Source organism: Clostridium saccharoperbutylacetonicum N1-4(HMT), assembly GCF_000340885.1.
Classification (GTDB): domain Bacteria; phylum Bacillota; class Clostridia; order Clostridiales; family Clostridiaceae; genus Clostridium; species Clostridium saccharoperbutylacetonicum.
On sequence record NC_020291.1, the window covers coordinates 1,324,042 to 1,381,712 of the forward strand.

The window sequence follows — 57,671 nt, forward strand, 5'->3', positions numbered from 1 at the left end:
AGCAACTGAAACAATACTTTCAGGAACTCTTATAGATAAGAAAATGATTAAAGAAATTCAAGTGCCTAATGATTCTATTTTAGGCGATTATATTTTGCAATAAATATGGAAAAGAAAAGATTTCTTGGGAAATATAATATACTTTTTGTTTATTTTGTCAGATTCTAAAATGATATTGCGAATTATATTATATAAAGAAAATTTATTTGAAAGAAAGTGCACTTTGATTTCTGATAATGAATTATTAAAGTTATTAGCAGTTCTTAAATTATATATTAAGTTATATGGTAGAATCTATTTTGAGTAGATTTTACCATGTTTTGTGATATAAATTAATGTAATATTAAAAAATATTTAGAATAATGTACAAAATATACTAAAAAATATAAAAACTACCTTAAATGGGTAGGTTACAGAACAGAAAATCTACTTTATACTGAATTAAATAGTACATCTAATAAATAAATTTAACTAATATCAATATAACGAGGGATGAATGAAGATATGAATGAAGACATTATAAGAATTGAAGAGCTAATAAAGATATTAAAAAAAAGATGGAAGATGATAGTTTCAATAACAATCATTTCAACCATATTTTCCGTGTTTATGAGTTTTTATATGATTTCACCTAAATATGAAGCAAGTACAAAGGTATTTATAGGAAAAGAAAATAGTAAAGATGCAAGATATAGTGATAATGATGTTAACATGTATCAAAAATTATTAAAGACATATGTGGAGGTTATATCCACTAATAATTTAGTTGAAAAGGCCATTGATAAAGAAGGCCTAGATATAACGTCGGAAGAGGTTCTTAAAGGATTAACTGTTGCACCAAGAGCTGATACTCAAATTTTAGAAATTAAGTATATAAGTGAAGATAGGATCTTAGCTAAAGATGTAGTAGATTCAATTACAGATGAATTTATAGAATCATCTACAGAGCTTATACCAAATGGGGATGTAAAGATAATAGATAAAGTAAAAATACCTGAAAGGCCAGTAAGTCCAAATAAAAAAATGAATATAGCTATTGCATTTTTACTTGGATTAATGATTAGTGTAGGATTATCATTTTTATTAGATGCTATGAACAATACATTAAAAACAAAGGAAGAATTAGAACGAATATTGGGGTTGCCAGTCATTGGTACTATCCCTAATGAATTAGCGTAAAGGAGCGAGTGCATGTTTAAGGTAAGAAAATCAGGGAAAGCAGTATTAGGGCAAGAACATAAAGAATTTATAGTTGAGCAAAAGCCGAAATCACTAGAATCAGAAGCTTATAAAACTTTAAGAACTGATATACAGTACTCATCATTTAATAAACAACTAAAAGCTATGCTGATTACAAGTTCAGAAAGAGAAGAAGGGAAATCAACAGTATCAGGAAATCTTGCATTATCATTTGCTCAAAATGATAAAAAAATAATATTAGTGGATTGTGATTTAAGAAGACCTTCAATTCATAAGAAGTTTAAAATATCTAATTTAGTTGGGCTTTCAGAAATTCTAATAGGTAAAACATCTTTAGAAGAAACAGTACAGCAATATAATGATAATCTTGATATTTTATCTTCTGGTAAGATTCCACCAAATCCATCTGAAATGTTATCATCAAATGCTATGAATAATCTAATAGAAAAGTTAAAAGAAAAATATGACATAGTGATTTTAGATAGTGCTCCACTTCAAGCAGTTACAGACGCTCAAATTTTAGCCACAAAAGTTGATGGAACGATACTTGTTGTACGAGCAGAAAGAACAAAAAAAGAATCAATAATAGAAGCTAAAAGTCTTCTAGATAAAGTTGGTGCCAATATAATAGGAACTGTCTTAAATGCAGCAGAAAATACTAGGGAAAAGTATCATTACTATTGATAAATAACATTAATAAATGAATGAAGAGAAATTCAGAGATAGTTTAATTTAATTACTAAAATATTCTTACATTCTAAAATGCATAAGACAAATATTAATTGAGGGAGGCTAGAAATGTCTAAAAAATATAATACTAAAGCTCAATACTTTACGGACAAGCTTAAAAATAAACTATCAGATATAACTCATTATCCATTAACAATAATGGAAGCACCTTGCGGATATGGTAAAACAACGGCAGCAGAAGAATTTTTAAATAAATTAGATGCAAAAGTATTATGGATGGTATTAGATAGCAACTCCACAAGTGATTTTTGGATAAAGTTTTGTCATAGTCTTTCAGATATAGACAAAGATATTGTTTTAAAAACAAAAGACATGGATATTCCTAAAGATAAAATTTCACTAGAGGAATTTTTTATTTTATTTCGAAATATAAATTTTTCTGAAGAAACGATTTTAGTAATTGATAATTTTCAATTAGTTCAAAATAAAATTATTAATAATTTTATAATAAGTATTGGAGAAAAATTATTAAAAAATGTACATATAGTTATTCTTACACAAAATCATAGTATAGAAAATATTCTTGATATGATTTTGAAAAAACAGTTAAATCATATAACAAAATCATATTTTGAGCTGGATGTATCTGAAATTCAAAAGTATTATATGCTTTGTGGAATTTCTTTAAATGAAAATGAATCAACAAATCTTTATAAATACTGTGGTGGTTGGATAAGTGTTTTATATCTTCAAATGCTTGATTATATTGAAAATAAAAGATTTCAATCAACAGACAATATTTATTTTTTAATAGAAAAAATTATGAATGATAAGTTTTCAGAAAAAGCAAAAACAAACTTTTTGAAACTTTGTTTTTGTGAAGATTTTACAGTAGAAAAGTTGAAGTTTATACTAGAGAGCACTGATGTATCAGATTTTATTAGTGAGATACATGATGTTAATATATTTATAAAATATGATGTGGATAAAAAAGTATATTGTATTCAGACTATTTTGATCGACTATTTGCAAAAAAGCTTTGAAAAATTTGATACAAATTTTCAAAATAAAATTATATTAAAAATTGGAGAGTGGTACCAACACAATAACCATCATTTACAAGCAATACTTATTTTTTATAGAATAAAAAACTTTGAATCTATATTTAGCATGAATATTAGAGCCGATGACATTACAAAAGATATGAAGGAAAAAGATAAAGATATAATATTAGAAATTGTGCAAACTTGCCCAAATGAAATCAAAAAGAAATATTCTAAAAATCTTATTGTGTTTGCTTTGATATTGTCTCAATATAAAGAATGGAATTATTTGGAGTTACTAAAAAAAGAAATTGCTGACAATATAAAAGATAGTGAAATCTTATCTGAAAAGGAAAAAACAAGTCTTATGGGAGAATTGACCTTTCTTTCAGTTTTTACAGCATATAATGATATTGAAGTTATGAGTAAGGAAAGTAAAAAAGCTTATGAGATGCTTGGAGGGCAAACAAAGCTTATAAATATCAGGGAATCATGGACATGCGGATCACCATCAGTATTATATATGTTCTATAGAAAAAGCGGAACATTAGATAAAGAACTTAAAACTATGAATGAAGGTATATCATATTACTATAAATTAACAGATAATCATGGGTATGGTGCTGAAGCAGTTATGAAAGCCGAAATACTTTTAAATCGTGGGGATTGTAAAGGTGCAGAAATATTATGTTATAAAGCAATTTACATGTCTGAAAGTAAAAAGCAATATAGTATTTATTTGTGTGCTAAATTTGTTATGCTTCGTATTGCTATAATCGATGGAAATTTCATCAAATTCAAGAGCATATTAAAAACATTAAAAGAAAAAATAAAATCATATGATCTTAATCGAGCTATAGATTTATGTGAGGGATTTATATTCAGCAATATAGGTCAAATGGAATTAATACCTAAATGGCTATCTTCCGGTGATATTGAAAAAGAAGGACTTTCTTTTTTAACTGTTTCTTATGCAAATATAATTTATGGAAAAACATTATTCTTAAAAGGTGAATATTTAAAACTTCTAGGGATTAGTCAACAATTTTTAGAAGTTGCAAGTACTTTTCCAAATATTTATTCATATGTATATACCTATATATATATGGCAGCAGCACGTTTAAAACTTGGTGAAAAAGAAATGGCTATTGAATCTTTAAAAAGTGCTTTAGAGATAGCTATACCAGATAGAATTTACATGCCTTTTGTAGAAAATGGTAAGTATATTTTAGCTATACTTAAAGAAGTAAGACAAGGTGAGTTATATAAAAATGAGATACAAGATATATTAAAATTATATAATGACTATAAAAATGGCATAGAAAAAATGAGAACTTCAAATCAACTTAATAAAATACCACAAATGACGGAGAGAGAACTTGAAGTTGCAAAGCTTGCAGCAAAAAGTTTAACTAATAAAGAAATCGGAGAACAATTATATATTTCACAAAATACTGTAAAGTTTTATTTAAAGTCAATTTTTAACAAGCTTTCAATTACATCTCGCTCTAAATTAAAAACATATTTTATACAATAAATTACTAATATGCAAAATAATTTATAAAATTATAATATTACCCATGATGGGTAGGTTACAACAAACCTATTATATTTTATACTAAATTACATAATAAAGATTCCAAATATCATTATTATTCATATCATATTAATCACACTAATTATTTAAATCACTTTAGGAAGGAAAAAATATTAAGGGAGGGAATTATATTATGCAACAACAATTGAATTTAGAAAGAGAAGAAATTCTGCTCAAAGAACAAGAGGTTTCGCTTGGAAAAAAAATAGAATCCAGAATAGGGTATTGTTTTGTAAAGAGAACCATAGATATTATTTGTTCATTAATGGGATTAATAACTTTAAGTCCGTTATTGATAATAATTTCAATGTTAATAAAAATTGAGTCAAAAGGTCCAATGTTTTTTTGCCAAGAAAGAGTTGGAAAGAATGAAAAAGCTTTTCGAATGTATAAGTTCAGATCTATGGTTGTTAATGCAGAAGAATTAAAAAAGAAATTGGTAAGCCAAAATGAAATGAGTGGGCCAATGTTTAAAATGAAGGAAGATCCTAGAGTAACCCAAATTGGTAAATTTATAAGAAAGACAAGCATAGATGAACTGCCACAGTTGATTAATGTATTAAAAGGGGAAATGAGCCTGGTGGGTCCAAGACCATCACTTCCAGATGAAGTAGCAGACTTTGAAAATTGGATGATGAAAAGACTAGAGGTAAAACCAGGACTTACTTGTTACTGGCAAGTATCAGGCAGAAATGATATTGAATTTGAGGATTGGATGAAACTTGATGTGAAATATGTAGCAGAAAGAAATACATTAACAGATATAAAACTAATATGTAAAACATTTTTTGTACTTTTTGGAGATAAGCATGCAAGATAGAAAAGGGAGAGATTAAAATGAAAATAGTAGTTGCAGGAACTGGATACGTAGGTCTAGTTACAGGTGCATGTCTTTCAGAAGTGGGACACAATGTAACCTGTGTGGACATTGATGAAAATAAAGTTGAAAAGATGAAACAAGGAATTTCACCTATATATGAACCAGGATTAGATGAATTGTTAAAAAGAAATCATGATGAAGGAAAATTGGACTTTACAGTGGATTATGAAAATGCATACAAAGATGCAGATTTAGTATTTGTAGGAGTTGGTACTCCAGAAAGGGAAGATGGTTCGGCTAATTTAGATTATGTCTTTAATGTTTGCAAACAAATTGCAGAAAATATAGAAAAAGACTGCTTGGTAGTGGTAAAATCAACAGTTCCAATAGGAACTAATGACAGGGTTGAAGGATTTTTACAAGAAATTGTTAAAAATAATGTACATGTAGAAGTGGCTTCAAATCCAGAATTCTTAGCACAGGGAACTGCAGTTGTTGATACATTATATGCTAAAAGAATAGTAATTGGCGTTGAATCAAAAAATGCAGAAAATATCTTAAGAAAAGTATATGAAAGATACAATCAACCAATAGTTGTAACTAACAGAAAAAGTGCAGAAATGATTAAATATGCTTCAAATGACTTTTTAGCTCTTAAGATTTCTTTTATGAATGAAATAGCTAATTTCTGTGAGATGGTTGGAGCAGATGTTGAGGATGTAGCTAAAGGAATGAGCTTTGACCCAAGAATAGGCGATAAATTCTTAAATGCAGGAATCGGATATGGCGGATCATGTTTCCCTAAAGATACAAAGGCACTTCATTGGCTTGCAAATGATAGTGGATATGAATTGAAAACAATAAAGGCAACCATAGAAGTAAATCAAAATCAAAAGTATAAATTATTCAGAGCAGCTAAACAAAAATTTGGTAGCTTAAAAGGATTCAAAGTAGCAGTACTTGGATTAACATTTAAGCCAGGAACTGATGATTTAAGAGAAGCACCATCAATACCTAATGTAAGAAGGTTATTAGATGAAGGTGCAGAAATAGTAGCATATGATCCAGTAGGAATTGATAATTTCAAGAGAATATATCCAACTGAAGTTAAATATGTAGAGACTCCAGAAGAAACTTTAAAAGGTGCGGATTTGGCGTTTATATTTACTGAGTGGAATGAGATTAGAGATTTAGATTTAAGTTTATATGAAGAGTTGATGGAGACTCCTGTTATATTTGATGGGAGAAATTGTTATACAATTAATGAGGTAAAAGAAAGAAATATAGAATATCATTCTGTTGGAAGAAAAGCTATTCTAAATTTAGAAAATGCTAAAAGAGAAGTAGCAGCGACAATAAGATAGATAATGAATAAGGGGAATACTAATGAAACACGTATTTATTATAGGCTCAAAAGGAATACCTGCAAAATATGGTGGATTTGAGACATTCGTTGAAAAACTAACAGAAGGACAGAAAAGTAAAGAAATAAAATACCATGTTTCTTGTTTAGCAGATAATTCTAAAGAGTTTGAGCATAATGGAGCAAGGTGCTTTAATGTAAAAGTACCTAATATTGGTCCAGCAAAAGCAGTTTATTATGATATAGTGGCATTAAAAGAATGTATAAAATACATAAGAAAGAATAATATAAAAAACTCAATAGTATATATCTTAGCTTGTAGAATTGGACCATTTATTGGTTATTTTAAACAGAAATTAAAAAAATTAGGTGTATCATTAATTGTTAATCCAGATGGCCATGAATGGAAGAGAGCAAAATGGAATAAAGCTATAAGACAATATTGGAAAACTTCAGAGAAATACATGGTTAAGCATGCAGACTTGTTAATATGTGATTCAAAGAATATTGAAAAATATATAAAAGAAGATTATAAACAGTACAAGCCAAAAACAACTTTTATAGCTTATGGAGCTGATACTGAAAAATCGAAATTATCTGATGATGATAATACTTTGCTTAAATGGTATAAAGAAAAAGATATTAAGAAAAAAGAATACTATCTAGTTGTAGGTAGATTTGTTCCAGAAAACAACTATGAAACTATGATAACTGAATTTATGAAATCAAAAACATATAAGGATTTTGTATTAATAACAAATATAGAGGGAAATAAATTCTATAACGAGTTAAAAGAAAAGACAAGGTTTAATAAAGATAAAAGAATAAAGTTTGTTGGAACAGTTTATAATCAAGAATTGTTAAAAAAGATTAGAGAAGATGCTTACGGATATTTCCATGGACATGAAGTTGGAGGAACTAATCCATCTTTATTAGAGGCATTAGCTACAACTGACTTGAACATCTTATTGAATGTTGGATTTAATAGAGAAGTTGGAGAAGACGGGGCATTATACTTTAATAAAGAAAGTGGAGATCTAGCAAGATTGGTAGACAGCTTAGAATCATATGAAGAAATTGCTGCTACTTCCCTTGGTGGAGTGGCTAAAGATAGGGTCTTAAAAGAGTACACTTGGGAGAAAATAATTAATGATTATGAAAATCTGTTTATTAAGCTAAATTAATATTTATAAAAGGAGAATAGTTATTTGAATAAAAAAGATATATCAATAATAACAATCCATAATATATATAATTATGGATCTGCACTGCAAAGCTATGCAACACAAAAATTTATAAATGATTTAGGATATGATGCAAAATTAATAGATTACAGGCCTAAATACGATAAAAGTTTAAAAAGATTAATAAAAGATTTAGCTATTATGATTTTATTTTTTAATAAATATTTTAAGAGGAAAAAAAATTACGCTGACTTTCATTATAAAAAAATGAGATTATCTTCAAAAATGTATAAGACATATAATGAATTAATAAAAAATCCACCAATGTCAGATATATATATTTCAGGAAGCGATCAGGTATGGAATACATATTTTCCTTGCGGAAAGGATCCGGCATATACGCTAGAATTTGTTAAAAGTGAGAATAAGATATCATATGCAGCTAGTATGGGAAGATCAGATATGTCTATTGATGATCTTAAAAGATTAGCTAATAGAATAGCTGATTATAAATGGATCTCAATGAGAGAGCAGTCAGGAGTTGATCAACTTAAAAAGGTTGGGGTTGAATCAATAAATGTATCAGATCCCGTTTTTCTTTTATCAGCTAATTATTATAGGACAATAAGTGTAAAAAGTAAGTTTAGAAATTATATTTTAGTATATTCAGTACATCAATCAAAAGAATTAAGCGATATTGTTGAAGAATATAAAGGAAGGCTTGGCTTAGATGTCGTATTAGTAGGAGATTTTCCAGTTAAATGCTACCATGATATATCATTAAAAGAGGCAGGGCCATTAGAGTTTTTAGGATTAATTGATGGAGCAGATTTTATAATAACAAACTCATTCCACTGTGTATCATTTTCACTAATTTTAGAAAAGCAATTTATTGCTGTAATGCCTAAAGTTAATACATCAAGGATTAGTAATATATTAGGTGTTGCTGGGTTGAATAATAGAGCATATGAAAACATTCTCAATCTTCCTGGAAAACTAGAAAAGATTGATTATAAGAAGGTTACTCCAAGAGTATCTAAGTATGCCGAGTATTCGAGAAAGCAACTTTCAAATATATTATTAACAATCTCAAATGCGGAGACGAATGCAGAATATGAATGTGTATAGTGATAAAAAACACTGCTCAGGATGTTCAGGATGCTATAATATTTGCCCTAAAGAATGCATTGAAATGCAGCAAGATGAAGAAGGCTTCTTATACCCAAGGATTGATGAGAAGAAATGTATTAAGTGTAATTTATGTTCAAAGGTATGTCCATACAATAATGATAACGAAGATAATGACATTGAAAAACCTAAAGCTTTTGCATGTATACATAAAGATATAGAGGTAGTAAAGAAAAGTACATCAGGTGGAGCTTTTACGGCTATTGCTGAAAGTATATGTAAGGAAGAGTATGTTATTTTCGGTGCAGCATTAAATGAAAATGTTAGAGTTGTACATAAGTACATAGCCGATATAAAAGATATTGATTTATTTAGAAGTTCTAAATATGTTCAAAGTGATATTAGTAAGTCATTAAAAGATGTTAAAACTTTTTTAGATAAAGGTAAAAAGGTTATCTTTACAGGAACGCCTTGTCAAATAGCAGGAATTAAATCTTTTTTAAGAAAAGATTATGAAAATTTAATTACTATTGATTTAGTATGTCATGGAGTACCAAGCCCATTAGTTTTTGAAAAGTATAAAGAGTATATGGAAAAAATACATAACAGCAGAATAAAGCATGTTAATTTCAGAGATAAAACTAAAAAATGGGATGAACATAATATGACTATTAAGTTTGAAAATGGAGCTATATATACTAAAAGAGGTGTAGATGATGCATTTGAAGTCGGATTCTATAAGCATCTATATCATAGACCATCTTGTCATCAATGCCCGTTTTCAAGAATCCCTAGAGTAGGTGATTTTACGTTAGGTGATTTGTGGGGAATTGATGATATAATTCCACAGATTAACGATAAAAAAGGTATATCTCTTTTATTATTTAATACTAAAAAATCAGAAGCTTTTGTTAAAGAAATTAAGGAAAGAGCTAAATTGATAGAAATAAATTTAAATGATGCAGTGGCAAATAATAAAAATTTAATAAAGTGTACAGAGGAAAGTCCAAATAGAATCGAGTTTATGAACGATATGCAAATAATGAAATATAGTCAGCTTAAGGAAAAATATTTAAAGCCACGTCCATTATCATTTAGAATTGTATCAAAAGTATTAAATAAGAAGACTAAAGTTAAGATAAAAAAGATGCTTGGAATGAAAAAATAGCTTATGTAAATAAAGTTATTTGTTAAAAGGAGAGCTATGAAGATATTACATTATAGTTTAGGTTTGCCACCATATAGAACAGGTGGGTTAACTAAATATTCTTATGATTTAATGAAAGAGCAAGTGCAAAATAATGATGAAGTGTATTTATTATTTCCAGGACAGATGTGTTTAATAAACAAAGTAACTAAGATTAAACATTATAAGAATCAAGATGGAATTAAAGCATTCGAATTAATAAATCCATTACCAGTTCCATTATTAAATGGCATATCAGAACCGGGAAGTTTTATTAAACCATGTAATTTAGATATTTTTAAAAAATATCTAAAAGATCATTCTATTGAGATAGTACATGTTCATACTATGATGGGATTATATAAGGAATTTTTAGAAGCTTGCAAGAGTTTAAATATAAAAATTGTATATACAACACATGATTATTTTGGAATTTGTACAAAGGTTAACTTTTTAGATAATAAAGGAAATGTATGTAATGATAGAAATATAGAAAAGTGCTTAAGATGTAATCAATCAGGAGATAGTATAAAAATGATTAATATCCTTCAATCTCGTATTTATAGAGAACTAAAAAATAAGGGCATTATTAATAAATTAAAAGATATCTTAAATAAAAATAGTTCCAATAAAAGGACAAGCAATAATGATTATAAAAAAAGTGAGCAAATAGAAATAAGTGATAATTATAGAATAGCTTATAAAAAATTACTAGCTTATTACAATATTATGTTCACTTATATAGATAAATTTTTATTTAATAGTAGTATATCAAAGGAAGTATATGAAAAATATCTAGATTGTAATGGAGAAATAGTTTCTATTACTCATAGCAATATTAAAGATAATAGGAAACTGAAAGATTATAATCATGATAAATTAAGATTGACCTATTTAGGACCAGATAAAGAATATAAGGGATTTAATTTATTAATTGATGCAATAAAGGAATTAAATAATAAATATAAATCTAAGATTGAGTTGAATTTATATGGAGATATAGGTAAGTATCAAATGGATGATAATATAAATGTTTATGGTAGATATTCATATGAACAATTAGAAACTATATTTGATCAAACAGATTTATTAATAGTTCCAAGTATATGGTACGAAACTTTTGGTTTTATTACTTTAGAAGCATTAAGTTATGGGGTACCAGTGCTAGTAACTGATAGAGTAGGATCAAAAGACTTAATTACACAAAATGATTTAAATATAGGAATAGTAATAAACTTAGAAAAAGAAAGCTTAAAAGATGTTATTAGTAAGTTATGTATATTGAAAACAGAGTTAAAGAAGATAAATAAAAATATTAAAAACAGTACTTTTATTTATCATATTAAAGATCATTATAAAAAAATAAAGTCTAGTTATAAAAATGATTAAGGAGAACGATAGTGGATAACGTAGTAATAATATTAAATTATAATGATTACAGAACTACATGCAATTTGATTAATAAGATAAAAAATTATTTAGAAATAGATAAAATTGTAGTTATTGATAATAAATCTACAAATGATTCTTTAAAAATATTAAAAAAATATATAAGTGAAAAAATTCATGTGATAGAGAGTGAAGATAATAAGGGGTACGCTTATGGAAATAATGTTGGTATTAGGTATGCAATTCAAAAATTTAATACTGAATATATTACAATAGCTAATCCAGATGTTATTTTTGAAAATAGTACGATTAGGGAAATGAAAAAGTTTTTAAAACAAAATTTAGATGTAGCAGCAGTAAATACTAAAATAAAAAATATTAAAGGTCAATATGAACCAGGTGGAACTAATATACCTACTATAAAAGAAGATTTTAAATCTATGTTTTTATTAAATGAAATATTTAAGAAGAAAGAAATAAATAATTTTAATGAAGAATATGTAAATTATCAGATTCTTTTTGGGTGCTTTTTTATGATTAGATCAAAGGTTATTGAGCAGATAGGAATGTTTGATGAAAGAACTTTTTTATTTGGAGAAGAAAGAATTTTAGGGTATAAAATAAAGTCTATTGGAATGAGGCAAGTTACATTAAATAATTTAGAATGCATTCATGAACATTCTAAATCAATAAATAAAAATATTTCAAATTTAGCTAGTAAATACAAAATATTATATGATAGTAGATTAATTTATTATAAAGAATATTTAAATATTAATAAATTAAGTTTATACATGTTTTATATTTTAAGATCTATGTCTTTAGGAGAGAAATATATTTATGTTTTAGTTAAGAATTTAATTCATTGAAAATTATATGAATTTTAATAACTTAATAAATCTGATAATAAGAAGGAGGAGATAAATATGATTTCAATTATTATTCCTACATTTAACAGAGCTAATACTATAGAAAGAAGTGTACTAAGTATACTAGATCAAACTTATCAAGATTTTGAACTAATAATAGTAGATGATAATTCACAAGATGAAACTGAAGTAATAGTTCGTAGAATGAATGATAAAAGAATAAAATATATTAAACATGAGAGAAACTTAGGCGCAAATGCAGCAAGAAATACTGGTGTAAGAGCAGCAAAAGGAGAATTAATAGCATTCCAAGATAGTGATGATAAATGGCATAATGATAAATTAGAAATACAACTTAAAGCTTTAAAAGATTATAATGCAGACATTGTTGCATGTTCATATAATAGATATAAAAATGATTTAGTAGATTTAATGCCTAAAGAAAGCATAAAGGATAGTGAAATAAAAAAGAAATTGTTGTATGGGAGTTTTATAAGTACTCAAACTGTTTTAGGAAAGAAAGAATGTTTCTACAATGAAGAATTTGATGAAACTTTACCACGATTCCAAGATTGGGAGTTAATGATAAGATTATCACAAAAATATAATATACATTTTATAAATAATCCTTTAGTAGATGTTTTTCTTCAAGAAGATAGTTTAACTAAAAGCCATCAAAAGGGATTAAATGCATTAAGACTCATAAAAGATAAACATAATGATTTAATTAAATTAGACAAATATGTAGAATATAGATTTTATAGGATGTTAGCTTATGAATCGAATAGAAGCAAAGATTTTACTAAAAATTATTACTTTAAAGCATGGAACTTAAGGAAAAAGGAAGTGGAAATTTTATTAAAGGGGATATTTTTAGAATTAGAAAAACTAAAATTCAAATACATTATCGATTCGGGTAACTAGGAGAATTTGTATTAAGAAAATATCTCATAAATAGTATTAAACAATGTAAAGAATTATTTGATTATACTTATTCTCAAATATTTGAAAGTATTTTAAAAGAAGTTAATGAAAGGGAGAGGGAAAGAATGAAAGGAATAATATTAGCCGGAGGATCAGGAACAAGACTTTATCCAGTAACAAAAGCAATGTCAAAACAAATGGTGCCAATATATGATAAACCAATGATATATTATCCAATGTCAGTTTTGATGCTTGCAGGAATAAAAGATATATTAATAATATCTACACCAAGAGATATTATTAACTTTAAGGAACTTTTTAAAGATGGACAAGATTTAGGATTAAATATTAAATATGCAATTCAGGAAAAGCCTAATGGACTTGCAGAAGCATTTATTATTGGCGAAGAATTTATTGGTGATGATAATGTAGCAATGGTACTTGGAGATAATATTTTTTATGGTCAAAGCTTTTCAGAACATTTAAAAAAAGCTGCTGCATTAGAAAATGGAGCATATGTATTTGGTTATTATGTTCAAAATCCTAAAGCTTTTGGAGTAGTTGAATTTGATGAAGAGGGGAAGGTTATTTCTTTAGAAGAAAAACCTAAAAATCCAAAGTCAAAATATGCAGTACCAGGGCTTTATTTTTATGACAATTCAGTAGTTGAAAAGGCTAAAGCATTAAAACCTTCTGAAAGAGAAGAACTTGAAATAACTGATTTGAATAAAGTTTATATGGAAGAGGGTTCATTAAAGGTACAATTACTAGGTAGAGGAATGGCTTGGCTTGACACTGGAAATCATGCTTCTATGCTTCAAGCTTCTAATTTTGTTGAAGCAGTTCAAAGTACTCAAGGAACGTATATAGCATGTCTTGAAGAAATTGCTTATAGACAAGGGTGGATAAGTTCGCAAAAAGTTATTGACCTTTCAAAATCGCTAATGAAAACTGGATATGGTAAATATTTGGTTGATATAGTAGAAGAAATTGAAGTACAAAAATCAAGAGAAGAAATTGCAGCAACAAATTGATAGGTGGTAATAAAGATGGCAAATTTTAATTTTAATACAACAAGGATTGATGGAGTATATATAATAGAACCTAAAGTTTTTGGAGATAACAGAGGTTATTTTATGGAAAATTATAATAAAGGACAATTTGATGAAGCTGGACTTAATATGACTTTTGTTCAAGATAATGAATCAAAATCTAGTAAAGGAGTTTTAAGAGGACTTCATTTTCAAAAGAAGCATAGTCAAGGAAAACTTGTTAGAGTAACGAAAGGCGAAGTTTTTGATGTAGCAGTTGACCTAAGAACAGGATCTCCTACTTATGGGCACTGGGAAGGAGTTATTTTAAATGATGAAAATAAAAAACAATTCTATATTCCAGAAGGTTTTGCACATGGTTTTTTAGTATTATCAGATGAAGCTGTTTTTAATTATAAATGTACAGATCTTTATTCACCAGAATATGATGGTGGAGTTATGTGGAATGATTCAGATATAAATATAAAATGGCCATTAGATGATATAGAAAATATACGTTTATCTGAAAAAGATAAAGCTCATCCTAATTTAAAAGATTTAGATTTAAGGGAATATGAAGATTTTATATATAGGTAGTAAAGAAATATAAATTTCTTTTAAATAAAGTATTATTAAATTATAGTGTCTCTATTTTCTTTTAATTAAATGTGAGGAGCAAGAAATATATGAAAATATTAATAACAGGATGCAAAGGCCAATTAGGCAATGAACTTCAAAATATAATAAAGTGCGGAAAATCAGAAATTAGTGAAGTTTCAGAAAATATAAGAAATTCAGAAGTTATAGCACTTGATGTAGATGTGCTTGACATAACGAATTTAGCTCAAGTTAAAGAAAAGTTAAATGACTTGAAACCAGATGTAGTAATAAATTGTGCAGCAGCAACAAATGTTGATGGTTGCGAAAGCAATGAAGATTTTGCATTTAAAGTTAACTCAATAGGGCCTAGAAATTTAGCTATGGCTTGTGAAAAAATTAATGCTAAATTAGTTCAAGTTTCAACAGATTATGTATTTAGTGGAGTTGGTAATAAACCATTAACAGAATATGATTTGACAGCGCCATATAGTTCTTATGGAAAAACTAAGCTCTTGGGAGAAAAATATGTACAAGAATTTTGCTCGAAATCTTTTATTGTTAGAACAGCTTGGTTATATGGATATGTAGGTCATAATTTTGTTTATACCATGATGAAACTTGGAAAAGAAAAAGATCTGATTAAAGTTGTTGATGATCAAATAGGGAATCCAACACATGCTAATGACTTGGCTTATCATATTTTAAAGATTATTGAAACAGAAGAATATGGCGTATATCATTGCACAGGTAATGGAGAATGTAGTTGGTATGATTTTGCTAAAATGATAATTGAATTGTCAGGAGAAAAATGTGAAGTAAAACCATGTACATCAGAAGAATACAAAACTCCAGCAAAGAGACCAGAGTATTCCTCACTTGATAATATGATGCTAAGATGCACTGTTGGTGATGAAATGAGAGATTGGAAAGAAGCAATAAAGTCATTTATTAAAAAAGTACAATAAAGAAATGAAAGATAATATATGAATAGGAAAAGGAGATTAATAAATGAAAACATACTTAGTTACAGGCGGAGCAGGATTTATAGGTTCAAATTTTATTTTATATATGCTAAATAAATATGAAAATATTAAAATAATCAATTTAGATAAATTGACTTATGCAGGTAATTTAGAAAATCTTAAGTCAATTGAAAATGATGAAAGATATACATTTGTTAAAGTAGATGTTTGTAATAAAGAATTAGTTTCAAGCCTTTTTAAAGCTAATGATATAAATTATGTTGTTCACTTTGCAGCAGAATCACATGTTGATAGAAGTATAAAGGAACCAGAAATATTCGCTGAGACCAATGTACTTGGAACAGTTAATATGCTTAACTGTGCAAAAGATGCATGGGAAACAAAAGATGGATTTAAAGAAGGAGTTAAATTCCTTCATGTATCAACAGATGAAGTTTATGGATCGTTAGGTGCAGAAGGATTCTTTAGAGAAACAACTCCATTAGATCCTCATAGCCCATATTCATCAAGCAAAGCTGGATCAGATTTTATGGTTAAGGCTTATGCTGATACTTATAAAATGCCAGTTAATATAACAAGATGTTCAAATAATTATGGACCATTTCAATTTCCAGAAAAGTTAATTCCATTATTAATAAATAACTGCCTTCAACATAAAGATTTACCAGTGTATGGTGATGGTATGAATATAAGAGATTGGTTATTTGTAGAAGATCATGCAAAGGCAATTGATATGGTTATTAATGGTGGCAGACTTGGAGAAGTTTATAATGTTGGTGGACACAATGAAAGAACTAATATACAAATAGTAAAAACAGTCATATCTTATATAAATGAAAATGTAGATAAAGCAGTAAGTGAAAATTTAATTAAATATGTTGACGATAGAAAAGGACATGATAGAAGATACGGAATAGCTCCAGATAAGATAAAAGAAGAATTAGGGTGGTATCCTGAAACTACATTTGAAGTTGGAATAAAGAAGGCTATAAAGTGGTATTTAGATAATCAAGAGTGGATGAAGAATGTTACATCTGGAGATTATGAAAAGTATTATGAGAAGATGTATAAGTAATATTAAATTAATGAATTGATTAAATGTGTATGTACAATAGGATAGAATTTCTAAAAATCACACTAAAGCGATTGTTGCATTAAAATGATAATTAGGAAATATGATGGTAAATTAATAAAAGCAAGAATGCAATAATATCATTGTATTTACAATTAGGATATTGGAGTAGAAAAATGAATGATTTTACAATAGCTAAATTTAAGATTTACTTTATGAAGTTAAGATTTATAATCGGGTTTTAACACTTATAGATGTAGCGTACGATTTAATATAAACCTAAAATTATAAGATAGTGAGGTAATTGAGTGAAAAAGAAATTAAGCATATTAATAATCAGTATTTTGGTAGCATTCATATCAATATTCTTTAAAGTAAAATCATTATTTATTTTACCAGGAATGATATATATAGTTTATTGTTTTAAAAATCCTAAAAGATGTTTTTGGATAACATACTTTATTGCATTATTATTTCCTATTGGACTTAGTAATAATCTGAATCTTTCAATCACGATTGTTATTTGTATGGTAGTAATATTATATTTTGTTATATTAATACATAGTAGCAATTTTAGAATATTTAAATTAAATAATTTTGTAAATAGTACTTTTTTTCTATTATCTATATTATATTGTATATATTTTTTTGTTGGATTAAGTAAAGGGTATAGTGCAAGTGTTGATTTCAAAATATATGCTATGCAGATTATGTTATTTTATTGTACATATAAAGTAATTAATGAGAAAGATGATATATATAAACTTATGAACATGACTGTATATGCTATGTTTGGGAATGCTGCAATTGGGGTTAGTATATATTTAACTAAAAACTTAAGCATTTGGAATTTACAAGGTACTTCTGGAAGATTCGGTTATAATGCACAAACATTATTTATAATAACATTAAGTTATATGTTTTTTTTGTTTTATAATAGAAAGTATTTAATCAGCAAATCAATATTAATATGTTCTTGTTTTTTATCGATTATATTGATAATTTTATCTCAAAATCGAACCAATCCAGTTTTAATACTTATTAATTTTATTTTAATAATACTAATTAGCTTTACAAATAAAATTTCTTTGAAAAAATTAATAAGAAAAATGGGACTATTTATATTTATTGCAATTGTTGTAGCTTATGGAGCTAATAATATTATTAATAGCAATAGTGACTTTATAAATAGATATAAACAGGTATCTTCATCAAATAATGATGATAATTTAAAAACAAGAATGCTTACATTTGACTATTATTTAGATTTAATAGAAGAAAAACCTCTTGGAAATGGATTTGGAATACATATGCCATTTGTTGATGCTCAAGGAAATTTTCAAATAGAAGAGTCACTTAATACAGATAATGCATATATAAATATTGCCTATAAATCTGGAATCATAGGTTTAATTTTATATATGATTTTAATTTGTTCTCCTTTGGTAAAAATGGCAGTTAACTATAGATTAAGTAAGGATAAGCTATATCTATCAATGAGTACATCTTATTTTATGTTATTAATAGGTGGGAGTATGTTCACAAGTCAAATAATACATTCATATGCTGTGTCTACTTTTATGTGGGTATTTATCTCGTATATAAATTTATATACAGATGAAAAACTTGAATTATATAACAAAGAAAATAAATAGTTAAAATAATAGAATGCAGAGGAGAAAATATGAAAATTTGTTTTTTAACAGATACTATTTTTAATTTGGGTGGTATACAAAGAGTTTTATCTGTATTAACTAATGAATTAGTTAATACTTATGATGTAACTATAATATGCACAAATGGAACATACAAAGTAAATAGAGAATTATATAAGTTAGATAAAAAAGTACAAGTTATAATTAACGAAGAATTATGTAAGAGAAAGCTTTTCACAAAAATATATTCAAAAGTATTAAGAACGTTAATTATGAAAATAGAATTTTTAAATAAAAAGAAATTTATAGGTTTGTTAACACAAGCATTTTATCCTACTGATATTCAAAATAACTTTATAAATTTTTTTAATTCTAAAGATTATGATGTAATTATAGGAAATCAAGGGTATTGCAGTATGTTATTAGGAATTATAGGAAATAAAATAAATGCAAAGACAATTGGATGGCAGCATAATTCGTATGATGCATATTTTAATTCACCATATAAATATAATTGGAAACAAGATGAACTTTTCAAAGTATATATAAAAAAATTAGATAAATATATAGTGTTAACTGATGACGATAAAAAACTTATAGATAAGAATTTTATGATAAATAGTAATAGAATATATAATCCTCTTAGTTTTACTTCTGATAAAAAATCAAACTGTGAAGAAAAAAATATTGTATGTGTAGGAAGGCTAATACAAGAACAAAAGGGATTAGATTTGCTTATAAAGGCATTTCATAAGGTTTCTTCAATTCATAAGGATTGGATATTATATATAGTTGGAGATGGAGCAGATAAAGATAAATTAAATGAATTAATTAGCGATTTAAATTTAGAAAATAAAATTAAGATACAACCCTCTACAAATAATATTGAAGAATATTATTTAAATTCATCTATTCTTGTATCTTCATCCAGATGGGAAGGATTTGGTTTAGTTATAACAGAAGCAATGGAATGTGGATTACCAGTTATAGCATTCGCTAATTCTGGACCAAAAGAAATAATAAATAAACCCGATGAAAATGGAATTTTAGTTCCATGTGAAGATATTGATGCATTAGCAGAAAATATTATACATTTAATTGAAAATGAAGAGAAAAGAAAAAGAATAGCAAAAGGATCTATAGTTAGAGCGCAAGACTTTTCTATAAGTAAAATATCCGGCGAGTGGACTAAAATAATACAATCTTTAAGGGCGTAATTTTTACAACTACATAGTTCAATGAAATTATTAAATATTGTATTAGTATTATGATCAAGAATATGAATGACAAATATAAAACCAACATTATGCAAAGAAAATTTAAGAATATACAATGTAGGAGGATGAAGTGAGTAATAAATCAAAGTTAAAAAATGGAATAATGATAACTTTTATAGCAAAATATAGTAATGTAATTACCCAATTAATAATAAATTCAATATTAGCTAGATTATTAATGCCAGAAGAATTTGGTGTAATTGCAATAATAACTGTATTTATATCATTTTTTAATATTTTAGGTGATATGGGGATTGGACCAGCCATAATACAGAATAAATCATTAGATGATAAAGAAATATCAGATATATTTAAGTTTTCAGTAATGGGAGCATTAGTTATTGCAATTGGATTTTATTTCTTTTCGTATTTTATTGCATTTTTTTATACAAATAGAATTTACATAAAATTAGGATTTCTATTATCATTTTCGGTATTTTTCTTTATATGTAATATAGTACCGAATGCATTAATATATAAAAAACAAAATTTTAAATTAGTAGGAATAATTAATGTTTGTGCTAATATAGGTGTGGGAATTATTACTATAACACTTGCATTAAATGGTTGGTCATATTATTCATTGATATTTGATTCAATTTCAAAAAGTTTATTTATTTTTATATTTTCTTTTACATTTTCTAAAATTAAAATTAAAAAAGGATATTCTTATAATGCTGTTAAAAAGATAAGAAATTATTCTAGCTATCAATTCTTATTTAATTTCATTAATTATTTCACTAGAAATTTAGATAATATATTAATAGGAAAGTTTTTAGGATCATCTACATTAGGGTACTATGATAAATCTTATAAACTTATGTTATATCCAGTACAAAACTTAACAAATGTAATAACACCAGTATTGCATCCAGTGCTGTCAGAATATCAAGACCAAATTGACGTTATTTATGATACATATATAGAAGTAGTTAAAGTTCTTGCATATATAGGCATCTTTGTATCGGTATATTGTTTTTTTTCATCAAAAGAAATTATACGTATAATGTATGGAACTAACTGGGACAAGTCTATACCTGCTTTTAGAATATTATCATTATCTATAGTAATACAAATGGTTTTATCTAGTATTGGATCAATATTTCAATCGACAGGATATGTAAATAAATTATTTTCTACTGGTTTAGTGTCTGCATGTTTTACTATAACAGCAATAGCAATTGGAGTTATGAGTAAAAGCTTGGAAGTATTAGCAATGGGAATAGTAATTTCTTTTGCATTTAATTTTATACAGTGCTTTTATGTGTTAATGAAACACGTTTTTAATAAGAAATTTAGTGAATTTTTGCTAAATATAAAAAATGTATTAATAATAGGTTTTATAATGGTATGTGGTTATTTATTAACATCAAAAATATCTATAGACAATGTATTGATTAGTGCAATAGTAAAATTAGTAATAGGTATTATAACTTATTTAATTGGCTTAATTATAACTAAAGAATATAAATTATTAAAAAGCATTATTATTAAATAAGTAAATTATAATAAAAAATAATTATGGGGGTGTGATTGTTTTGAAACAAAATATGAAAAGAATCGAATGGATTGATTTTGTGAAATTTGTGGCGATTTTTTATATGGTTTGGGCGCATTATGGTGCACCACGAATAATATATTGGTACGTACAATCATTTCATATGCCTTTATTTTTCTTTGTTTCTGGATATTTGTTTAATAATAGTAATTGCAGTTTTAAAAAGTATACCGTTAAAAAAGTCAAGTCCTTAATTATTCCATATTTGCTATTTGGATTAATCAATTATGTCTTTTGGATTATACTTGTAAGAATTAACTTATTTAAAACAAATGATAACTTATTTGATCCAATAAAATATTTATTAACTATAAATACAACTACGCATTTACCTATAGCAAATGCTCTATGGTTTTTAACTTGCTTATTTATAGTTGAGATTATTTTCTTTATTTTAGTAAAACATATTAAAGATAACAATATAACTTTATCTATGGTATTAATTTTATTTTCATTAATTGGATATTTTTATCCACTAATAACTAACATTAGATTGTATTGGGGTATAGATGTTGCATGTACAGCTATAGTTTTTTATGGATTCGGATATTTATTTAAAAAGAATAAAAATAAAAATATTATCAATTGTTTTTACAAACCTAAAATTTATACTATAATACTATTATTTGTAATCAGTATAACTTTTGAGTTACTGAATGGACATGTTGCTCTAATGATAATAACATATAATAACTATTTCTATTATTATATATCAGCATTTGCTTCTATATTTATGTATATGATGATATCGATATATTTATATAATATTAGATTTATTAGTAACTTAAAAGTATATAAAATTTTTTTATATATTGGGAAAAATACAATTTCAATTTTGGCTTTTAATCAATTACTAATAGTAGTATTATTTAAAATTACTAAAACAATCCCAATAAATATAAATGTTAAAGAAATAATAAATTCAACACTTATTATTGTAGTTTTAATACCAATATCATATTTTTTAAATAAGTATTGTCCTATTATTGTTGGTAAAAGTAAAGTGAATAATAATAAATTAAGACAATAGATTAAAAAATATGTATTGTAAGGGGCGGAATAAAATGTCGAAAGAGATAAGCGAAAGATCTAAAACTATTGACGTTATGAAATTCATATTAATAATTCTCGTAGTAATAGGTCATTATCCTAATATTAATACAAATATACAAAGAATAATTTTTTGGTTTCATATGCCATTATTCTTTACTATAAGTGGTTATTTATTTAAAGGAGACTACAAGAAATTATGGATGAGAAAAACTATAATAAAATATATTATACCATATTTTTCATATTTTATTTTAATATCTTTATTGCAAAGGAATATATTACTAGATAATGTAATAAAATTTTTATATGGTGGCAGAATGTATTCAGGGACATATTGGTTTATACCATGTATGTTAATAACAATACTTGCTTTTTATTTCTTTAATAAAGAATTTTCAAAAAGAACAATAATAATTATTGTTATAGTTTTCTATTTACTAGCTCATTTAGAATCTATTTTCTTTCTACCTTATACTGAAAATTATTTAGACTGGAATGTCATATATAAAATACCATTAAATGTAGATGTATGCTTAATGTCTATAGTATATTTTGCTATGGGATTTTATTTTAAGAGTACTATAAATAAAATTATTAATAAAAATAATGTTATTTTATATTTAATAGTATTTTTAATATGCTTAATTTTTATTGTTTTAAATTTAAAAGGTATATTATCTTATACTTTAAATATGAAATTAGGGCATTATTATAATTTTATTTTAGATATATTAATACCAGGTATATTCGGAATATGGATACTTATGACTAGCACATTTATTAGCAAAATTAATATTAATTTAATTAATGTGATAGGAATAAATACATTACCAATAATGTATTTTCATATACCGATCAATGGATTGATTCAAAATAAAATTGAATATGGAATTATAGGATACATATTAGTTGGAGTAGTACCAACATTGATATTTGCTTATATTTGTTCTAAAAATAGATATTTAGAATTTTTATTTAAAGGAAAAATAACCAATCGGGTACTTATGTCGAAGACAAATATAGTAAATTAGAATATATGATAAATCAATGATTTAGTAGCTTACTTTTAACTAGTAAGATTAATAAATATACGTAATTTATATTAGAGAATATGGGAGTGAAATATTATGAATAAGAAAATAAGAAAAGCAATAATTCCAGCAGCAGGTCTAGGAACAAGATTTTTACCTGCAACTAAGGCTCAACCAAAGGAGATGCTTCCTATAGTTGATAAGCCTACTATTCAATACATTATAGAGGAAGCTGTTGCTTCTGGGATTGAGGAAATTCTTATTGTTACTGGTAGGAATAAGAAGTGTATTGAGGATCATTTTGATAAGTCTGTTGAACTTGAGATGGAACTTACAAAGAATTGTAAGGATGAATTATTGAAATTGGTTAAGGGAATTTCAGATATGGTTGATATTCATTACATAAGACAAAAAGAGCCTAGAGGACTAGGGCATGCTATTTATTGTGCTAAGAGTTTTGTTGGTAATGAACCTTTTGCAATTCTTCTTGGTGATGATATTGTTTATACTAATGAATCTCAAAGACCTTGTTTAAAGCAACTTATTGATTGCTATGATGAGTATAATACAAGCATCCTTGGTGTTCAAAGTGTTGATCCAGAAGATGTATCTAAGTATGGTATTGTTGATGGAATAGAAATAGAGGATAGATTATGTAAGGTTAAAGGATTAGTTGAGAAGCCAAGTAAAGAAGATGCACCTTCTAATACCGCAATACTGGGTAGATATATAGTAACTCCTAGGATATTTGAGATATTACAGAAGACTAAACCAGGTAAGGGAAATGAAATTCAACTTACAGATGCATTGTTAGAACTTATTAAAAGTGAAGCTATGTATGCTTATAATTTTGAAGGTAAGAGATATGATGTTGGTGATAAATTAGGATTTTTAGAGGCAACAATAGAATATGCATTAAGAAAACCTGAAATTAAGGATGAATTTATAGAATATTTAAGAAGTATAATATAATAAAAACTTCTCTAAATGTAGCTATGGAGTCACAAGTTCCTCCATAGCACTCCAACCGACTGTACATAAAAAAGATTTTTATTGATTTACTATATCAATAAAAATCTTTTTTTCTTTATATAATAAATTAAGCATATATATTAATAAGCTTAAGTAAAGGAATGATAGATATGAATATATTTAAAAGAGTTATTCTAGCTATACTAACAATTTTAATAAGTTTTACTCAAACAGGAAGTGTTAAAACACAGATGTCAGATATTTCGGGTACAAGATTAAGTATAGCTAGAAACTATCTAAAGTATAAAACTGTATCAACAACAGTTTGGGGTAATGGAGGAACTCATATACCAACTGTTGGTGTATACAATCACCTAGCTTTTCAAGGAGCAGATAATACTCTTGTAGTAATGATAAATATTAAAGGAGATACAGATGCTAATCCTGTTATGTTTCCAGATAAGATAGTTAATCAAGCTCTTGCAAATGCTACTACTGCAAATGTGAAAACCACAATGATAAGCCTTCATTTAGGTACTAATTATTCAGATGGTTATGGTAGAAAAGCCTATCATCCTGATGTAGCTACATTCTTTCGAAATTGGAAAACTATATGCCTACATTATGCTCAATTGTGTACTGATAATGATATTCCTATATTATGTATTGGTTGTGAACAGGTTCAGCAGACAGTTGATGCAAATTATAATTACTGGGCAGATGTTGTTTCAGTAATACGAAGTCAATATCCAAATCTTTTATTGACTTATGCAGCACATGGTAATGAATATAAAGTAGATACTCCTTTGAAATTTTGGGAGTTACTTGATTTTCTAGGGTTTAATATGTACTTTCATTATACTAATAAACTAGTTAGCCAAAATCCAACTTTAGATGAAATAATACAAGCTTATTATGCTCCTATTTTTAAAGGAAAGTCTACAATGGATTTAATAAATATGCATGCAAATACTTTTAATAAGAAAATTTTTATAACAGAAACAGGATTAATGCCTAAGGATACGGGGCTAGCTAAGGTATATGATCCTACGAATGCAAATGGTGTTACAACTTATGATGGTACTGCCTTAGCAATTAAAGCAGTATGTGATGGTCTATGTCAAAATGTCAATGTATTAGGATTCTCATGGTGGCATGTAAGTCCCCCATTTGATTATTTTAACGATACTGAAGTAACAAGTGCAGAACAGACTATGCATGATTATTTAAAAGGAGGTTTAATATAATATGAGCCAACATGGTGTAAACTTAATTTGGGAATAGTATATGTTCCTAAAATATCGCTACAATAATATTTTTCTAGTATATTAAAAATTAGACTAAGTAATTAAATATTTATAAGATTGACATAATAAAGAAATAGAAATATAATTAAACAAATTATATGGATAGAGGTTATTATAATGATTAAAATTCTAATTACATTAATAGTGGCTATAACAATACTCTTTGTACTAGCTTTATGCAAAACTGCCAAAAGAGCAGACAAAAATGCTCAGATTATATTAAAAAAACATAAATCTAACATAAAGAGATCAGAACTTTGAAATAAAATGTAATAATAAGAGTACAAGTAGAAATTCTGTTCTTTTTGTTTTAGGAATGTTTTCTTTATATGTAAAATATACCAGAATGAAACAGAAATCAGTAAATACAAGCACTGCACTAAATTAATTTTTAATGCAGTGCTTTTTGTTGTATTGTGAATACCACCTGCTATGCGGGTGGTTCTAAAGAGCTTTCAGCGGTGAGTAGAAAATAAAAAACCTCCATTGTAAAATTATAGTAGGTTTGCCCACCAATACTATAAAACAAGGAGGTGTGTCCGCAATGGACAATAGTAGTTTAGCACATAGTAAATGGAATTGTAAATATCACATAGTTTTTGCGCCGAAGTACAGGAGGCAAATAATATATGGAAAAATAAAAGCGGATATTGGAAGAATTTTAAGGGAACTATGTGAATATAAAAAAAGTAGAAATTATCGAAGTGAATGCATGTAAGGATCATATACATATGCTTGTTAGTATACCACCAAAATTAAGTGTATCACAGTTTATGGGATACTTAAAAGGCAAAAGTTCATTGATGATTTTTGATAGACATGCAAATTTGAAGTATAAGTATGGCAACAGACAATTTTGGTGTAAAGGATACTATGTTGATACTGTGGGAAGAAATAAAAAGGTTATAGAAGAATATATAAAAAATCAAATACAAGAAGATATAGCATATGAACAATTAAGTTTAAAGGAATATATTGACCCGTTTACGGGTGAGCCGGTAAACGGAAACAAAAAATAAAGCACCTTTTAGGTGCCAGTTTGTAAAGGTATGCGGTTGGCAAACCGTTCAATGTGCGAGTAGCACAGCCAGTAACAAAGCCTTACAGGCGCAGAGCAAACCACCCGTTTTACGGGTGGTCCTGATTCCAACTTTTCCGCTTGTCGGGTGAAGAAATATTGTTTATACTGATCAATCTCAAAAGTCTTGTTTAAAACATATAATTGATTGTTATGATGAATGTAAAACAAGTATATTAGGAGATTTAATTTAATGTGAAAAATATACCCCAAAATATAGAAACTACCTTAAGTGGGTAGGTTACGAAAACAAAAATCTATTTTATACTGAATATAATCAATAGAGCCTAAAAATGTATAAAATACGGTATAGTTGATGGAATAGAAATTGAGAATAGAGTTTGCAAGGTTAAACAATTAATAGAGAAGCCTAGTGTAGAAGAAGCTTCATCTAATATCACAATTATTGGTAGATACAGAGTAACGCTAAGATATTTGAAATATTTAGATAGAACTAAGCCTGATAAAGGTAATAAAATATGGCTGACAGATGCATTATTAGAGCTACTTAAAGATAAAACCATGTATAGAAGGAGAATGCTATATGTGTTTATTAGAATTAAAAAATATCAATAAATATTATAAATTAAAAGGTAATGAAAAATTTCATGTACTGGAGAATGTTAATTTAGCTTTCAATTACGGAGAATTGGTATCAATTATCGGAGAATCTGGAAGTGGAAAATCTACATTAATGAATTTAATTGGAGGATTAGATTCTAATTACTCAGGAGAATTATTTGTAAATAGAAAAGATATTAAAAAGCTAAGAAAAAAAGAGCTTGATAGATATAGAAAAAATGAAGTGGGATTTATTTTTCAAAGCTTCAATCTAATAGCACATTTATCTGTTTTAGATAACGTAACTATTGCTATGACTTTGTCAAATGTTAGAAAAAAGGAACGAATAAAACGTGCAAAAGAAATATTGAATGACTTGGGTTTAAATAATCATATAAACAAAAAGCCAAATCAGTTATCAGGAGGTCAAAAGCAAAGGGTTGCCATTGCGAGAGCTTTAATAAATGATCCTGAAATAATTGTTGCTGATGAACCTACAGGTAGCTTAGATTCAAAAACATCAATGCAAGTTTTAGAAATAATGAAGGGGATTGCTAAGAGAGGCAAACTTGTAATTATGGTTACTCACTCTGAAAAAGTAGCATCTTTTTCAAGTAGAATAATTAAAATAGCAGATGGTAAAATCACAGATGATACGAAAGGTTTAAAATTAGGAAATAATATTAATGAAGTATCAATTGATAGAGAAAAAGCTAAAGTGAATAAAGAAAGACAAAATCTAAATATTGTATCAGCTATAAAGCTGGCTCTTGTGAATATGAAGGAAAAGCTAATACGCAATATTTTTGTTTCAATAGGTGCAAGTATCGGAATAATGAGTATTATTTTAATGTTATCTTTAGGCAACGGTGTTAAAGCTTATTTTAATAATACTATGAATAGTTATGTAAATCCTCTAGTGATAGAAGTTAATATGCCTAGTCAAGAAGATGAAACAATTGACTTAGATATTACAACAATACAAAAACCAGATGTTAATACTTCAAAGTCATTTGAAGAAGAAGATATTAATAATTTATCTAAAATAGAAAATGTATCTTCAGTGGAAAAAGGATTTACTGCAATTTCTATGGGTGCTAATTCATTAAGTTACAATGGGAAAAGCAGTAATTTAATGAGGATTTCAACCATATCATCAAATATAACAACTTCAAATATTGAACAAGGAACTTTCCCAAAAGAAGGAGAAATATTAATTAATAAATCTGTAAGTGATAAGCTAGGTGGAGGTGTTATAGGTCAAAAAGTATATTTACATATTTTGATAAATCAGAAAATTTTAAAGAAAGAATTTATTGTAAGTGGAATTTATGCCTCAGCAGGTGCAGATTTAACTGCTGTAATGAAATCTACTTTTTTGAATTATTCAGATTTAGAAAAGTTTTATTCAGAAAACAAATATAAATTAAAACCAAATGTAATGTATATTAATACAACTAGTGCTAAATATGCAACTGAAATTAAAGAAAAGATTAAGGAACTTGGATATTCAGAATCTTCACAAGAATTAATGACATCAATGTTTAATCAAATGATAAGTATTTTAACATACGTATTATCAGGGATTGCAGCAATATCTTTAGTAGTATCATCAATTATGATAATAGTGGTTATGTATATTAGTGTTGTAGAGAGAACAAAAGAAATAGGAATAATTAAGGCTATTGGTGCACGGGAAAAGGATATAAGAAGAATTTTTGTTTGTGAAGCATTTTTAATTGGATTTTTTAGTGGAATTGTTGGACTTGTCTTTACATTTTTATTAATGAAAGGTATAAATATTGTGTCAAATAAATTGTTTGGAATTAATTTAGTTTTAATAAAGAATTCTTATGGAATCTTTGGAGTTGTAGTAAGCATTGTTATAAGTACGTTATCTGGATTATTACCGGCAAATAAAGCTGCTAAATTAGATCCAGTAGAGTCATTAAGAAGAGAATAATAAAAAAAATCGGTATCTCTATATCAATGTCATTAAGTTAGCATTGGGTCAATAGACTTAGGTCTAAATCAAAAGTGGGAGAACTCTTTAATAAAGTAGTTCTTCCACTTTTTTCTTGTTCATGCGCATGACAAAAAAACAGATTGCTATCTGTCAAAAAAAACAATATAAAATTAGCGTTATTTATGCTACTTTATATAAGAAGCTAATAAATGTCTTAGTAATCATATTCCTTTGTCTATGGCGGTCAGGCCTTATTGGAATTATATTTTTGATAATTATTGCTTCTAAATTAGGTGATGTTGTTTTCTCATAATAGAACTTTCTGCACATGTGAGTGGCTACGGAAAAATTAGCTTTATATGTGTATTTCCTTTGCTTTTTCTTTATGACTACGTGTGAGGTAATCATTTGAGTGAAGTTATACATTGTTAGATGTGCATAAATTTCTTGCTAGATTCACATTACCTTTTTTGAATGAAAATTCAATAGTCCTATGGTGTACTTTAGATCTCTAAATGATGTCTCAATTCCCTATCTAGCTGCATAAAGTTTCTTTAATTCTTCTGGAGGGTACTCATCCGCATCCAGGTTTGTTAATAAAGTTTCATAGACGCCATTTGATATTTGAAATCTAACCATTCTAAAATTTAAATCATAAAACTTTACTGGCTCAGCTTTCTTATTTTTTAATGGAAGATAATCAAATGTTGAGCTTGCAGGAATAAATTTATAGTTATTCTTATCCTTGAATAATTCTTTTGTTTCATTCGTCTGCTTCCTTGTAAGTTTCAATCGGATATTAACATCAAAGCAGTTATAATCAGGTAATACGAAACTGCTTTTTATGCCCATAGCTCCATCTCTTATTCGTATGAGAAATTTCCAGCCCTTTTCCTGAATGTGTGCCATATTGTTATAGGACTCATATCCTCTATCAGCAATAACAAGTGCTTTTAGAATTGGTGAACGATCTACCATATCAATAAAAGCCTTATATTCATTGTTTTTTCTCTTTTTCTGTATTATCGCATCTGAGTAAATATTTTGTTTTAAGTCATATAGAGCATTCAAATGAAGTAGATTATAAGACTTATGACCATTAGAACCTGGCATGTATGATTCTTTATCATCTGGATTAGTAGCTATATGTATGTGAGAACCATCAACATCCAAAATTCTTAGTTCATTTTCATTAGTTTCTAAAGATATATCTGTTGAAAAAGCTTTGAAGATTGTTTCAAAGGCCTTAGGTTTAATTTTATTCCTCTGTTGTATAAATGCATATGAGGTCACTGTATCTGCTGAATAATTGAACATATCCAACAATTCATTTGAAAGGGTTCCTCCGCCCATCCCAATAATTCCTGTTAGCATTTGTTTAAGCGAAAGCTTACGATTGCGTGTAAAATCAGTTTTAGAGTTAACACAATAATCTGATGGATTTTCAGCAACATTTTCAATTTTAGATAGTAATAGTTTCTATACGTTTATTATATGCTGTATTAATTTTTTAAAAATAGAAAAAATATAAATTTCATAATTTATAAGTGTTACATAATATTACTAATGTAGAAAATAAATTCTGAAATGAAGAAAGTTACCCATATTGGGTAGGTTACAAAAAAAACATTACATTTTATACTAATATTATATTATCTACTCATTATAAATTGAAAGGGGATAGAATAAAAATGAAAATGAAAAAATTATTATCAATTGGAGCATTTGCATTAGTATTAGCTTGTTCTACATCAATTGGAGCATCGGCAGCCACTATACCTAGTAATGCTGATATAATAAAAATAATTTTAAATCAATATAAAAATGGTACAAATCCAGTGGGTGTATTATCAGAAGTTAACAAAGATACTAAAATTGGTACTATTTTAACTCCAACTGTTACTGAGGAAATTGATTCGCAACTTTCAAATCATCCATCTGTAGACAAACTTTTAACAAAAGTTGAGAATAATCAAGACAATAGTATAGCAACTGTTTTAGAAAAAGTTACCGCAGATGAGGCAACCTTTTCTAAATTTCAAGCTAAATTTATAGAAATTGCAGAAAAAGTAAAAGCTATGGATACAAAGATGGGAATTGAAAGAATATTAGCAGAACAAAAAATTAGTGATATTGTTACAGCGTATGATGCTACTTTAAATGTTACTTTTGGTAAGAATAGTGAAGGAAAGACAACTGCTTCTATCGAAAAAAATGGACATGTTCTAGTTCAACTTAACTCTGATAATCTTCAAACAATCATTGATAGAGTTAGAAATTTAACTTGGACAGAGGTTAGTATTGCAAAAGCCTTATTATAAACTAACTTAAATTAATCGTTATAGGAGTTTTTATAAACGTAAGGAGGAATTGATATATTAGCATGAATAAAACAAAAAAGAGCATCAGTCTTATTATTGAAATATTATTAATGTTTAGTATAATACTTGCAGTATTATCTATGTTTGTTAAAGTGATTGTTTTAAATGAAAATACTTATACAGATATACTTAATAAAAATAATACTTATGAGCAAGTTAAAGAATCAATATATAATAAAATAGATGCATTATTAAGTGCTAAAAATATTAATTATGACATTAAGGAATCAATAATAACAGAAGAAGATGTAAAAAAAGAAGCTGACAATGTGATTTCTGGCTTTATTCAATATCTAAAAACTGGAGAGAATAATATTAAGCCTATAGATGTAGAGATATATAAGCAAAGAGTTAAAGATATTATAGGTAATATTATAAAACCAACTAAAAATGATTTATCTTTTAACAGCAACGTACAAACTGAAAATACAGTATGTATGGTTAATGAACTGGAATTTAATAATATGATGGTTTCTAAAGAAAAATCAAAAGTCGGACAATCCTATTTTGAAGTACAAAAGCTAGATACCAGAAGTGAAGCAGAAGCTAAAGTAAGAGCAATATTAAAGCAAAAAGGACTAACGGAAGAACAAGCAATTCAAAAAGCAATCAAAAAGGGAATAACAGAAGAACAAGCTTTGAAGATATTGGCTGATTATGGTATAACAATTGATGATGAATCAGACTCAGAAGGAAATCAATCTACATCAGAACAGCCTAATAATAGTAATGACTCACTTATGCAAGGTATTGATAAAAACACTACTGTAAATTCTGATAAAGAAGTATCATCAAATAGTCAAAGAGAAAATACTATAAACCAGACACCAGCTGACAAAAGTACTAAAAATAAGTTAGATGGAGTATTAAATAAATTGCTAGATGAGGCAGGAAGTAGTATTGAAAAAATAAACTTAGATAAAATATTGGAATCTAATAAACTTCAAAAATTAGCCAAAATAACATCAATTATTTATAAAATGTTTTGGATGTTTATGATGTTGCCGATTATCCTTATGGCAATATTAATAAAGATAAATAGCAAAGATTTAAATTCTAGCTTAAAATACATACGAAATGCATTTTTATTAGCAGGATTAATTTTATTTGCAATATTCTTTGGTGCTTATGTTTTTAAAGTCTATGAGAAATTTAATATTAATATAGTTTATTTGAAAGATATAATTTCTTATACAATAAAGCATTTTTTAATAGTTTTATCAACATGTGGAGTTATAACATTTGTTGTAGGATTATTTCTTCTTATACCTACAATTAAAAAAACAAGTAAGTGAAATTAGAGAAAAATACGAAACATTACTTGTTTATAAATTAATTTCAAGAGATTAAGAGCGTATAAATAACATAATGATCTAAATGGGAAGAGTATTAAGGAGGGGAATATAATAATGAAAAATTTTAAATTAAAAAAGTTAGTTGCAGTTGCACTTGTAGCTATGACAATAGCAACTGTTGCTCCAGTTGGAGCATCAGCAGCATGGAAACAAGATTCTAATGGTTGGTGGAATACAGAAGGAAATTCATATTCTAAAGGTTGGAGAGCTATAAATGGTACTTGGTATTATTTTGGTTCAGATGGATACATGAAAACAGGTTGGATAAATGATGGCTGTAAATGGTACTTTACAGAAACATCAGGAGCAATGAAAACTGGTGTAGTGGAAGTTGATGGGAAAGCATATTATCTTGCACCAAGTGGAGAAATGCAAACTGGGGATGTAACACTTAATGAAGTGACTTATACTTTTGCAGCAAGTGGAGAGGCTATAGGAGATAAAATACCAACTCAAACTATAACATCTACATCTACTAAAACTGTAGTAACACCAAGTAAAACAACAGAAACTACTGAAAATTCATCAAGTAATAGCGATAAATCATCAAGTAATAGCAATAAATCATCAAATAGTGATTCTGATTCAGTAGAAAAAGATGTAAAACTTTCTCAAACAGTTATAGATGCTCGATATAAGTCAGATACAAAAATTACTATGTCTGTAGCACAAAATGCTGATGGGACAACAACTATAAAACCTACACTTAGATTTACACCAGGAACATATACTGAATCAATAACTACGCATAAAAAAACATATTCAGTTAACAAAGATTTATATGTTACGTTTAATGGAAAAGATGCATATATATCAGGAAATTATATAGATGGATATAAAATTGATGCAGGTGTTACAGGAGAAGTAGAAATAACTGCAAGTATTTCTATATATGATAGTACTAATGGTAAATTATATTATGTAACTGCAGCACCAGAAACAGTTACAATTCCTGCTAATTACGTTTAAGGTAACACCCTATAAATAAACTGCGAAAATTAGATAGAAATAAATAAGTATTAAATTTTTAATTTACTATATTAAAAATTTGTAGAATAGTACTATAATTAGATATATTATTTAAGCAAAGCAGTAAGAATATTTTAGATTCTTACTGCTTTTTATTGTGTGCCCAGCATGGGTACGTACTAATCGGTGAAAGTCCGTAATGGGGGCTGATAGTGCCAACCATTAGCCTAAGACAAGGGTGTCCATCGTGAGATGGAATCTGAAGGAAGTCGGCGGCAAAGCCTTGGTCTGAGGTACACGAATTACATTTGAGGCTCAAAGCTACGGGTAAACTTGCAAAACAAAGTAAAGCCCTATAACTATCCGAAGTAGCTTGAGTAAATGTAGCAGATGGATGAGGTGAAAGTGCGTGTTCTTACCTGGGGAGATCTGATAGATACGTACCATAAGAATTAAATTTCTAGGTCACAACCTATATAGTGATATGTAGCTGAACTATCAGAAGTCAGCAGAAGTCATAGTAACTCCGCTAATCGCGATAGCGGATGAAGGACTGAACGTTAGGAGGTTTACAACTTTGGATAAATCAAAGAAATTGCAAAGAAAGCAGAAAACTCAATATAGAGACCAATTGATGGAAGTAGAAGTGGAACTTCAAGGTAAATCAAAGGTGCCGAGTAATTCTAGGGTTTTACCAAATAGAGAAAGCGTAAACGATGGAGCATTTGATACTAGTAGATTACTTGAAGAAGTTCTAGAAAGAAATAATATGCTTTTAGCACTTAAAAGAGTAATTAGCAATAAAGGTAGTCATGGTGTTGATGGAATGAAGACCGATGAACTTCGTGAGCATATCAAGAAACACTGGGAAACAATTAAAGTTAAACTACTAGAAAGTAAATATAATCCGTCACCTGTAAGGAGAAAAGAAATATCTAAACCAGATGGTGGAGTTAGACTTTTGGGAATACCAACTGTACAAGATAGATTAATTCAACAAGCAATTGCTCAAGTATTATCTAAAATATATGAACCTCTATTCTCCGAAAATAGTTTCGGTTTCCGACCTCATAGAGGAGCAAAGGACGCTATAACGAAATCAAAACAGTATATAACTCAAGGAAATAGATGGGTTATAGATATGGATTTAGAGAAATTCTTTGATAAAGTTAATCATGATATTCTCATGAACAAACTTGAAAAGAAGATACAAGACAAAAGGTTATTATCTCTAATAAGAAAATATCTTAAAAGCGGAATTCTCATAAATGGGGTCTCGGTAGCAAGTGAAGAAGGGACACCACAAGGTGGTCCGTTAAGTCCGCTATTAGCTAATATAATGTTAGATGAATTGGATAAAGAACTTGAAAGACGAGGTCACAAATTTTGTAGATATGCAGATGATAATAACATATATGTTAAAAGCAAAAGAGCAGGGTTTAGAGTAATGAAATCTATAACCAATATAATTGAAAATAATTTGAAACTTAAAGTAAACAAGGATAAAAGTGCAGTAGACTTTGTATCAAAACGAAAGTTTTTAGGATTTTCGTTTTACTTCTCGAAAAGCGGAGCAGAAATAAGAATCCATGAGAAATCTATAAAGAAATTCAAGGAAAAGGTCAAATTCTATACTAACAGAAATAAAGGAATTAGTATGGAATACAGGCTACACAAATTAAATCAAATCACAAAAGGATGGATTAATTACTATGGAATTGCTAACGCACGCGGAAAGCTAATTGAACTAGATAAATGGATTAGAAGAAGACTAAGAGCTTGCATATGGAAACAATGGAAGAAGATCAGCACTAAACAAAGAAATCTGGCTAAATTAGGAATCGATAAATACAAAGCGTGGGAATATGCAAATACAAGAAAAGGCTATTGGAGAATATCCAAAAGCCCAATTTTGAGCAAGTCTTTAAACAATAAATACCTAGAATCTCTAGGATTTATTAGTCTAACACAAACATATCAAATGAGACATTAAATTCTGATGAACCGCCGTATACCGAACGGTACGTACGGTGGTGTGAGAGGTCGGAAAACAAAATAATTGTTTTCCTCCTACTCGATTATTATATCTGCTATAATATTATTTGGTATAAAATTAAGTTTTAAGATTCATACTATTTTCTATAAATTATAGTATAGAGTTTATATTATAAAGTAAAATAATATGTAATAGCATTAAGTAAGAGGTGAAAAAATGAGCCCATTGGCAGATTTAATGAGACCTAGTGATTTAAAAGATTTTGTAGGACAACAACATATATTAAGTCAAGGGAAGCCATTATATAATTTGATTGAGAGTAATAATATATGTAATTGTATATTTTATGGGCCTCCTGGAACTGGTGAAACAACTTTAGCTAACATAATGGCTAATTATGTAGATAAGAAATTCTACAAATTAAATGCGACGACAGCATCCGTGGAAGATATTCAAGAAATTACGGATAATATTAATAATTTACTAAATTATAATTAAGAATAGAAATTTGGAAATAATATAATTGATTTTGAATATATATTTATAGATATAAATATATACGGGGTGTAGAAATGGGGAATTTCAAATTTATAAAGTCTGAAATAGATGGTGCTTATATAGTAGAGTCTAAAGTTTTTGGAGATGAAAGAGGCTATTTTATGGAAGTCTATAATGAGGAAGCTTTTAAAGAGGCTGGACTTAATATGACCTTTGTCCAAGATAATGAATCAAAATCAAGTAAGGGTGTACTTCGTGGACTTCATTTTCAAAGGAAGCATAGTCAGGGAAAGCTTGTTAGAGTGACTAAAGGTGAAGTTTTTGATGTAGCTGTTGATTTGAGAATTGGTTCTGAAACTTATGGTAAATGGGAAGCAGTTATTTTAAGTGATGAAAATAAAAAACAATTTTATATTCCCAAAGGTTTTGCACATGGCTTTCTGGTATTATCAGAAGAGGCTGTATTTAACTATAAATGCACAGATTTTTATGCTGCTGAATATGACAGTGGGGTTATGTGGAATGATCCAGATATAGATATTAAATGGCCTTTAGATAGAATACAGAATATGATTTTATCTGAAAAGGACAAAAAGCATCCAAGCTTAAAAGAATTGGATTTGAGCAGATATTCAGATTATTATATTTGTCCAAAAGAGGTGTGATTACAGATGAAAATACTAATTACAGGTGCAAAAGGGCAGCTTGGTAATGAACTTCAAGATATAATAAATAGTGGAAAAGCCGAAATTGGTCAAGTTTCAGAGTTAATTATAAAATCAGAAGTTATTCCATTAGATATAGATGAATTGGATATAACTAATTTGGAAATGGTTAAAGCTAAATTAAATAAATTAAAACCAGATGTAATAATTAATTGTGCAGCGGCTACTAATGTTGATGGTTGTGAAAATAATCAAGATTTTGCATTTAAGGTTAATTCAATTGGCCCAAGAAATTTAGCTATAGTATCTGAAAAAATAGGTGCTAAATTAGTTCAGGTATCAACTGATTATGTATTTAGCGGAGTTGGAAACAAGCCATTAACTGAATATGATTTAACAACTCCATATAGTGTTTATGGAAAAACTAAGCTACTCGGAGAAAATTATGTAAGAGAGTTTTCTTCAAAATATTTTATAGTTAGAACTGCATGGTTGTATGGACATATAGGCAATAATTTTGTTTATACTATGAGAAGATTAGCTAAAGAAAAGGATATGATAACTGTTGTAAATGACCAGAAAGGAAATCCGACGTATGCCAATGATTTAGCTTATCATATATTAAAACTTTTACAGACAGAAGAATATGGAATATATCATTGTACTGGTAAAGGTGAGTGCACCTGGTATGACTTTGCGAAAATGATAATTGAATTGTCAGGAGAAAATTGTAAAGTTACAGCATGTACATCAGAAGAATATAAAACTTTAGCAAAGAGGCCTAAATATTCATCACTTGATAATGTGATGCTTAGATATACTGTTGGTGATGAAATGAGAGATTGGAAGGATGCAATAAAATCTTTTATTAATAAGATAGATAGCAATTATAATTATCGGGATGGAGTAAGAGAATGAAGATATATTTAGTTACAGGTGGAGCAGGATTTATAGGTTCGAATTTCATTTTATATATGTTAACAAAATATAAAGATATTAAAATAATAAATTTAGATAAGTTAACTTATGCAGGAAACTTAGAGAATCTTAAATCTATTGAAAATGATAAGAGATATACATTTGTTCAAGGAGATATTTGTGATAAAGATTTAGTTTCAAGTCTTTTTAAAATTAATAATATAAATTATGTTGTTCATTTTGCAGCAGAATCTCATGTTGACAGAAGTATAAAAGAGCCGGAAATATTTGCTAAAACAAATGTATTAGGAACTGTAAATATGCTCAATTGTGCAAAAACTGCTTGGGGAAGTGAAGAGGGATTTATTGATGGAGTGAAATTTCTTCATGTATCAACAGATGAAGTTTATGGTTCTTTAGGAGATGAAGGCTTTTTTGTGGAAACAACACCAATAGATCCTCATAGTCCATATTCATCAAGCAAAGCAAGTTCAGACTTAATGGTTAAATCTTATTATGATACTTATAAAATGCCAGTTAATATAACAAGATGTTCAAATAACTATGGACCATTTCAATTTCCGGAGAAGTTAATACCATTATTAATCAATAACTGTTTGCAGCATAAAGATCTTCCTGTATATGGAGATGGATTAAATATAAGAGATTGGTTGTTTGTAGAAGACCATGCAAAAGCGATTGATATGGTTATTAATGGAGGTAGACTTGGAGAAGTCTATAATGTTGGAGGCCATAATGAAAGGATAAATATACAAATAGTAAAGACAGTAATTGAATATATAAATAAAAATGTAGATAAAAATGTTACTGAAAGTTTAATAAAATATATTGAAGATAGAAAAGGTCATGATAGAAGATATGGAATAGCTCCCGATAAGATAAAGACAGAACTTGGCTGGTATCCAGAAACTAGTTTTGAAGTTGGGATTAAGAAGACTATTAAGTGGTATTTAGATAATTCAAAATGGATGAAAAATGTAACTTCTGGAGAATATCAAAAGTATTATGATAAGATGTACAACTAATTTGTGGGGGGCTATAGATTGGTTCGTATTAAGTTAAAAATTTATAGATATATAATCTAAGAGGTTCAAAGAGAAAAGTAGTTATTTAAAAATTGTAGTGAAAAATTCTAAGTATGAGTATTGCACCGAATTAGATTTGGTGCAATTTTTATATAATAATTATGTGAAAAGGTCTTTGTTTTAGTTCTAATTATCATGTGATGTAGTATAATTTGAAGTAATAGTTTCAAGAGGGAAAGAGGAATCAATATTGAGAAAAATAATTATTTTGTTATGTTTGTTTTGGATGGGATTTATATTCTACATGTCAAGCAATAATGGACAAATATCTCATGAACAAAGTACTAAGGTAGTTAATATAATTGAAGATTCTAAATCAAAATTAGAAAATAAATCAAATAATCAGGCTAAAGCTGAAAAGGAAAATTTAGCTTTTTTAGATAAACTTATTAGAAAGAATGCACATGGGTTCCTATACATGGTATTGGCAATATTAGTAAGTGCTTCATTTTTTTCTTATAAAAAATTAGGAAGAGATGCAATAGTGTATATACTTTTTATATGCCAATTTTATGCTATTACTGATGAATTTCACCAAGCTTTTGTTCCAGGAAGAACTTCTTTAGTAAGTGATGTTTTAGTTGATTTTATAGGGAGTTTAGTAGGCTTAATAATTTTTTATTTGATTTATTATAAAATATATAAAGCTAAGATTAGATCTAGATTAAGCACGAAGAAATTATAGTTTTCTACTGCTTTTTTATTTTTCTAAATCTGTTATAATAATAGTTAGCAAATCAAGAAGGTATGATTAGATATTATTAAAGACAAAGAGGTGCAAGCAATGCGACCACTAGCAGATTTGATGCGCCCAAATAAATTGGAAGATTTTGCGGGACAAAAGCATATTTTAAGTGAAGGGAAGCCGTTATATAATTTGATTGAGAGTAAGAATATATGTAATTGTATATTTTATGGGCCTCCTGGAACTGGTAAAACAACTTTAGCTAACATAATGGCTAATTATGTAGATAAGAAATTCTACAAATTAAATGCAACGACAGCATCTGTGAAAGATATTCAAGAAATTACGGATAATATTAATAATTTACTAAATTATAATGGAGTAGTTCTATACATAGATGAACTTCAGCATTTTAATAAAAAACAACAGCAGGCATTATTAGAATTTATTGAAGATGGAAGAATAACGCTGATTGCAAGTACTACTGAAAATCCTTATTTCGTTATACACAAAGCTATAATAAGCAGATGTAATATATTCTCATTTAAGCCATTAAATACTTCTGATATTATTATTGGACTTGAAAATTCTATTAAAAAGTTAACTTCAGAAGGAATAAAAATAGAATATTCTAATGAAGCTCTTACATATATTGCTGAGATATCTCAAGGTGATTATAGAAAAGCATATAATATTTTAGAAATTGCTATAAATTCGCAGGTAAAGAACGTTAGAGTGATTTCAAGTGAATATATAGAGAGCCTAGGACAGTCCAATATGAGGGCCGATTCTAGTGGGGATGAGTTTTATAACTTGTTAAGTGCCCTTCAAAAAAGTATTAGGGGAAGTGATGCTGATGCATCGATTCATTATTTAGCACGACTTATCAAAAGTGGTAATTTAACTTCAATTATAAGAAGGATTTCTGTTATTGCAGCTGAAGATATAGGCCTTGCTTTTCCAACAGCACTGTCTGTTGTCAATTCGGGAATAGAACTAGCTTTAAAGGTAGGATTGCCAGAAGCAAGAATAATACTTTCTGAAATAGTAATTTATTTAGCAACATTACCTAAATCAAATAGTGCAATTTTAGCTATAGATGCAGCTATGAATGATTTGGAAAATATCAATTTTGGAGATGTTCCTATGCATTTAAAAGATGCACATTATATGGGAGCCGCTAATCTTGGAGTAGGTGGATATAAATATCCACATAATTATAATGATCATTATGTAAAACAAGAATATTTGCCAAAAGAATTAGAAGGAAGAATATATTATAATGGGCAAAATAATAAATACGAAGAAAGCATAAAAAATTATTGGGAAAAAATTAAAAATCAATAATTATCGTTTGACAAAAGCCGAGTAATTTGGTAAGATATAAGCGAAATTAATATATTTTATATATAAAGAGGTGAAAGAATGAAACTTTCAACTAAAGGAAGATACGGGGTTAGAGCCATGGTAGAGTTAGCGGCTAATTATGGTGGAGCACCGGTTTCAATAAAGACTATATCAAAAAAGGAAAATCTTTCTGAATATTATTTAGAACAATTATTTAGCCCGCTTAGACGTGCTAATGTTATAAGAAGTATAAGAGGTGCACAAGGTGGATACGTTTTATGCAAACCTCCTAGGGAAATAACTGTTGGAGATATAATGACTATTTTGGAAGGTCCTGTTGAAATAGCGGATTGTATTGACGGAGTTGAATGCGATAGTTCAGATTGCTGTGCTACAAAAGCAGTATGGGAAAAAATAAAAAATAGTATAGATAGTGTTATGAATTCAATAACATTACAAGATATACTTGATGATCACGAAGCTCTTCAAAAGAAAAATAGTGGCATTAAGATTGCAGATAGGAGTGAATAATAATGAAAAATGTATATATGGACTATTCAGCTACGACTTATGTTAAACCAGAAGTTTTAGAAGAAATGCTTCCTTATTTTACACAAAAGTTTGGAAATCCATCTTCATTTTATGGGATATCAAGAGAAACTAAAAAAGCTATAGATAAAGCAAGAGAACAAATAGCAAAAGCGTTAAATTGTTTACCAGAAGAAGTGTATTTTACTGGTGGTGGATCTGAAGCAGATAACTGGGCGATAAAAGGAATTGCTTCAGCCCATAGAAATAAAGGAAATCACATTATTACAACTAAAATAGAGCATCATGCAGTTCTTCATACTTGTGAATACTTAGAGAAGAACGGTTTTGAAGTTACATATTTAGATGTTGATGAAGAAGGTTTTGTTAGATTAGAAGATTTAAAAAATGCTATAACTGATAAAACAATTTTAGTCAGCATTATGTTTGCGAATAATGAAATTGGAACAATTGAGCCAATAAAGGAAATCGGAGAAATCTGTAGGGAAAAGAAAATTTTCTTCCATACTGATGCAGTTCAAGCTATTGGGAATGTACCTGTAGATGTTAAAGAAATGAACATTGATATGTTGTCACTAGCAGGTCATAAGCTTTATGGACCAAAAGGAATTGGAGTTTTATATATCAAAAAGGGAATTAAGATTGATAACTTAATTCATGGTGGAGCTCAAGAAAGAAATAGAAGAGCAGGAACAGAAAATATCGCATCTATTGTAGGTCTTGGTAAGGCAGTTGAACTTGCAACTGTAAATTTAGAAGAGCATATGAGTAAGTTAACAGCTCTTAGAGATAAGCTTATAAATGGACTTTTAGAAATTCCTTATACAAAATTAAATGGACCAAGAGGAGATAAGAGATTACCTGGAAATGCAAATGTATGTTTTAGATTTATTGAAGGTGAATCAATTCTTTTATCACTAGATTTTAAAGGTGTTTGTGCATCAAGTGGTAGTGCTTGTACATCAGGATCCTTAGATCCATCGCATGTATTACTTGCAATTGGACTTCCACATGAAATTGCTCATGGATCATTAAGACTTTCCATGGGTGAAGGATCAACTGAAGAGGATGTAGATTATGTTCTTGAAGTTGTACCACCAATTATTGAAAGATTAAGAAATATGTCACCATTATGGGATGACTTTTTAAAGAAGGGAGAAAAATAATATGATATATAGTGAAAAAGTAATGGAACATTTCCAAAACCCAAGAAACGTTGGAGAAATAGAAAATGCAAATGGTGTAGGTGAAGTAGGAAACGCTAAGTGTGGAGATATAATGAAGATTTATTTAAAAGTTGAAGATAACATTATAAAAGATGTTAAATTTAAGACTTTTGGATGTGGATCAGCTATTGCATCATCATCAATGGCAACTGAATTAATTAAAGGAAAGACTTTAGATGAAGCTTGGGAATTAACAAATAAGGCTGTTGCAGAAGCATTAGATGGCCTTCCACCAGTAAAAATGCATTGTTCTGTACTTGCAGAAGAAGCAATCCACAAAGCTATAAATGATTATAGAGCAAACAATGGATTAGAAGTTATACCAATGGAAGAACATAGCGATGAAGATTTACATGCGGCTGTTCATGGCGAAGAGTAATAGGTGATTTATGAAGAAAAAAGTTTTAGTAGGTATGAGTGGTGGTGTAGATAGTTCTGTTGCTGCATATTTATTAAAACAGCAGGGATATGAAGTCATTGGTGCTACAATGCAAATTTGGCAAGAAGACAATGAATTTCAAGAAAGAGAAGGGGGCTGTTGCTCCCTTTCTGCTGTTGATGATGCAAGAAGAGTATGTGACAAACTAGATATACCATTTTATGTTTTAAATTTTAGAGATTATTTTAAAGAAAAAGTTATAGATAATTTTGTACAGGAATATATTGATGGAAGAACTCCAAATCCTTGTATTGAATGTAATAAGCATCTAAAGTTCGATGAACTTTTAAGAAGAGCAAAGGGGATAGGTGCAGATTATGTGGCTACAGGTCATTATGCAAAAATTGAAAAGCGTGATGATAGATATCTATTGATAAGATCAGATGATGATAGAAAAGATCAAACTTATGCATTATATAATTTCACTCAAGAGCAATTAGAACATACATTGATGCCTTGTGGAGAATATGAAAAGACAAAAATAAGAGAAATAGCAAAAGAAATTGGTCTTGCTGTTCATAACAAAAAAGATAGTGAGGAAATTTGTTTTATTCCAGATAATAATCATGGAAGATATATCTTAGAAGCAAAGCCAGACAGAGTTAAGCCGGGTAATTTTGTTGATAAGGAAGGCAATGTTATTGGTAAACATAAAGGAATTGTATATTATACCATAGGGCAAAGAAAAGGGCTTGGACTTTCTTTAGGAAGGCCAGTTTTTGTAACTGGTATAAATGCAAAAACAAACGAAGTTATACTTGGATCAGAAGATGATATATTCAAAACTGATTTGATTGCAACTGCTGTTAATTTCATTCCTTTTGATAAACTTGAAAAAGAAATAGAAGTTACAGCAAAGGTTAGGTATTCAGCTAAACCTGCAGAGGCGCTTTTAACTCCAATGGGAAATGGAAGAATAAAAGTTTCGTTTAAAGAAAAGCAAAGGGCAATAACTAAAGGGCAGTCAGTCGTATTTTATGATAATGAAATAGTAGTTGGCGGTGGAATAATTCAAGAAGTGTTATAAAAATGATAGCTAAGAGTTTTGTAGACTCTTAGCTATCATTTTTTATGGAATAAAAAATATAATTAAGTTTAAATTAAATTGTATATCTTATTTTAAAAAATTCTGAAAGAAAGGTGAGTGTACAAATTTTATATTTAGCTACACTGACTTTCTCCTATGGAACTTTTATATTTGGAAAGATATCCAAAGCGAGAATTAGACTTATTCAACAATTATCGAAATCAGATACATTTATCTTCCACAGGACTAGTGAAATTTTCGCTGGAAGGTTCTAAATGGTGGCTTGTCGTCATTTCAGCGTGCTCCAGATGTAAAATCTGGACAAGCTGAAATGAAACAAGCCCCCATTAACAACCATCATCAGCTCAATTTCACATGCCTGCTTCCAGAAAAATGTGTCTAATTTCTAGTGTAGTGTTATGATTATTATTTCTCGATGATGCATACATATTCCGGTTATAAGTTTGATTATTAATTTGGATATCTACACATATAAAAGTTATACTTTTAACTTTTGTAATTAATTAATAATTGGAACATATATATTTAAATAGGAGGCAAATCAATGAATATTAAAGAAAATAAGAGAAAAAATGATTACACGTTAAAAATATGATGGAATATGAACGTATTAAAATAATTATGAACTAAAAAAGAGAAGATGTAAGTTGAAAAGTATACCAATAAAGTATAGAATAAAATTATACGGTTCAGGTATACATTTAAGGGATTCATTTGAAAATAAAGAATATATTAGGAGGCGCGATTATGTTTTTTAAGACTACAGAGCAACATGAAAATTTAAGAGCAAGAATTAGAGAATTTGCTGAAGAGGAAGTTAAACCTATTGCATTTATGTTAGATCAGGAAAATAAATTCCCTTCTGAAGCTGTTGAAAAGTTAGCCCAAATGGGAATGATGGGAATTCCTTATTCAAAAGAATATGGAGGAGCAGGCTTAGATGTAATAAGTTATGCAATTGCTGTTGAAGAATTATCAAGAGTTGATGGTGGTACAGGTGTAATACTTTCTGCTCATACATCCTTAGGAACATATCCAATTGCAGCTTTTGGAAGTAAAGAACAAAAGCAAAAATACTTAGTGCCATTAGCAAAAGGAGAAAAACTTGGTGCCTTTGGACTTACTGAAGAAAATGCTGGAAGTGATGCAGGTGGTACAGAAACTACTGCTGTCTTAGATGGAGATCATTATATTTTAAATGGAGAAAAGATATTCATTACTAATGGTGGTGAAGCAGATATTTATATTGTTTTTGCAGTAACTACACCTGATATTGGAACTCGTGGAATAAGTGCTTTTATAGTTGAAAAAGGATGGGAAGGCTTTAGTTTTGGCAAACATTACGATAAGATGGGAATTCGTTCTTCAGTAACAGCAGAGCTCATATTTAATGAGGTGAAAGTTCCTAAAGAAAACTTGTTAGGAAAAGAAGGAGACGGTTTTAAGATTGCAATGTCTACATTAGATGGTGGACGTATTGGTATTGCAGCTCAAGCTCTTGGAATAGCTCAAGGTGCTTATGAAAATGCACTTGAATATTCAAAAGAAAGAATTCAATTTGGTAAACCAATTTGTCAAAATCAAATTATAGCTTTTAAACTAGCAGATATGGCAACAAAACTTAGAGCAGCTAGAATGCTGATTTATAGTGCAGCAGAACTTAAGGAAAACCATGAACACTATAGCATGGAAGCTGCTATGGCTAAGCAATATGCATCAGATGTTTGCCTTGAAATTGTAAATGATGCTCTTCAAATATTTGGAGGAAGTGGATATCTTAAAGGTATGGAAGTTGAACGTGCTTATAGAGATGCCAAGATTTGTACAATATATGAAGGAACAAATGAAATTCAACGTGTTGTTATTGCAGCAAGTATTATAGGTAAGATGCCAAAGAATGAACAGGTAGTAAAAGGAGCTCAAAGAGGTCCTATCACAGGTTATCGTAAGAAAGTTATCTTTAAAGATGGAAGTGCTGATGAAAAGGTTAGTTCGCTTGTGGAAGCTTTAAAGAAAGAAGGCTACGACTTTACTGTAGCAATTCCTATGAATACTTCAATTAGTAAGGCTGATAGAGTGGTAAGTGCTGGACAAGGTATTGGTGAAAAGGCAAATATGAGTCTTATAGAAGATTTAGCAGCTGCAGTTGGGGGAACTGTTGGATGTTCTCGTCCAGTAGCTGAAACCCTTAAATATCTTCCAATAGATAGGTATGTAGGTATGTCAGGACAAAAGTTTAATGGAAATCTTTATATTGCCTGTGGTATTTCAGGAGCAGGTCAGCATTTAAAAGGCATAAAAGACGCTACTACAATCGTAGCTGTAAATATTAACCCTAATGCTAAAATATTTAAAAACGCGGATTATGGAATAGTAGGAGATGTAAATGAAATATTACCACTACTTACTGCTGCTTTAGATAATGGGGAACCAAAGAAGGAAGCACCACCAATGAAGAAGATGAAAAGAGCTATCCCAAAGAAAGTTACTCCGACATGGAAACATTATGTATGTAATGGTTGCGGTTATGAATATGATCCAGGTTTAGGAGATGCTGAAGGAGAAATTGCTCCAGGAACTTTATTTGAAAATATACCTGAAGAATGGACTTGCCCTGCATGTGGTGAAGAAAAGAGTATGTTTATAGAAATTTAGTTTTTGTATTATTTGTTAATTATTAATTAGATAATTCTTTAGATATAAAAATAAATATTGATAAATCATAGTTAGTAGGTATGTCTTGATTTGGAAAGTCATGGAATAAGAATGAAGTTTCTCCATAGAGCTTTCGTAATTAACTTATAATTTATAATTGCAAAATATATATGATAAAGTGTAAAAATAAAATGTTTTGATAGTAAAGGAGGATTTATTACATGTATTGTGTTAGAAATATAACTGAAGATTTATATTGGATTGGTGGTAATGATCGACGATTAGCTCTTTTTGAAAATGTCCATCCTATTCCAAGAGGGGTTTCATATAATTCATACTTACTTTTAGATGAAAAGACTGTGCTATTTGATACAGTAGATTGGTCAATTTGTCGTCAATTCCTTGAAAATATAAAGGGTGTTTTGGGAGAAAGAAAATTAGATTATATGGTTATAAATCATATGGAACCTGATCATGCAGCATGTATTGAAGAAATTGTTCTTAGATATCCAAAGGTTAAGATTGTATGTACAGAAAAAGCACTTTTATTCATGCATCAATTTGGATTTGATATTGGAGATAATGTAATACAAGTAAAAGAAGGAGATACAATGTCTTTTGGAAAGCATAATGTTGCTTTTGTGGCTGCGCCAATGGTTCATTGGCCAGAAGCTATGGTGACATATGATGCAACAAATGGAGTGTTATTTTCAGCTGATGCCTTTGGTTCCTTTGGTGCATTAGATGGAAAACTCTTCAATGATGAAGTTGATTTTGATCGTGACTGGCTTGATGATGCAAGAAGATACTATACAAATATAGTAGGAAAGTATGGTCCTCATGTTCAAGCCTTATTAAAGAAGGCAGCAGGTTTAGAAATTAAGTATATATGCCCTTTACATGGTCCAGTATGGCGTAATGATTTTGGTTATTTATTAGATAAATATGATAAGTGGAGCCGTTATGAGCCAGAAGAGAAAGGCGTGTTAATAGTTTATGCATCTATGTATGGAAATACCGAAGCAGCAGCAAATGATTTAGCAACAAGATTGGTAAAAAAAGGAGTTACCAAGGTATCCATGTATGATGTGTCAAGTACTCATGTTTCGTATTTGATTTCTGAAGCTTTTAAGTATAGTCATGTTGTACTGGTTTCAGTAACTTACAATTTAAAGATATATCCGCCAATGCATAATTTCATAATGGATATGAAAGCATTAAATCTTCAAAAACGTACTTTTGCACTTGTAGAGAATGGTTCGTGGGCTCCTCAATCAGCAAAATTGATGGGGGAACTCATAGAAGAAATGAAGGATATGACAATCTTAGAGAGTGAGATGACAATAACCTCAGCTATGGCAGAAAAAGATGAAGATTCAATGGAAGCTGTTACAGACAGCATTGTTGATTCAATGAAATAGGAATAATAAGCGTTTAAATATAATTCTTTAGTAATTTAAGAAGTATTATATTTAGGCGCTTTTCTTTTAAGAAGATAATGAAACCGATAGTTTCATAATGAATAATTTTCCTTTCTTTGGAGACTATATAAATAATGTGAATTTTATATAGCTATTTGGAGGTATGCAATTTGTTTAAAACTAGGGATTTCTTTTTTAAGAAGATTTACAATATTAACGGAAAAAAAATAGGAATCATTGAGGATTTATTTATAGATTTCCACTTGGGAAGAGTTTTAGGCTTTAAAGTATCAAATAGCCATTTTTTTTCAAAAAGTAATTATATAGACATACAAGATGTTGTTGATATTGGTGAGGATATAATAATAGATTCTATCAGACAAGGAAGCGGATTAGCTTTTAAAGAAATAAAATATTTAGAGGTAATTGATGTTTTAGGAGATGTTAAAGGCGTTTTAGAAGATATGATTATAGATATTGAAGATTACAGTATAAAAGCCATTGTCATAAGTTCAGGATTTATAGATAAGATGATAAAGGGAAAACAAATAATTCTTTTGAATAAATGTATTCTTGGAGAAAAATATATATTATACACAGGAAATGAAGGGGTATTGTTTAAAACAATGCCACATAATATGGAGAAGTGCAATGGAGTTAAGAAAGCATAAGAAGATAATTTTATTTGGTTTGGTTTTATCATGCGGTATAATATTTATTTTAGCTTACTTTTTAAGTAAATCATTCAATACAATAGTAAATGTTATGATTATATCATTTATATTATCTTATACATTAAGCCCAATTAGAGATACATTTATAATAAAGTTTAAAGTAAGTAAAAGAGCAGCATCTATTTTGGTTATATTATTAATATTAGGAATTGTTGCCTCATGCATAATAGTGATAGTTCCAGCATTGTTTAAGGAAATAACAAATGTAAGCAATATATTTGATAATATAAGTAATTTTATGGATGAGGTCTTTAGAAAATTTAATTTGAATAATTCAACTGTAAGCAATGTGGTATATAATGAGTTTTTAGAAAGAGGAAATGAACTTTGGGTTACCTTTACAGAAAATTCTGTAGATAATTTAATTGGATTTAGTGACAATATTATTTCCTTTGCAATAATACCAATTGTTATTTATTATTTTCTTTGTGATGGAAACAAAATATATAACAAGATTTTGCTATTTCTTCCAACTGAAAAGAGGGGATTAGTTAAAAAATTTTTATATAATATAGATAAGGTGTTGACTAGATATATCACAAGTCAATTATTCTTGTCAGGATTAATAGGAGTATTAACTTTTATATTATTAGTAGTATTAAAAGTAAAATTTCCTTTGTGGATTTCGATTTTGAATGCAATTTTAAATATAATACCGTATTTTGGTCCAATATTTGGAGCTGTACCAGCAGTTATAGTTGCACTCTTGGATTCTCCAATTAAGGCACTTTGGGTTATTATTGGGATGTTTGTTATTCAACAATTAGAAGGTGATATTTTATCACCTAAGATTACAGGTGATAGTACAGAAATGCATCCACTTGTAATAATAGTGCTATTATTAATAGGTGAAAAATTTGGAGGATTTATTGGAATGGTATTAGTAGTTCCAATTGCTGTAATAATTAAGGCTTTATATGATGATATAAATTATTATTTGTTTTAAATACAGCGATTCAATATTACTACAATGTAGAAGAACCACTGAAATATTTAAATACATTTCGTTTTTTGTATTTATTAGGTATATTTGTTACAAGAATAATTGCTAAAACCCTAAGGATTTCCAAATAAAATCAACATTTATTGCTCTTTAATAATTGACTATTGATCAACAATCATTGAGAATTGATTATTGACATAATTATTTATATGAAATATAATTTTCATGAAATAATTAAATAATAAGTGATGATTAGGATAAGTAAATTTATTATAGATATTTAGAGAAAAAGTGGTTGGTGAAAACTTTTTACTATATTATTTTGAAGCTGCCTAGGAGCTATAATTAACTAAGTGATGTGTTTTGTTTACACATAATTAGGGTGGTACCGCGGAAATTTTGCCTTTCGTCCCTAGGATTATATTTAGGGAGAGGGCTTTTTTATGTTTTATTAGACATAACAATTGATGAAGCAATTATTAAGGAAAACTATACCTTGGAATATGTGTAAGAAGTTTACTATTACCAATTTAAAGTGCAAAGTATATACCACAGTTATTTAAAATACATAATGATATATGGAGGAATAATTTATGAAATTTACAAAAACAAATGATTTAAGAAAAGCATATCTAGAATTTTTTGAGAGTAAAGAACATTTGAAATTAGAAAGTTTTTCTTTAGTTCCTAAAAATGATAAGAGTTTATTATTAATAAATGCTGGTATGGCTCCATTAAAACCATATTTTACAGGACTTCAAGAACCACCAAAGAAAAGAATAACAACTTGTCAAAAATGTGTTAGAACAGGTGATATTGAGAATGTTGGAATAACAAGCAGACATTGTACTTTCTTTGAAATGCTAGGAAACTTTTCCTTTGGAGATTATTTTAAAAAAGAAATAATCCCATGGGCGTGGGAATTCTTAACTGAAGTTTTAGAAATGCCAAAAGAAAAATTATATGTAACAATATATTTAGATGATGATGAAGCATATGAATTTTGGACTACACTTACAGATGTAGATAAGAGTCATATATTTAGATTGGGAAAAGAAGATAATTTCTGGGAACATGGTGCAGGACCTTGTGGCCCTTGTACAGAAATTCATTTTAGCAGAACAGATGAAGTACCTACTAATTCAGAAGAATTTAGTGCTTTGTCAGATGCAGATAAAATAATTGAAGTATGGAATCTTGTATTTACTCAATTTGATGGAGATGGAAAAGGAAACTATGAAAGACTTGCAAGTACTAATATAGATACTGGTATGGGACTTGAAAGACTTTCAGTTGTAATGCAAAGTAAAAACAGTGTATTTGAAATTGATACATTAGAAAATATATTGAGTGAAGTTTCTAAACTTGCTAATGTTAAGTATGGTGACGACAGCAAGTCTGATATTTCATTGAGAATAATAACAGATCATATAAGATCAATAACTTTCATGATTTCTGATGATGTAATGCCATCAAATGAAGGCAGAGGATATGTGCTTAGAAGACTTCTTAGAAGAGCTGCTAGACATGGAAAAACTTTAGGGATTAATGATGCGTATCTTTGTAACTTATGTGATGTTGTTATAAGAGATTCAAAAGAAGCATATCCAGAACTTGAAGCTAAGAAAGAATATATTAAAAAAGTTATAAAAATTGAAGAAGATAAATTTAGAGAAACTTTAGATTCTGGTATGGAAATATTAAATGGATTTATTGGTGAATTAAAAGAAAATAAAGAAACAATTTTAAAAGGCGCTGATGGATTTAAATTATACGATACTTTTGGATTCCCTATGGAACTTACGAAGGAAATATTAGAAGACGAAGGTTTATCATTAGATGAAGATGCATTTAATGAAGAAATGAAAATTCAAAGGGAAAGAGCTAGAAGTGCAAGAAAAGTTTCTAATTATATGGGAACAGATGTTAAGACTTTAGATGCTATCCCTGCTGATATAGAAACAATATTTGATGGATATGATAATGATGCTTTAAATGCAGAAGTTAAATGCTTAATTGAAGGTGAAGATTTTGTAGAAAGCATTACTGAAGGAAATAAAGCTATTGTTGTTACTGATGTCACTCCATTATATGCCGAAATGGGTGGACAAATAGGTGATACAGGTTTTATATTTAATGATGGTTTTAAGGCACAAGTTGTTGATACTAAAAAGAATATCGGTGGTAAAATAGTTCATTTTGTAGAAGTTTTATCTGGAGAACTTAAATCTGGAGATAAAGTTACAATTGAAGTAGATAAAGAAAGACGTGAAAATATAAAAAGAAATCATACTGCAACTCACCTTTTAGATAAGGCATTAGTTACAGTTTTAGGATCTCACGTTCATCAAGCAGGATCATATGTTAGTCATGATAGATTAAGATTTGACTTTTCACATTTTGAAGCAATGACTGAAGAAGAAATCACTAAAGTTGAGGATTTAGTTAATGAAGCAATAACAAGTGTAACTACAGTTGTTACTAAAGTAATGGATCTTCAAGAGGCTAAAAACAGCGGAGCTATAGGTATATTTGATGATAAATATTCTGATAAGGTTAGAGTTGTAATGGCTGGAGAATATTCTAAAGAATTATGTGGTGGAACACATATAGATAATACTGGTAAAATAGGTTTGTTTAAAATTATATCTGAAAGCGGTATTGCTGCAGGTACTAGAAGAATAGAAGCAGTGGTTGGAAAAGAAGCATACAAATTAGTTAATGAAAAGAAAGATTTGTTAAAAGAAGCTTCAAGTAAGCTTAAGTGTTCAGAAAAAGAATTATTAAGCAAACTTGATCAACAAGCTAAAGAATTAAAAGAAAAAGACAAAGAAATTGCAGTTTTAAAATCTAAATTCGCAACAATGGGAATAGATGATATTATTGCAAGTGCAAAAAATGTTAATGATGTTAATGTTGTTGCATATGAATTAAAAGATGTTGATGGCGATGCTTTAAGAGATGTATGTGAAAAAGTAAGAGATAAAGTTGAAAGAAGTATTGTTTTACTTATGAGTGCTAATGCAGGAAAAGTTACAATATGTGCGATGGCAGCTAAAGATGCAGTTGCAAAAGGTGCTCATTGTGGGAAGTTAATTAAAGAGGTATCGGCTATACTTGGAGGCGGTGGTGGTGGAAGACCAGACATGGCTCAAGCAGGTGGAAAGTTACCAGAAAAAATCCAAGATGCAATAAAAGAAGCATATAAAATAGTTGGAACTTTAGTAAAATAGTATACTTTTTATAAATTATAGGTTATAATCTAGATATAGATTATTGAATAAATAAAAATATAAAGTTAATAATAGATATATATGGACATCGTTTCCTTATTAAATGATTAAGGGGGGGAGTTGCATAAAGCAACATTTTTATGAGTAATAATATTGAACATACAATGCAATTTGATTTAAGTAAGAATAAAGAAGCTCTTACAAAAACAATATTAACAGAGGTTTATAATTCGTTAAAAGAAAAAGGATATAATCCTATAAACCAATTAGTTGGATATTTGCTTTCAGGAGACCCTACTTACATCACTAATTACAACGGAGCAAGAGCTTTAGTAAGAAAACTCGAAAGAGATGACATACTAGAAGAAGTTATAAAGTCTTATTTAGAGATAAAGTAGAGAGTGCCCGTTTATAACGGGCGCTTTTAATTTTTTCATATACTGCGAGAGGGGTTAAAATTTGAGAATACTAGGATTGGATGTTGGTCAAAAAACTATAGGAGTGGCTGTAAGTGATCCTTTAGGGTTTACAGCACAAGGGTTGACAACAATAAGAAGAACGAATAAAGAAAAGGATATTCAAGAAATAAAGAACTTCTGTGATCAATATGATGCTAAAGTTATATTAATAGGATTACCTAAAAATATGAACGGAACAATAGGACCATCAGGTGAAATTATAATGGCTTTTGGCAAATTGCTTGAAGAAGAACTTAAGCTTGAAGTGAAATTTTGGGATGAACGTTTAACAACGGTTGCAGCACATAGGGCTATGCTTGAAGCAGACTTATCAAGAAATAAGAGAAAAAAAATAGTTGATAAAGTTGCATCAACATTTATACTTCAAGGATATTTGGATATGATTTCAAGAAAATAAAATATATAGGTTATGATTAAAGTTGTTCATTTGAATTTAAGAAATTTTAAGAGAAAAGCGTATTTACTGATTACATATTTAGTTATATGAACTTTCTTATTTAATCTTTTGCTATTAATTGAACATTGATAATTGATAATTGAAACGTATATACTAATTTATATAAAAAATAATATTATTAAAAGAAAGGAATGGATTTATGGATAAAGATGCAAAATATGTATATATACCTGATCAAGATGGAAATGATGTTAAATTTGAGGTTGTGATATACTTTGAAATAGAAAAACTTAAAGGTCAGTATATCGTTGCTACGCCAGCAGATGATGAAACTGATGAAGCCTATGCTTTTAAAATCTTTAAAGATGGAGATGGAAGCGAGATCTTTATAGCATTAGAAGATGATGATGAAGAATTTGAAATGGTATTAGAAACATATAATACTCTTATGGATGAAGATGGATTAATAGAAGAATAATACAAAAGTGAGGTGTTAGTATGGAAGTATCTAATTTAATTGATATGGATGCCTTGAAGGAAAATCTAAAGAAAAAGGGTTATAAATTAACGCCACAAAGAAGGTCAATTGTTGATACAATAATTGAAAATGAAGGGCAGCATTTAACAGCAGAAGAAATATATGATAAAGTGAAAAAGAGTTGCCCGGAAATTGGCTTGGCAACAGTATACAGAACTATTCTTTTGTTAGAAGAATTAGGTGTTATCTCTAGATTAGAATTAAATGATGGATGCAATAGATATGAAATAATGCATTCAAATGAAACGCATAGACATCACCATCTTGTTTGTAATAATTGTCATAAGGTTTTAGAAGTTCAGGATGATTTATTAGAGGACCTTGAAGCGGCAATTGAAAAGCAATACAAATTTAAGATTTTGGACCATAGTGTTAAGTTTTATGGTATCTGTGATGAATGTCAGAATAGTTAATTGATGAATAAAAGGCTTTTATAAAGACCTTTGTTTATAAATAAAATTTAAAAAAGGAGGGGAAGTATGAAAAATGAAAGAGCGAAGATAAAAATAATTCCTCTTGGTGGTATAAACGAGATTGGGAAAAACATAACAGCTATTGAATATAAAGAAGATATTATTGTAATAGACTGTGGATTAAAATTCCCAGATGATGATATGTTTGGTATAGATATTGTAATACCAGATGTTTCATATCTAATTAAAAACGTTGAAAAAATCAAGGGAATATTTTTAACTCATGGACATGAAGATCATATAGGAGCATTACCATATGTGTTGAGACAATTGAATGTTCCTGTATATGGAACTAAGCTTACGCTTGGAATAGTTGAGACTAAACTTAAAGAGCATGGCTTACTATCTTCAACAGAATTAATAAAAGTAAAACCAAAAGATATAATTAAGCTTGACAGTGTTTCGGTAGAATTTATAAAAACTAATCACTCGATTGCAGATTCGGTTGCAATTGCAATTCATACACCACTTGGTGTTGTACTTCATACAGGAGATTTTAAAATTGATTATACCCCAATTGATGGGGAAAGGATGGATTTTGGAAGACTTGCTGAATTAGGTAGAAAAGGTGTTCTAGTAATGATGGCGGATTCAACAAATGTTGAAAGACCAGGATATACAATGACAGAAAAAGTTGTAGGGGAAACCTTTTTAAAGCTATTTGGTAAAGCTAAAGGCAGATTAATTGTTGCTACCTTTGCGTCTAATATTCATAGGATTCAACAGATTATTACAGCAGCAGAAGCTTATGATAAAAAAGTTGCAGTATCTGGAAGAAGTATGGAAAATATTGTGCAAGTAGCAGTTGAATTAGGATATCTGAAACTTGAGAAAGAGATATTAATTCCTATAGATCAGATATCAAAGTACCCTAATGAGAGGGTTGTTGTTATAACAACTGGAAGTCAGGGGGAACCACTGTCTGCTCTTGCTAGAATGGCAGCTTCGGAACATAGAAAAGTAAATATTGTTCCAGGAGATACGGTTATTATTTCAGCTACACCAATTCCTGGAAATGAGAAGCTTGTTTCTAAGGTTATAAATCAATTATTTAAAAAGGGTGCACAAGTAATATATGGTTCTGAGGAAAAAATACATGTATCAGGTCATGCTTGTCAAGAAGAATTGAAGTTAATGCAAGCGTTAGTAAAACCAAAGTTTTTTATACCAGTCCATGGTGAATATAGACATTTAAAGAAACATGGAGAGGTAGCAATGGAAATTGGTCTTCCGGAAAACAATTTGTTAATACCGGAAAATGGAGATATAATTGAAGTTGCTAGAAATGGCATCAAAAAAATTGGAACAGTTGTGTCAGGCCAAGTATTTGTTGATGGGCTTGGTGTTGGAGATGTTGGAAATATTGTTCTAAGAGATAGAAAACACCTTTCACAAGATGGTATATTAACAATAGTAGTAACTATAGAAAAGCAAACCGGCAGAGTTGTATCAGGGCCAGACATAATTTCAAGAGGATTTGTATATGTAAGAGAATCTGAAGGGCTTATGGATGATGCCAGAGAATTAGTTAAATCTGTTCTAAAGAATTGTGAAGAAAAGCAGATTACTGATTGGGCAACATTAAAGTCTAAAATGAGAGATGAACTTAGAGAATTCCTTTATGAAAAAACTAAGAGAAAGCCAATGATATTACCAATAATTATGGAATTTTAATATATCTAATTTTCGTAATTAATTAATTTAATTATAATAATTATAATTATTAATGATTTTTGAAGATAGAAATTATAATTAATTTGTAAGAGCCTTGACTTTTATTCTCGAAAAGAGTAAAATTTAAAATAGTTGCGTAGGAAATTGGGTGCTTTAAGTATCCAATTTTCTTTTTGAAGAAAAAAGTTATAGGTTTACATAAAAAATATAAAATCACAGTTTACAAACTGTTTGGAGGAATAAATATGGAATTAACAAAAAGAGAAGATATTAGAAATATAGCAATTATTGCCCACGTTGACCATGGTAAGACAACATTAGTTGATGCTCTATTAAAACAAAGTCATACATTTAGAGCAAATGAAAAAGTAGAAGAAAGAGTAATGGATTCTAATGACTTAGAAA

At 28.5% G+C, this 57,671-nt stretch carries 50 protein-coding genes, 3 pseudogenes and 1 other annotated feature (2 of these 54 only partly in view); of the genes and pseudogenes, 52 read left to right on the top strand and 1 reads right to left on the bottom strand.

Annotated features, from left to right (window positions below):
• The 27 genes and pseudogenes from CSPA_RS05875 to CSPA_RS05995 form a co-directional block, all read left to right on the top strand.
• Positions 1–103: the 3' portion of a hypothetical protein gene (locus CSPA_RS05875; RefSeq protein WP_015391297.1), read on the top strand. 80 nt of this gene lie to the left of the window's left edge; the window shows 103 of its 183 coding nt (coding positions 81–183); its start codon lies beyond the left edge, outside the window; its stop codon occupies positions 101–103.
• Between the two features lie 401 nt (positions 104–504).
• Complete coding sequence (locus CSPA_RS05880; RefSeq protein ID WP_015391298.1) at positions 505–1,179, top strand: YveK family protein; 675 nt, start codon at positions 505–507, stop codon at positions 1,177–1,179.
• 12 nt (positions 1,180–1,191) lie between these two features.
• Entirely contained in the window at positions 1,192–1,884 is a 693-nt protein-coding gene (locus CSPA_RS05885) for a CpsD/CapB family tyrosine-protein kinase (RefSeq protein ID WP_015391299.1), read from the top strand.
• Between the two features lie 114 nt (positions 1,885–1,998).
• Positions 1,999–4,470 (top strand): LuxR C-terminal-related transcriptional regulator, encoded by a 2,472-nt coding sequence (locus CSPA_RS05890; RefSeq protein WP_015391300.1) that lies wholly within the window; start codon positions 1,999–2,001, stop codon positions 4,468–4,470.
• A 193-nt stretch (positions 4,471–4,663) separates the two neighbouring features.
• Entirely contained in the window at positions 4,664–5,350 is a 687-nt protein-coding gene (locus CSPA_RS05895; RefSeq protein ID WP_015391301.1) for a sugar transferase, read from the top strand.
• A gap of 17 nt (positions 5,351–5,367) precedes the next feature.
• Positions 5,368–6,714: a UDP-glucose dehydrogenase family protein gene (locus tag CSPA_RS05900; protein WP_015391302.1), complete on the top strand. Its 1,347-nt coding sequence runs from the start codon at positions 5,368–5,370 to the stop codon at positions 6,712–6,714.
• Positions 6,715–6,736: 22 nt separating this feature from the next.
• Positions 6,737–7,897 carry a beta 1-4 rhamnosyltransferase Cps2T gene (gene cps2T / locus CSPA_RS05905; protein WP_015391303.1) on the top strand — a complete coding sequence of 387 codons (1,161 nt, stop codon included), beginning with the start codon at positions 6,737–6,739 and terminating at the stop codon, positions 7,895–7,897.
• Positions 7,898–7,921: 24 nt separating this feature from the next.
• Positions 7,922–9,025 (top strand): polysaccharide pyruvyl transferase family protein, encoded by a 1,104-nt coding sequence (locus CSPA_RS05910; protein WP_015391304.1) that lies wholly within the window; start codon positions 7,922–7,924, stop codon positions 9,023–9,025.
• Positions 8,991–10,193: a Coenzyme F420 hydrogenase/dehydrogenase, beta subunit C-terminal domain gene (locus CSPA_RS05915; RefSeq protein ID WP_144053526.1), complete on the top strand. Its 1,203-nt coding sequence runs from the start codon at positions 8,991–8,993 to the stop codon at positions 10,191–10,193. Before CSPA_RS05910 ends, CSPA_RS05915 begins: the two co-directional genes overlap by 35 nt.
• 36 nt (positions 10,194–10,229) lie before the next feature.
• On the top strand, positions 10,230–11,600 hold the full coding sequence (locus tag CSPA_RS05920) for a glycosyltransferase (protein WP_015391306.1): 1,371 nt from the start codon (positions 10,230–10,232) through the stop codon (positions 11,598–11,600).
• A gap of 11 nt (positions 11,601–11,611) precedes the next feature.
• Complete coding sequence (locus CSPA_RS05925) at positions 11,612–12,469, top strand: glycosyltransferase (protein WP_015391307.1); 858 nt, start codon at positions 11,612–11,614, stop codon at positions 12,467–12,469.
• Positions 12,470–12,526: 57 nt separating this feature from the next.
• Positions 12,527–13,393 carry a glycosyltransferase family 2 protein gene (locus CSPA_RS05930; protein WP_015391308.1) on the top strand — a complete coding sequence of 289 codons (867 nt, stop codon included), beginning with the start codon at positions 12,527–12,529 and terminating at the stop codon, positions 13,391–13,393.
• A 125-nt stretch (positions 13,394–13,518) separates the two neighbouring features.
• Positions 13,519–14,427, top strand: a complete 909-nt coding sequence (gene rfbA, locus CSPA_RS05935; protein WP_015391309.1) for a glucose-1-phosphate thymidylyltransferase RfbA — start codon at positions 13,519–13,521, stop codon at positions 14,425–14,427.
• A gap of 15 nt (positions 14,428–14,442) precedes the next feature.
• Positions 14,443–15,021, top strand: a complete 579-nt coding sequence (gene rfbC / locus CSPA_RS05940) for a dTDP-4-dehydrorhamnose 3,5-epimerase (RefSeq protein WP_015391310.1) — start codon at positions 14,443–14,445, stop codon at positions 15,019–15,021.
• A gap of 89 nt (positions 15,022–15,110) precedes the next feature.
• Positions 15,111–15,989 carry a dTDP-4-dehydrorhamnose reductase gene (gene rfbD / locus CSPA_RS05945; protein WP_015391311.1) on the top strand — a complete coding sequence of 293 codons (879 nt, stop codon included), beginning with the start codon at positions 15,111–15,113 and terminating at the stop codon, positions 15,987–15,989.
• Between the two features lie 43 nt (positions 15,990–16,032).
• The gene (rfbB, locus tag CSPA_RS05950; protein WP_015391312.1) at positions 16,033–17,082 is read left to right on the top strand and encodes a dTDP-glucose 4,6-dehydratase; all 1,050 of its coding nucleotides are present in this window, start codon (positions 16,033–16,035) and stop codon (positions 17,080–17,082) included.
• A 305-nt stretch (positions 17,083–17,387) separates the two neighbouring features.
• Entirely contained in the window at positions 17,388–18,734 is a 1,347-nt protein-coding gene (locus CSPA_RS05955) for an O-antigen ligase family protein (protein WP_015391313.1), read from the top strand.
• 29 nt (positions 18,735–18,763) lie between these two features.
• Positions 18,764–19,951, top strand: coding sequence for a glycosyltransferase family 4 protein (locus CSPA_RS05960; RefSeq protein ID WP_015391314.1), 1,188 nt, complete (start codon positions 18,764–18,766; stop codon positions 19,949–19,951).
• Positions 19,952–20,081: 130 nt separating this feature from the next.
• Complete coding sequence (locus CSPA_RS05965; protein ID WP_015391315.1) at positions 20,082–21,509, top strand: lipopolysaccharide biosynthesis protein; 1,428 nt, start codon at positions 20,082–20,084, stop codon at positions 21,507–21,509.
• 52 nt (positions 21,510–21,561) lie between these two features.
• Entirely contained in the window at positions 21,562–22,599 is a 1,038-nt protein-coding gene (locus CSPA_RS05970; RefSeq protein WP_158399830.1) for an acyltransferase family protein, read from the top strand.
• Between the two features lie 34 nt (positions 22,600–22,633).
• A complete protein-coding gene (locus tag CSPA_RS05975) occupies positions 22,634–23,653 on the top strand; it encodes an acyltransferase family protein (protein WP_015391317.1) in 1,020 nt (339 codons plus the stop codon).
• A gap of 96 nt (positions 23,654–23,749) precedes the next feature.
• Positions 23,750–24,625, top strand: coding sequence for a UTP--glucose-1-phosphate uridylyltransferase GalU (galU, locus tag CSPA_RS05980; RefSeq protein ID WP_015391318.1), 876 nt, complete (start codon positions 23,750–23,752; stop codon positions 24,623–24,625).
• 170 nt (positions 24,626–24,795) lie between these two features.
• Entirely contained in the window at positions 24,796–25,872 is a 1,077-nt protein-coding gene (locus CSPA_RS05985) for a glycoside hydrolase family 113 (protein WP_015391319.1), read from the top strand.
• 177 nt (positions 25,873–26,049) lie between these two features.
• Positions 26,050–26,193: a hypothetical protein gene (locus tag CSPA_RS29985; protein ID WP_015391320.1), complete on the top strand. Its 144-nt coding sequence runs from the start codon at positions 26,050–26,052 to the stop codon at positions 26,191–26,193.
• A gap of 283 nt (positions 26,194–26,476) precedes the next feature.
• Positions 26,477–26,951: pseudogene (tnpA, locus tag CSPA_RS05990) on the top strand (IS200/IS605 family transposase).
• 359 nt (positions 26,952–27,310) lie between these two features.
• Positions 27,311–27,538: pseudogene (locus tag CSPA_RS30960) on the top strand (UTP--glucose-1-phosphate uridylyltransferase); the annotation flags it as partial.
• Between the two features lie 16 nt (positions 27,539–27,554).
• Complete coding sequence (locus tag CSPA_RS05995) at positions 27,555–29,534, top strand: ABC transporter ATP-binding protein/permease (protein WP_015391321.1); 1,980 nt, start codon at positions 27,555–27,557, stop codon at positions 29,532–29,534.
• A 534-nt stretch (positions 29,535–30,068) separates the two neighbouring features.
• Here the strand turns inward: CSPA_RS05995 and CSPA_RS30470 are convergent.
• Positions 30,069–30,911, bottom strand: a complete 843-nt coding sequence (locus CSPA_RS30470) for a transposase (RefSeq protein ID WP_241427124.1) — start codon at positions 30,909–30,911, stop codon at positions 30,069–30,071.
• 317 nt (positions 30,912–31,228) lie between these two features.
• Here CSPA_RS30470 and CSPA_RS06005 point away from each other — a divergent pair, with 317 nt between their 5' ends.
• From CSPA_RS06005 to typA, 25 genes and pseudogenes are all read left to right on the top strand, one after another.
• Positions 31,229–31,858: a hypothetical protein gene (locus CSPA_RS06005; protein WP_015391323.1), complete on the top strand. Its 630-nt coding sequence runs from the start codon at positions 31,229–31,231 to the stop codon at positions 31,856–31,858.
• Between the two features lie 62 nt (positions 31,859–31,920).
• Positions 31,921–33,213 (top strand): hypothetical protein, encoded by a 1,293-nt coding sequence (locus CSPA_RS06010; protein ID WP_015391324.1) that lies wholly within the window; start codon positions 31,921–31,923, stop codon positions 33,211–33,213.
• A 114-nt stretch (positions 33,214–33,327) separates the two neighbouring features.
• On the top strand, positions 33,328–34,242 hold the full coding sequence (locus CSPA_RS06015; protein WP_015391325.1) for a cell wall-binding repeat-containing protein: 915 nt from the start codon (positions 33,328–33,330) through the stop codon (positions 34,240–34,242).
• 577 nt (positions 34,243–34,819) lie between these two features.
• Positions 34,820–36,235, top strand: a complete 1,416-nt coding sequence (ltrA, locus tag CSPA_RS06020) for a group II intron reverse transcriptase/maturase (RefSeq protein WP_015391326.1) — start codon at positions 34,820–34,822, stop codon at positions 36,233–36,235.
• A 219-nt stretch (positions 36,236–36,454) separates the two neighbouring features.
• A pseudogene (locus CSPA_RS06025) lies at positions 36,455–36,733 on the top strand (AAA family ATPase); the annotation flags it as partial.
• 77 nt (positions 36,734–36,810) lie between these two features.
• Positions 36,811–37,401, top strand: coding sequence for a dTDP-4-dehydrorhamnose 3,5-epimerase (gene rfbC, locus CSPA_RS06030; RefSeq protein WP_015391328.1), 591 nt, complete (start codon positions 36,811–36,813; stop codon positions 37,399–37,401).
• Positions 37,402–37,407: 6 nt separating this feature from the next.
• The gene (gene rfbD / locus CSPA_RS06035) at positions 37,408–38,319 is read left to right on the top strand and encodes a dTDP-4-dehydrorhamnose reductase (RefSeq protein WP_015391329.1); all 912 of its coding nucleotides are present in this window, start codon (positions 37,408–37,410) and stop codon (positions 38,317–38,319) included.
• A complete protein-coding gene (gene rfbB, locus CSPA_RS06040; RefSeq protein WP_015391330.1) occupies positions 38,316–39,365 on the top strand; it encodes a dTDP-glucose 4,6-dehydratase in 1,050 nt (349 codons plus the stop codon). The genes rfbD (CSPA_RS06035) and rfbB (CSPA_RS06040) overlap by 4 nt, the downstream gene beginning before the upstream one ends.
• A 250-nt stretch (positions 39,366–39,615) precedes the next feature.
• Positions 39,616–40,110: a VanZ family protein gene (locus CSPA_RS06045; protein ID WP_015391331.1), complete on the top strand. Its 495-nt coding sequence runs from the start codon at positions 39,616–39,618 to the stop codon at positions 40,108–40,110.
• 99 nt (positions 40,111–40,209) lie between these two features.
• Positions 40,210–41,457: a replication-associated recombination protein A gene (locus tag CSPA_RS06050; protein WP_015391332.1), complete on the top strand. Its 1,248-nt coding sequence runs from the start codon at positions 40,210–40,212 to the stop codon at positions 41,455–41,457.
• A 78-nt stretch (positions 41,458–41,535) separates the two neighbouring features.
• Complete coding sequence (locus tag CSPA_RS06055; protein ID WP_015391333.1) at positions 41,536–41,988, top strand: RrF2 family transcriptional regulator; 453 nt, start codon at positions 41,536–41,538, stop codon at positions 41,986–41,988.
• 2 nt (positions 41,989–41,990) lie between these two features.
• Complete coding sequence (nifS, locus tag CSPA_RS06060; RefSeq protein ID WP_015391334.1) at positions 41,991–43,172, top strand: cysteine desulfurase NifS; 1,182 nt, start codon at positions 41,991–41,993, stop codon at positions 43,170–43,172.
• A 1-nt stretch (position 43,173) separates the two neighbouring features.
• A complete protein-coding gene (gene nifU, locus CSPA_RS06065; protein WP_015391335.1) occupies positions 43,174–43,611 on the top strand; it encodes a Fe-S cluster assembly scaffold protein NifU in 438 nt (145 codons plus the stop codon).
• 10 nt (positions 43,612–43,621) lie between these two features.
• Positions 43,622–44,698, top strand: a complete 1,077-nt coding sequence (gene mnmA, locus CSPA_RS06070; protein ID WP_015391336.1) for a tRNA 2-thiouridine(34) synthase MnmA — start codon at positions 43,622–43,624, stop codon at positions 44,696–44,698.
• A gap of 768 nt (positions 44,699–45,466) precedes the next feature.
• Complete coding sequence (locus CSPA_RS29050; protein WP_015391337.1) at positions 45,467–47,374, top strand: acyl-CoA dehydrogenase family protein; 1,908 nt, start codon at positions 45,467–45,469, stop codon at positions 47,372–47,374.
• A gap of 221 nt (positions 47,375–47,595) precedes the next feature.
• A complete protein-coding gene (locus tag CSPA_RS06080; RefSeq protein ID WP_015391338.1) occupies positions 47,596–48,795 on the top strand; it encodes an FprA family A-type flavoprotein in 1,200 nt (399 codons plus the stop codon).
• A 170-nt stretch (positions 48,796–48,965) separates the two neighbouring features.
• Positions 48,966–49,466 (top strand): PRC-barrel domain-containing protein, encoded by a 501-nt coding sequence (locus CSPA_RS06085; RefSeq protein ID WP_015391339.1) that lies wholly within the window; start codon positions 48,966–48,968, stop codon positions 49,464–49,466.
• Positions 49,447–50,475: an AI-2E family transporter gene (locus CSPA_RS06090; RefSeq protein WP_015391340.1), complete on the top strand. Its 1,029-nt coding sequence runs from the start codon at positions 49,447–49,449 to the stop codon at positions 50,473–50,475. Before CSPA_RS06085 ends, CSPA_RS06090 begins: the two co-directional genes overlap by 20 nt.
• A gap of 236 nt (positions 50,476–50,711) precedes the next feature.
• Positions 50,712–50,889, top strand: a binding site (T-box leader).
• A 176-nt stretch (positions 50,890–51,065) separates the two neighbouring features.
• The gene (gene alaS, locus CSPA_RS06095) at positions 51,066–53,705 is read left to right on the top strand and encodes an alanine--tRNA ligase (RefSeq protein WP_015391341.1); all 2,640 of its coding nucleotides are present in this window, start codon (positions 51,066–51,068) and stop codon (positions 53,703–53,705) included.
• 140 nt (positions 53,706–53,845) lie between these two features.
• Positions 53,846–54,103, top strand: coding sequence for an IreB family regulatory phosphoprotein (locus tag CSPA_RS06100; RefSeq protein ID WP_015391342.1), 258 nt, complete (start codon positions 53,846–53,848; stop codon positions 54,101–54,103).
• Between the two features lie 61 nt (positions 54,104–54,164).
• Positions 54,165–54,581, top strand: coding sequence for a Holliday junction resolvase RuvX (gene ruvX, locus CSPA_RS06105; RefSeq protein WP_015391343.1), 417 nt, complete (start codon positions 54,165–54,167; stop codon positions 54,579–54,581).
• A gap of 199 nt (positions 54,582–54,780) precedes the next feature.
• Positions 54,781–55,059: a DUF1292 domain-containing protein gene (locus CSPA_RS06110; RefSeq protein ID WP_015391344.1), complete on the top strand. Its 279-nt coding sequence runs from the start codon at positions 54,781–54,783 to the stop codon at positions 55,057–55,059.
• A gap of 20 nt (positions 55,060–55,079) precedes the next feature.
• A complete protein-coding gene (locus tag CSPA_RS06115) occupies positions 55,080–55,532 on the top strand; it encodes a Fur family transcriptional regulator (RefSeq protein WP_015391345.1) in 453 nt (150 codons plus the stop codon).
• A gap of 66 nt (positions 55,533–55,598) precedes the next feature.
• The gene (locus CSPA_RS06120; RefSeq protein WP_015391346.1) at positions 55,599–57,266 is read left to right on the top strand and encodes a ribonuclease J; all 1,668 of its coding nucleotides are present in this window, start codon (positions 55,599–55,601) and stop codon (positions 57,264–57,266) included.
• A gap of 245 nt (positions 57,267–57,511) precedes the next feature.
• Positions 57,512–57,671: the beginning of a translational GTPase TypA gene (gene typA / locus CSPA_RS06125; RefSeq protein WP_015391347.1), read on the top strand. Its footprint extends 1,667 nt past the window's final position; the window shows 160 of its 1,827 coding nt (coding positions 1–160); the start codon lies at positions 57,512–57,514; the stop codon falls past the right edge of the window.

Excerpts from the sequence above, each read along its gene's own strand:
- CSPA_RS06080 (WP_015391338.1), top strand. The coding sequence starts at position 47,596 with ATGTATTGTGTTAGAAATATAACTGAAGATTTATATTGGATTGGTGGT.
- CSPA_RS05975 (WP_015391317.1), top strand. The coding sequence starts at position 22,634 with ATGTCGAAAGAGATAAGCGAAAGATCTAAAACTATTGACGTTATGAAA.
- CSPA_RS05960 (WP_015391314.1), top strand. The coding sequence starts at position 18,764 with ATGAAAATTTGTTTTTTAACAGATACTATTTTTAATTTGGGTGGTATA.
- CSPA_RS05985 (WP_015391319.1), top strand. The coding sequence starts at position 24,796 with ATGAATATATTTAAAAGAGTTATTCTAGCTATACTAACAATTTTAATA.
- rfbC (WP_015391310.1), top strand. The coding sequence starts at position 14,443 with ATGGCAAATTTTAATTTTAATACAACAAGGATTGATGGAGTATATATA.
- CSPA_RS05880 (WP_015391298.1), top strand. The coding sequence starts at position 505 with ATGAATGAAGACATTATAAGAATTGAAGAGCTAATAAAGATATTAAAA.
- CSPA_RS06115 (WP_015391345.1), top strand. The coding sequence starts at position 55,080 with ATGGAAGTATCTAATTTAATTGATATGGATGCCTTGAAGGAAAATCTA.
- CSPA_RS06005 (WP_015391323.1), top strand. The coding sequence starts at position 31,229 with ATGAAAATGAAAAAATTATTATCAATTGGAGCATTTGCATTAGTATTA.
- CSPA_RS05920 (WP_015391306.1), top strand. The coding sequence starts at position 10,230 with ATGAAGATATTACATTATAGTTTAGGTTTGCCACCATATAGAACAGGT.
- nifU (WP_015391335.1), top strand. The coding sequence starts at position 43,174 with ATGATATATAGTGAAAAAGTAATGGAACATTTCCAAAACCCAAGAAAC.
- CSPA_RS06050 (WP_015391332.1), top strand. The coding sequence starts at position 40,210 with ATGCGACCACTAGCAGATTTGATGCGCCCAAATAAATTGGAAGATTTT.
- CSPA_RS05900 (WP_015391302.1), top strand. The coding sequence starts at position 5,368 with ATGAAAATAGTAGTTGCAGGAACTGGATACGTAGGTCTAGTTACAGGT.
- CSPA_RS06090 (WP_015391340.1), top strand. The coding sequence starts at position 49,447 with ATGGAGTTAAGAAAGCATAAGAAGATAATTTTATTTGGTTTGGTTTTA.
- rfbD (WP_015391311.1), top strand. The coding sequence starts at position 15,111 with ATGAAAATATTAATAACAGGATGCAAAGGCCAATTAGGCAATGAACTT.
- CSPA_RS06110 (WP_015391344.1), top strand. The coding sequence starts at position 54,781 with ATGGATAAAGATGCAAAATATGTATATATACCTGATCAAGATGGAAAT.
- CSPA_RS05915 (WP_144053526.1), top strand. The coding sequence starts at position 8,991 with ATGCGGAGACGAATGCAGAATATGAATGTGTATAGTGATAAAAAACAC.
- nifS (WP_015391334.1), top strand. The coding sequence starts at position 41,991 with ATGAAAAATGTATATATGGACTATTCAGCTACGACTTATGTTAAACCA.
- CSPA_RS05970 (WP_158399830.1), top strand. The coding sequence starts at position 21,562 with ATGAAAAGAATCGAATGGATTGATTTTGTGAAATTTGTGGCGATTTTT.
- CSPA_RS30470 (WP_241427124.1), bottom strand. The coding sequence starts at position 30,911 with ATGCTAACAGGAATTATTGGGATGGGCGGAGGAACCCTTTCAAATGAA.
- CSPA_RS05890 (WP_015391300.1), top strand. The coding sequence starts at position 1,999 with ATGTCTAAAAAATATAATACTAAAGCTCAATACTTTACGGACAAGCTT.
- CSPA_RS06055 (WP_015391333.1), top strand. The coding sequence starts at position 41,536 with ATGAAACTTTCAACTAAAGGAAGATACGGGGTTAGAGCCATGGTAGAG.
- rfbB (WP_015391312.1), top strand. The coding sequence starts at position 16,033 with ATGAAAACATACTTAGTTACAGGCGGAGCAGGATTTATAGGTTCAAAT.
- CSPA_RS05885 (WP_015391299.1), top strand. The coding sequence starts at position 1,192 with ATGTTTAAGGTAAGAAAATCAGGGAAAGCAGTATTAGGGCAAGAACAT.
- CSPA_RS29050 (WP_015391337.1), top strand. The coding sequence starts at position 45,467 with ATGTTTTTTAAGACTACAGAGCAACATGAAAATTTAAGAGCAAGAATT.
- CSPA_RS06120 (WP_015391346.1), top strand. The coding sequence starts at position 55,599 with ATGAAAAATGAAAGAGCGAAGATAAAAATAATTCCTCTTGGTGGTATA.
- CSPA_RS06010 (WP_015391324.1), top strand. The coding sequence starts at position 31,921 with ATGAATAAAACAAAAAAGAGCATCAGTCTTATTATTGAAATATTATTA.
- rfbB (WP_015391330.1), top strand. The coding sequence starts at position 38,316 with ATGAAGATATATTTAGTTACAGGTGGAGCAGGATTTATAGGTTCGAAT.
- CSPA_RS05895 (WP_015391301.1), top strand. The coding sequence starts at position 4,664 with ATGCAACAACAATTGAATTTAGAAAGAGAAGAAATTCTGCTCAAAGAA.
- rfbA (WP_015391309.1), top strand. The coding sequence starts at position 13,519 with ATGAAAGGAATAATATTAGCCGGAGGATCAGGAACAAGACTTTATCCA.
- CSPA_RS06015 (WP_015391325.1), top strand. The coding sequence starts at position 33,328 with ATGAAAAATTTTAAATTAAAAAAGTTAGTTGCAGTTGCACTTGTAGCT.
- CSPA_RS29985 (WP_015391320.1), top strand. The coding sequence starts at position 26,050 with ATGATTAAAATTCTAATTACATTAATAGTGGCTATAACAATACTCTTT.
- rfbC (WP_015391328.1), top strand. The coding sequence starts at position 36,811 with ATGGGGAATTTCAAATTTATAAAGTCTGAAATAGATGGTGCTTATATA.
- mnmA (WP_015391336.1), top strand. The coding sequence starts at position 43,622 with ATGAAGAAAAAAGTTTTAGTAGGTATGAGTGGTGGTGTAGATAGTTCT.
- CSPA_RS06100 (WP_015391342.1), top strand. The coding sequence starts at position 53,846 with ATGAGTAATAATATTGAACATACAATGCAATTTGATTTAAGTAAGAAT.
- galU (WP_015391318.1), top strand. The coding sequence starts at position 23,750 with ATGAATAAGAAAATAAGAAAAGCAATAATTCCAGCAGCAGGTCTAGGA.
- CSPA_RS05930 (WP_015391308.1), top strand. The coding sequence starts at position 12,527 with ATGATTTCAATTATTATTCCTACATTTAACAGAGCTAATACTATAGAA.
- cps2T (WP_015391303.1), top strand. The coding sequence starts at position 6,737 with ATGAAACACGTATTTATTATAGGCTCAAAAGGAATACCTGCAAAATAT.
- rfbD (WP_015391329.1), top strand. The coding sequence starts at position 37,408 with ATGAAAATACTAATTACAGGTGCAAAAGGGCAGCTTGGTAATGAACTT.
- alaS (WP_015391341.1), top strand. The coding sequence starts at position 51,066 with ATGAAATTTACAAAAACAAATGATTTAAGAAAAGCATATCTAGAATTT.
- CSPA_RS05995 (WP_015391321.1), top strand. The coding sequence starts at position 27,555 with ATGTGTTTATTAGAATTAAAAAATATCAATAAATATTATAAATTAAAA.